The 47,760-nt window shown below is 40.0% G+C and carries 51 protein-coding genes, 1 other RNA gene, 1 riboswitch and 1 other annotated feature; of the genes, 46 read left to right on the top strand and 6 right to left on the bottom strand.

Annotated elements, in window-relative coordinates; genetic code table 11:
* Positions 1-204: 204 nt before the first annotated feature.
* The 11 genes from EKM81_RS06380 to EKM81_RS06330 all read left to right on the top strand — a co-directional run bounded on the left by EKM81_RS06380 (position 205) and on the right by EKM81_RS06330 (position 15,020).
* Positions 205-789 carry a metallophosphoesterase gene (locus tag EKM81_RS06380; protein WP_225420202.1) on the top strand — a complete coding sequence of 195 codons (585 nt, stop codon included), beginning with the start codon at positions 205-207 and terminating at the stop codon, positions 787-789.
* Between the two features lie 394 nt (positions 790-1,183).
* Entirely contained in the window at positions 1,184-2,872 is a 1,689-nt protein-coding gene (locus EKM81_RS06375; RefSeq protein ID WP_125649996.1) for an alpha-glucosidase, read from the top strand.
* A gap of 37 nt (positions 2,873-2,909) precedes the next feature.
* Positions 2,910-4,673: a glycoside hydrolase family 13 protein gene (locus tag EKM81_RS06370; protein ID WP_125649994.1), complete on the top strand. Its 1,764-nt coding sequence runs from the start codon at positions 2,910-2,912 to the stop codon at positions 4,671-4,673.
* A 32-nt stretch (positions 4,674-4,705) separates the two neighbouring features.
* A complete protein-coding gene (locus EKM81_RS06365; RefSeq protein ID WP_125649992.1) occupies positions 4,706-5,395 on the top strand; it encodes a tyrosine-protein phosphatase in 690 nt (229 codons plus the stop codon).
* A 460-nt stretch (positions 5,396-5,855) separates the two neighbouring features.
* Positions 5,856-7,121, top strand: coding sequence for an extracellular solute-binding protein (locus EKM81_RS06360; protein WP_225420201.1), 1,266 nt, complete (start codon positions 5,856-5,858; stop codon positions 7,119-7,121).
* A gap of 78 nt (positions 7,122-7,199) precedes the next feature.
* Positions 7,200-8,501: a sugar ABC transporter permease gene (locus EKM81_RS06355; protein WP_125649990.1), complete on the top strand. Its 1,302-nt coding sequence runs from the start codon at positions 7,200-7,202 to the stop codon at positions 8,499-8,501.
* Between the two features lie 2 nt (positions 8,502-8,503).
* Complete coding sequence (locus tag EKM81_RS06350) at positions 8,504-9,370, top strand: sugar ABC transporter permease (RefSeq protein ID WP_125649988.1); 867 nt, start codon at positions 8,504-8,506, stop codon at positions 9,368-9,370.
* Between the two features lie 27 nt (positions 9,371-9,397).
* Positions 9,398-10,204 (top strand): hypothetical protein, encoded by an 807-nt coding sequence (locus EKM81_RS06345; protein ID WP_125649986.1) that lies wholly within the window; start codon positions 9,398-9,400, stop codon positions 10,202-10,204.
* 169 nt (positions 10,205-10,373) lie between these two features.
* Complete coding sequence (locus EKM81_RS06340) at positions 10,374-12,668, top strand: glycoside hydrolase family 65 protein (protein ID WP_125649984.1); 2,295 nt, start codon at positions 10,374-10,376, stop codon at positions 12,666-12,668.
* 18 nt (positions 12,669-12,686) lie between these two features.
* The gene (pgmB, locus tag EKM81_RS06335; protein WP_125649982.1) at positions 12,687-13,376 is read left to right on the top strand and encodes a beta-phosphoglucomutase; all 690 of its coding nucleotides are present in this window, start codon (positions 12,687-12,689) and stop codon (positions 13,374-13,376) included.
* 357 nt (positions 13,377-13,733) lie between these two features.
* Positions 13,734-15,020, top strand: a complete 1,287-nt coding sequence (locus tag EKM81_RS06330) for an NCS2 family permease (RefSeq protein WP_225420200.1) — start codon at positions 13,734-13,736, stop codon at positions 15,018-15,020.
* A 283-nt stretch (positions 15,021-15,303) separates the two neighbouring features.
* Here the strand turns inward: EKM81_RS06330 and EKM81_RS06325 are convergent, their stop codons facing one another.
* Genes EKM81_RS06325 through EKM81_RS06320 form a run of 3 tightly spaced genes read right to left on the bottom strand, consistent with a single transcriptional unit; the run spans position 15,304 to position 16,960 of the window.
* The gene (locus tag EKM81_RS06325) at positions 15,304-15,873 is read right to left on the bottom strand and encodes a GNAT family N-acetyltransferase (RefSeq protein WP_191987270.1); all 570 of its coding nucleotides are present in this window, start codon (positions 15,871-15,873) and stop codon (positions 15,304-15,306) included.
* A 23-nt stretch (positions 15,874-15,896) separates the two neighbouring features.
* Complete coding sequence (locus EKM81_RS11180; RefSeq protein WP_164509232.1) at positions 15,897-16,064, bottom strand: hypothetical protein; 168 nt, start codon at positions 16,062-16,064, stop codon at positions 15,897-15,899.
* A gap of 17 nt (positions 16,065-16,081) precedes the next feature.
* Entirely contained in the window at positions 16,082-16,960 is an 879-nt protein-coding gene (locus EKM81_RS06320) for a LysR family transcriptional regulator (protein ID WP_125649980.1), read from the bottom strand.
* A 186-nt stretch (positions 16,961-17,146) separates the two neighbouring features.
* Here EKM81_RS06320 and EKM81_RS06315 point away from each other — a divergent pair, with 186 nt between their 5' ends.
* Both EKM81_RS06315 and EKM81_RS06310 read left to right on the top strand, forming a co-directional pair.
* Positions 17,147-18,769 carry a malolactic enzyme gene (locus EKM81_RS06315; RefSeq protein ID WP_125649978.1) on the top strand — a complete coding sequence of 541 codons (1,623 nt, stop codon included), beginning with the start codon at positions 17,147-17,149 and terminating at the stop codon, positions 18,767-18,769.
* A 90-nt stretch (positions 18,770-18,859) separates the two neighbouring features.
* On the top strand, positions 18,860-19,822 hold the full coding sequence (locus tag EKM81_RS06310) for an AEC family transporter (RefSeq protein WP_125649976.1): 963 nt from the start codon (positions 18,860-18,862) through the stop codon (positions 19,820-19,822).
* Between the two features lie 296 nt (positions 19,823-20,118).
* Here EKM81_RS06310 and rpiA read toward each other — a convergent pair whose 3' ends face one another.
* Together rpiA and EKM81_RS06300 are read right to left on the bottom strand one after the other, a co-directional pair.
* The gene (rpiA, locus tag EKM81_RS06305) at positions 20,119-20,808 is read right to left on the bottom strand and encodes a ribose-5-phosphate isomerase RpiA (protein ID WP_263853324.1); all 690 of its coding nucleotides are present in this window, start codon (positions 20,806-20,808) and stop codon (positions 20,119-20,121) included.
* 1 nt (position 20,809) lies between these two features.
* Positions 20,810-21,109 carry a GNAT family N-acetyltransferase gene (locus EKM81_RS06300; protein WP_125649972.1) on the bottom strand — a complete coding sequence of 100 codons (300 nt, stop codon included), beginning with the start codon at positions 21,107-21,109 and terminating at the stop codon, positions 20,810-20,812.
* A gap of 334 nt (positions 21,110-21,443) precedes the next feature.
* Here EKM81_RS06300 and EKM81_RS06295 point away from each other — a divergent pair, with 334 nt between their 5' ends.
* The 16 genes from EKM81_RS06295 (at position 21,444) to EKM81_RS06220 (ending at position 35,136) form a co-directional block, all read left to right on the top strand.
* Positions 21,444-21,983 (top strand): dCTP deaminase/dUTPase family protein, encoded by a 540-nt coding sequence (locus tag EKM81_RS06295; protein WP_125649970.1) that lies wholly within the window; start codon positions 21,444-21,446, stop codon positions 21,981-21,983.
* Positions 21,984-22,061: 78 nt separating this feature from the next.
* Complete coding sequence (gene radA / locus EKM81_RS06290) at positions 22,062-23,459, top strand: DNA repair protein RadA (protein ID WP_125649968.1); 1,398 nt, start codon at positions 22,062-22,064, stop codon at positions 23,457-23,459.
* Positions 23,460-23,495: 36 nt separating this feature from the next.
* Positions 23,496-24,620 (top strand): PIN/TRAM domain-containing protein, encoded by a 1,125-nt coding sequence (locus EKM81_RS06285; protein WP_125649965.1) that lies wholly within the window; start codon positions 23,496-23,498, stop codon positions 24,618-24,620.
* A gap of 348 nt (positions 24,621-24,968) precedes the next feature.
* On the top strand, positions 24,969-26,459 hold the full coding sequence (gene gltX / locus EKM81_RS06280; RefSeq protein ID WP_125649961.1) for a glutamate--tRNA ligase: 1,491 nt from the start codon (positions 24,969-24,971) through the stop codon (positions 26,457-26,459).
* Between the two features lie 130 nt (positions 26,460-26,589).
* Entirely contained in the window at positions 26,590-27,996 is a 1,407-nt protein-coding gene (gene cysS, locus EKM81_RS06275; protein ID WP_125649958.1) for a cysteine--tRNA ligase, read from the top strand.
* Complete coding sequence (locus EKM81_RS06270; protein WP_125649955.1) at positions 27,993-28,406, top strand: Mini-ribonuclease 3; 414 nt, start codon at positions 27,993-27,995, stop codon at positions 28,404-28,406. The genes cysS and EKM81_RS06270 overlap by 4 nt, the downstream gene beginning before the upstream one ends.
* A gap of 103 nt (positions 28,407-28,509) precedes the next feature.
* Complete coding sequence (gene rlmB / locus EKM81_RS06265) at positions 28,510-29,292, top strand: 23S rRNA (guanosine(2251)-2'-O)-methyltransferase RlmB (RefSeq protein WP_125650000.1); 783 nt, start codon at positions 28,510-28,512, stop codon at positions 29,290-29,292.
* 359 nt (positions 29,293-29,651) lie between these two features.
* Positions 29,652-30,227: a sigma-70 family RNA polymerase sigma factor gene (locus EKM81_RS06260; RefSeq protein ID WP_125649953.1), complete on the top strand. Its 576-nt coding sequence runs from the start codon at positions 29,652-29,654 to the stop codon at positions 30,225-30,227.
* Positions 30,228-30,726: 499 nt separating this feature from the next.
* Positions 30,727-30,876 carry a 50S ribosomal protein L33 gene (gene rpmG, locus EKM81_RS06255; protein WP_125649950.1) on the top strand — a complete coding sequence of 50 codons (150 nt, stop codon included), beginning with the start codon at positions 30,727-30,729 and terminating at the stop codon, positions 30,874-30,876.
* Between the two features lie 17 nt (positions 30,877-30,893).
* On the top strand, positions 30,894-31,079 hold the full coding sequence (secE, locus tag EKM81_RS06250) for a preprotein translocase subunit SecE (RefSeq protein ID WP_125649947.1): 186 nt from the start codon (positions 30,894-30,896) through the stop codon (positions 31,077-31,079).
* A gap of 138 nt (positions 31,080-31,217) precedes the next feature.
* The gene (gene nusG, locus EKM81_RS06245; RefSeq protein ID WP_125649944.1) at positions 31,218-31,763 is read left to right on the top strand and encodes a transcription termination/antitermination protein NusG; all 546 of its coding nucleotides are present in this window, start codon (positions 31,218-31,220) and stop codon (positions 31,761-31,763) included.
* Positions 31,764-31,916: 153 nt separating this feature from the next.
* Positions 31,917-32,342 (top strand): 50S ribosomal protein L11, encoded by a 426-nt coding sequence (rplK, locus tag EKM81_RS06240; protein ID WP_125649941.1) that lies wholly within the window; start codon positions 31,917-31,919, stop codon positions 32,340-32,342.
* Between the two features lie 121 nt (positions 32,343-32,463).
* A complete protein-coding gene (rplA, locus tag EKM81_RS06235) occupies positions 32,464-33,153 on the top strand; it encodes a 50S ribosomal protein L1 (protein ID WP_125649939.1) in 690 nt (229 codons plus the stop codon).
* A gap of 37 nt (positions 33,154-33,190) precedes the next feature.
* Positions 33,191-33,307, top strand: a sequence feature (ribosomal protein L10 leader region).
* 43 nt (positions 33,308-33,350) lie between these two features.
* Positions 33,351-33,857: a 50S ribosomal protein L10 gene (gene rplJ / locus EKM81_RS06230; protein ID WP_125649936.1), complete on the top strand. Its 507-nt coding sequence runs from the start codon at positions 33,351-33,353 to the stop codon at positions 33,855-33,857.
* 45 nt (positions 33,858-33,902) lie between these two features.
* Positions 33,903-34,271, top strand: a complete 369-nt coding sequence (rplL, locus tag EKM81_RS06225) for a 50S ribosomal protein L7/L12 (protein ID WP_125649933.1) — start codon at positions 33,903-33,905, stop codon at positions 34,269-34,271.
* 250 nt (positions 34,272-34,521) lie between these two features.
* Positions 34,522-35,136 (top strand): class I SAM-dependent methyltransferase, encoded by a 615-nt coding sequence (locus EKM81_RS06220; RefSeq protein WP_125649930.1) that lies wholly within the window; start codon positions 34,522-34,524, stop codon positions 35,134-35,136.
* Here EKM81_RS06220 and EKM81_RS06215 read toward each other — a convergent pair.
* The gene (locus EKM81_RS06215) at positions 35,126-36,004 is read right to left on the bottom strand and encodes a helix-turn-helix domain-containing protein (RefSeq protein ID WP_125649927.1); all 879 of its coding nucleotides are present in this window, start codon (positions 36,002-36,004) and stop codon (positions 35,126-35,128) included. The two genes, EKM81_RS06220 and EKM81_RS06215, sit on opposite strands and share 11 nt — an antisense overlap.
* A 78-nt stretch (positions 36,005-36,082) precedes the next feature.
* Here EKM81_RS06215 and tadA point away from each other — a divergent pair, with 78 nt between their 5' ends.
* The 17 genes from tadA to EKM81_RS06130 all read left to right on the top strand — a co-directional run bounded on the left by tadA (position 36,083) and on the right by EKM81_RS06130 (position 47,614).
* Positions 36,083-36,607, top strand: coding sequence for a tRNA adenosine(34) deaminase TadA (gene tadA, locus EKM81_RS06210; RefSeq protein WP_263853325.1), 525 nt, complete (start codon positions 36,083-36,085; stop codon positions 36,605-36,607).
* Positions 36,608-36,642: 35 nt separating this feature from the next.
* An RNA gene (gene ffs, locus EKM81_RS06205) (signal recognition particle sRNA small type) lies at positions 36,643-36,741 on the top strand.
* Between the two features lie 246 nt (positions 36,742-36,987).
* Positions 36,988-38,712, top strand: a complete 1,725-nt coding sequence (dnaX, locus tag EKM81_RS06200) for a DNA polymerase III subunit gamma/tau (RefSeq protein ID WP_125649924.1) — start codon at positions 36,988-36,990, stop codon at positions 38,710-38,712.
* Between the two features lie 17 nt (positions 38,713-38,729).
* On the top strand, positions 38,730-39,035 hold the full coding sequence (locus tag EKM81_RS06195) for a YbaB/EbfC family nucleoid-associated protein (protein ID WP_164509233.1): 306 nt from the start codon (positions 38,730-38,732) through the stop codon (positions 39,033-39,035).
* 18 nt (positions 39,036-39,053) lie between these two features.
* The gene (recR, locus tag EKM81_RS06190) at positions 39,054-39,650 is read left to right on the top strand and encodes a recombination mediator RecR (protein WP_125649918.1); all 597 of its coding nucleotides are present in this window, start codon (positions 39,054-39,056) and stop codon (positions 39,648-39,650) included.
* Between the two features lie 3 nt (positions 39,651-39,653).
* On the top strand, positions 39,654-39,899 hold the full coding sequence (locus tag EKM81_RS06185) for a DUF2508 family protein (RefSeq protein ID WP_125649915.1): 246 nt from the start codon (positions 39,654-39,656) through the stop codon (positions 39,897-39,899).
* A 90-nt stretch (positions 39,900-39,989) separates the two neighbouring features.
* Entirely contained in the window at positions 39,990-40,625 is a 636-nt protein-coding gene (gene tmk / locus EKM81_RS06180; RefSeq protein WP_125649912.1) for a dTMP kinase, read from the top strand.
* A 12-nt stretch (positions 40,626-40,637) separates the two neighbouring features.
* The gene (locus tag EKM81_RS06175; RefSeq protein WP_125649910.1) at positions 40,638-40,967 is read left to right on the top strand and encodes a cyclic-di-AMP receptor; all 330 of its coding nucleotides are present in this window, start codon (positions 40,638-40,640) and stop codon (positions 40,965-40,967) included.
* A gap of 14 nt (positions 40,968-40,981) precedes the next feature.
* Entirely contained in the window at positions 40,982-41,971 is a 990-nt protein-coding gene (locus tag EKM81_RS06170; RefSeq protein ID WP_164509231.1) for a hypothetical protein, read from the top strand.
* On the top strand, positions 41,968-42,318 hold the full coding sequence (locus EKM81_RS06165; RefSeq protein WP_125649904.1) for an initiation control protein YabA: 351 nt from the start codon (positions 41,968-41,970) through the stop codon (positions 42,316-42,318). Before EKM81_RS06170 ends, EKM81_RS06165 begins: the two co-directional genes overlap by 4 nt.
* Before the next feature lie 16 nt (positions 42,319-42,334).
* Positions 42,335-43,207: a 16S rRNA (cytidine(1402)-2'-O)-methyltransferase gene (gene rsmI, locus EKM81_RS06160; protein ID WP_379880906.1), complete on the top strand. Its 873-nt coding sequence runs from the start codon at positions 42,335-42,337 to the stop codon at positions 43,205-43,207.
* Between the two features lie 34 nt (positions 43,208-43,241).
* The gene (locus EKM81_RS06155; protein WP_125649899.1) at positions 43,242-43,994 is read left to right on the top strand and encodes an acyl-[acyl-carrier-protein] thioesterase; all 753 of its coding nucleotides are present in this window, start codon (positions 43,242-43,244) and stop codon (positions 43,992-43,994) included.
* A 70-nt stretch (positions 43,995-44,064) separates the two neighbouring features.
* Positions 44,065-44,159: riboswitch (THF riboswitch) on the top strand.
* Positions 44,160-44,195: 36 nt separating this feature from the next.
* Positions 44,196-44,732 (top strand): folate family ECF transporter S component, encoded by a 537-nt coding sequence (locus EKM81_RS06150; protein ID WP_125649896.1) that lies wholly within the window; start codon positions 44,196-44,198, stop codon positions 44,730-44,732.
* 157 nt (positions 44,733-44,889) lie between these two features.
* A complete protein-coding gene (gene tsaB / locus EKM81_RS06145) occupies positions 44,890-45,627 on the top strand; it encodes a tRNA (adenosine(37)-N6)-threonylcarbamoyltransferase complex dimerization subunit type 1 TsaB (RefSeq protein ID WP_164509230.1) in 738 nt (245 codons plus the stop codon).
* A gap of 37 nt (positions 45,628-45,664) precedes the next feature.
* The gene (rimI, locus tag EKM81_RS06140) at positions 45,665-46,159 is read left to right on the top strand and encodes a ribosomal protein S18-alanine N-acetyltransferase (RefSeq protein ID WP_164509229.1); all 495 of its coding nucleotides are present in this window, start codon (positions 45,665-45,667) and stop codon (positions 46,157-46,159) included.
* A 16-nt stretch (positions 46,160-46,175) separates the two neighbouring features.
* Positions 46,176-47,198 (top strand): tRNA (adenosine(37)-N6)-threonylcarbamoyltransferase complex transferase subunit TsaD, encoded by a 1,023-nt coding sequence (gene tsaD / locus EKM81_RS06135; RefSeq protein ID WP_125649887.1) that lies wholly within the window; start codon positions 46,176-46,178, stop codon positions 47,196-47,198.
* A 98-nt stretch (positions 47,199-47,296) separates the two neighbouring features.
* Entirely contained in the window at positions 47,297-47,614 is a 318-nt protein-coding gene (locus EKM81_RS06130) for a PTS sugar transporter subunit IIB (protein WP_125649884.1), read from the top strand.
* The last annotated feature ends 146 nt before the right edge of the window (positions 47,615-47,760 follow it).

Genomic DNA, 47,760 nt, shown 5'->3' with positions numbered 1-47,760 from the left:
CTCGCTCATGTTTATCTGGCTACGGTCTACATTGCCTCAATTTGCATCTTACTTAAGTAGTTTTCAGACGGACCCTAGTAACCGTCAGTGTTTTTTAATGCGCGCCATCATGATGATTTCTTGTCTGGTCTAGCTAGCCTAGTAGCCTGAGTCTCACCGCTAACTTGGTATAATGAGATTATCAATTAGTAAGTAGGTGAGCGCATGAGTAATCTAACTTTTATTGGTGATATTCATGGTGCCGCTGATGATTTGACGGTTTTATTGTCTGATCCAATCATTGCGGACAGCCAAATTATTTTTTTAGGCGATTATATTGATGGCCTTAATGAGCGTAAATTTAGTGATCACGTTGAGTATTCGGCAGTTGATCCAATTCAGACGCTAGCAATTATTCGTGAACGTGTACTTGAACACCATGATATTGCGCTTCTGGGCAATCACGAAGATTTCTGGATTCAAACGGCGCGTCGTAATGATTTCATTGCCCGGACGTGGCAAGCTAACGGTGGCTTGGCAACTTGGCCAAAACTGGGGATTACTAAAAAAGATTTGGCAACAATCGCGCACGCTTTAAATCAACCACCACTCCAACAGTACACAGATTTTTTAAGTCAGTTACCAATTATTTGGCAAATGAGTCAATTTTGGCTGTACATGTCGGTATTTGCTGGGAAAATGATCTGGCTAAACAACATCGTGATGATTTACTGTGGATTCGCAATGACTACTTTTTTGCTGATGGTCGTTGGCGCGGGACTTGGCATGAAAATGAACTTGGCCGAATAATTGTCACTGGCCATACGCCAGTTCAAACAATTGTTGGGCCTGGTTATGGTTACTTAGAAATGAAAGCCAGAGTACATGACACACCCCGTTATTTAATTGACTCAGGTAGCCGCTCGGGTGCCTATGATGGAGGCATTTTTGCGTTAAGCGGAACCGGTTGCCTTTTGAGAACACGTTTCAGCAACGAAAGTTCGTATTATTTTTTGGAGAATGGACTTATGTTCAGACTCTTTTTGTCGTTGCGCAGAATGACCTTTTACGGCCACGTTTCGATCGTTAAAGTTGTTACCGATAACATCACGTAACAAGCTTGTTGTTTGCCGACTACTTCCATAAGATAGTCATTAGCAAGGTACGCGTGAGCGCAATCATTTCGAGAAAGGATGACTAAGCTATGCAACAATGGTATGATAACGCCATTATTTATCAGGTCTATCCCCGTAGTTTTCAAGATAGTAATAATGATGGTCTTGGCGATTTAGAAGGCCTTTTACAACGACTAGATTATATTAAGAAACTTGGGGTGAATGCGATTTGGATCAATCCAGTGTTCACTTCACCGCAAGTTGATAATGGATACGATGTTTCCAATTACTTCAATATTGATCCACATTTTGGTTCGATGGCGACAATGAATGCATTAATTAAACGTGCCCATGAATTGGACATGCACATTATTTTGGATTTTGTTTTGAATCATACTTCTGATCAACATCCTTGGTTTCAGGATGCGTTAAAGAGCCCCAAGAGTTTGTTCCGTGATTATTATATTTGGGAGCAAACAAAAAATGGTCAGGTACCGAATAATTGGGGCTCGTTCTTTGGTGGTTCCGTTTGGGCGAAGCATCCCAGCGAAAAAAATACTTATTACTTCCATTTATTTGATCAACATATGCCTGATTTAAATTGGGCCAATCCTGAAGTACGTCAGGCCATGATTGAAGTAGCTAAATATTGGGTTGAAAAGGGCGTTGATGGCTTACGATTAGATGCCTTCATCCATATTGCTAAGGCCAACTTGCATCAAGATTTTCCTAGTTCGGAAAAAGGTGCTGTCATTGCGGAGCCGATGTATGCCAATCTGCCTAATGTCGTCACTTATTTACAAGAGTTCATTAATGAGTTACGCAAAATTAATCCTGATTTATTTATTTTAGGTGAAGGTGCTTCCGCCGGGCCTGAATTGGCTGCTTTATATACACGCTCTAATCGTGGCAATGCTTTGTGTGATGGGATTGTTAGTTTCCGTAATTTACCTAAAGAACGCTTAGCTGATCAAGATGCTTTGGCAATGAAACTAAAATTGCCAGCGAAAGAAAAATTGGATTTAGCACAATTACCTGAAAGCATTGTTCACTGGCAGACATCACTAGCCCAAACCACGCAACCAACTTTATATTTTAGTAATCACGACATGCCACGAATGGCGACAGCTTATGGTGATTCTGAGTACTTAGAACGTAGCTTAAAAACTTTAGCCACAATGCAATATTTACAAAAAGGTGTGCCAATTATTTATTATGGCGAGGAACTAGGGTTACAAAATGTTGAGTTGGAACGCTTTACTGCCTTTCAAGATCAAACTGTCACCGCATTAAAGACACAACTGTCTGGTCGCGAGCAAACAGCGGTGTTGCATTACTTGTCGCAAACACATAAAACCCCGGCGCGGCAGCCGATGCCTTGGGATGATACCGTTAATCAAGGCTTCTCGGAACATGAGCCTTGGCTAAGAACGGCAACGAAACAAGTAACGGTAGCCGAAGAAGAGGAAGATCCGGATAGCTTATTAAACTTTTATCGCCAATTATTGCATCTCAAACAACAAGAACTTTTCGCCAATGGTGAATTTCGTTTATTGACAGCACCAACTGGACTATTAGTTTATGAGCGTTACTTAGCAGGTAAATCAGCACTGATTGTCACTAACTTAACCAGAGAATCAGTTAGCTATAGTAATGACGATTGGACCAATGCCGATATTATTTACACTGTGGGCCAAGTGACTTTAGCAGATAACCAATGGCATCTGGCGCCATGGTCTAGCATTGTTTTGAAGCAAGATCAGTTACCATGGCTTTAGACTATTAAAAAAACAGACGAGAGAGGAAATCAATTTTATGGAAGCAGCAGCAATTTATCATCGCCCTGATAGCGAATTTGCGTATTTATATCAACCAGGTGACTTTCGGGTCCGTCTACGGACAAAACGGGATGACGTCAAAGAGGTGCAGTGTTTTTACATGGATCCTTATGATGCCGCCGATTCATATCAAACGATTAGTATGAGTAAAATCGCTGATACTGAAACCTTTGATTATTGGGAGGCATCATTAGATGTTGCCCATAAGCGTGTCCAATATGATTTTAAAGTTGTTGGGCAAGATGGCGTGGCCGTACTTTACGGTGATCGCGGGGTCTTCCCATTTGCGCCACAATTAATTGCCAGTGCAGGTAACCCATTCCGCCAACCATATTTTCATGAAATCGATCGGTTTAAAGAGCCTGATTGGGTGCGTCACACTGTTTGGTATCAAATCTTTCCAGAACGATTTGCTAATGGTGATGTGAATAATGATCCTAAGGGAATCAAACCTTGGAATAGTGAGTTAACACCAGGTCGAACTGATTATTATGGTGGCGATTTACAAGGTATTATTGATCATCTGGATTATCTACAAGAATTAGGTATTAATGGTTTATATCTTTGCCCTATTTTTAAGGCTTATTCAAATCATAAATATGATACTATCGATTATCTGGAAGTTGACCCGGACTTCGGTGATAAAGAGGTCTTCCAGAAGTTGGTAGTTGAAGCACATCGTCGCGGGATGAAAGTGATGCTTGATGCGGTGTTTAATCATATGGGTGATCGTTCTGTACAGTGGCAAGATGTTGTTGTCAATGAGCAGAAGTCGAAATTTGCGGATTGGTTCCATATTAATAAGTTTCCAGTTGCTTTCAAAGAAACAGATGATTTTGAAAAGGCTAATGAGTTAACTTATGATACTTTTGCTTATACCCCACATATGCCAAAGCTGAATACCGCTAACCCTGAAGTTCGTGATTATTTAGTTAACGTTGCGACTTATTGGATCAATGAATTTGATATTGATGCGTGGCGCTTGGATGTTGCCAATGAAGTTGATCATCGTTTCTGGCGTCATTTTGCAGATGCTTGTCACGCTGCCAAGAAGGACTTCTATATTCTTGGTGAAGTTTGGCATTCATCACAACCATGGCTAATGGGTGATCAATTCTCAGCAGTTATGAATTACGCGTTTACAGAAACTGTTGTTAATGGTTTTGTTAAAAAGACCTTGACACCACAACGAATGGTTGACGGGTTGAACTATCAACGGATGTTGTATCAACGGCAAGTTAATGAGGTTATGCTGAACACCTTGGATTCCCATGATACGGCAAGATTACTAACAGTTTGTGACGATAATAAAGATTTGTTGCGGCAAACTGTGGCCTTCACTTTCTTACAGGAAGGTGAACCATGTATTTACTATGGTAGTGAAGTTGGTATGGATGGTGGCAACGACCCTGATTGTCGGAAACCAATGAATTGGAATGAAGCAACACAGGATCATCAACTATTTGCTTTTTATCAAGACTTGATTAAGTTACGTTTAGCTAATGCTGATTTATTAACTCAAGGTGATTTAGAGTGGACAATCGTTGATGATCAACGTGGTCTGATACAAGTAACGAGAACTGGCGAAGAAAAACAGGTCATCGGCACCTTCAATCTGGGTGATGAAAGTCAGGATGTTAGCTCACTCAAACTTGATGAAAATCAACAACTTAGCCAGAGCTTTGTCGGTCAAGTACTTGGTCAACAAGGCTATGTTATTCAAGTTAAACCACGTGGTTAAATTTAAATCAAAAGAGGTTTCATGGTGAAAAAATTGAATTAGAAAAGACTCACAACGTCCGTGACTTAGGTGGTGCCTACACGGAAGACGGTCGGGAAGTCAGTTATCGAAAAATTGTTCGTTCGGCCAATTTAATTAATATTAGTTCGGCTGATAATCAGAAACTTTATGATTATGGCATACGGACAGTGATTGATTTACGCTCAGTTGATGAAGTTCAAAATGATCCCGATAATATTCAAATAGCTGGAATTAATTATGTCAATATTCCTATTTTTAAATTAAGCGAGACTGATGCCGCTCATCACAGTCAGAACCGAGTTAAATCTGGCTATCAACAGATGATGATCGAATATACGGAACTAGTTACCTCAGAGTTTTCACAGCGGGCTTATCGACAGATTTTTGATATCTTCTTAGCTAATTCAGCGGCCGGTCAAAGCGTGTTGTACCATTGTCTAGGTGGTAAAGATCGTACTGGTATTGTCTCATTGCTCTTCTTGGGGGCCTTGGGTGTGAATCAAGACCAGATTTTTGCTGATTATTATTATACGAATTTTGTTTCTTGCAAGATTATCAAGCAAGCTTTCACGGAAGCTAAGGCACATCAAGCAAGTCGCCAAGCGTTGCTGGATCTAGAATCATTTATGACGGCTAAGAAAACGTATTTTGATCGGATGATGATCTTGTCACTCAAGCTGGCGGTGCTCAGTCATATTTGATTAATCAAGTAGGGCTATCTCGGCTAGATTTACAGAAGTTACAACAATTATATTTACAAGACTAAAGTATTTTAAGCAAACGTAATGAATTATCAATATTAATAGTCTGTTGGACAATTTCTTTAGTGAGAGGAGAGACTGTCCGACAGACTTTTTTTACTGTAGAATAGTAAGCGTGTGTTACAAGTAACATGAACAATTGATTTAAAAAGACATTTATTTTTGCCAAATTAAGGGTGGATTAATTTTATTGAATGTAGTTAGGCTTGATAAATCAACAATAAGATAGAAATGGCGTTGTGTTTTCGTGAGGGCTTATTTTCGAATTGGTGATACCAGTGATATCAGAAAGTTAAATCTTGTTAGCGGTAACACGTGTTGAACGCTTGATAATGGTCTTGCAAGTTAGCATAATAAGCAATGTAAGCGAAATCAATAATTATTTTAGGAGGAATAAGTAATGAGTATGAAAAAATGGCGTGCAGTAGGAATGGTTGCATTAACAGCGACTGTTGCGTTGTCATTAGCTGCTTGTGGTAATTCAAAGAAGAGCAGTGAATCAAGTTCAAGTAGTGAGAAAACATTAACTATCTCTGTTGATAAAGGATATAAGAAATACATCAACAAGATTAAGGGCGATTTCGAAAAGAAAAACAATGTCAAGATTAAGATGGTTAACAAGGATATGCTTGATCAATTAGATGCTTTACAACTTGATGGTCCTGCAGGTAAAGCACCAGATGTGATGATGGCACCTTATGACCGTGTTGGTGGCTTAGCCCAACAAGGACAGATTGCTACTTATACTGCACCAAGTGGTCGTTATGCAACTACTGGTTCTAACGCAGTTAAATTTGAGAAAAAGGGTTACGGTGCTCCAGTGACAATTGAATCGATTGTCATGTATTACAACAAAAAATTAATTAGCAAAGCACCAACCAGCTTTAAAGAACTTGATGAAATTTCTAAAGATCCAAAATATGCGTATGAAAATGACAAAACTAAGAATGTTGGTTTCTTAGCACAATGGACTAACTTCTATGTTAGCTATGGTATGTTCAAGGGTTATGGCGGTTATGTATTTGGTGATGACAATACTAACCCTAAAAAGATTGGTTTAAACAATGCTGGTTCAGTTGAAGCAATTGATTACATGAGTAACTACTTCAAGAATATCTGGCCAAAAGGTATGCAAGATATCAAAGCTAACCAAAACTTTATTGATGATCAATTTACTAAAGGCAAAACTGCCGTTGTCATTGATGGCCCATGGAAAGCTGAAAGCTATAAAGAAGCTAAACTTGATTTCGGTGCTGCTGTCTTACCAAAATTAGACAATGGCAAGAACTATCAAGCCTTTGGTGGTGGTAAAGCTTATGTTATTTCACAATATTCTAAGAACAAGTCAGTTGCTAAGAAGTTCTTAGACTATGTTTCTAACGAAGCAAACCAAAAGACTTTCTACAAGATGACTTCTGAAATTCCAGCTAACTTGAAAGCACAAAGCTATGCTAAAGAAACTGGTAACGATTTAACAACAGCCGTTATCAATCAATTCAAGCTTGATGATCCATTAATCAACTTGCCAGAAATGTCTGAGGTTTGGGACGCTGGTCAAACAATCGTTACTAATGCCGCTTCAGGTAAGATGACTTCTAAAGTTGCTGCAGACAAAGGTGTAAAAGTTATCAAAGAAAAGATTGAACAAAAATATAGTAGTAAATAGTTAGGATTTATTTGATAAAATGTCGATGGGTTTGTAAATCCGTCGACATTTTACATAACGGAAAGGGAGGGACCAGTAATGACTGATCCGAAAGTTCAAGACCCTAAGAAAGCCAGATTACTCTCGATTATTCCAGGACTTGGTCAATTTTACAACCAACAAATATTAAAGGGAATAATCTTTCTAATTGGGTTTATCGGTTTTGCAATTGAATTTATCGTCTTTGGTTTTCAAGCAATTCATGATCTGATTACACTGGGATCACAACCAGTTGTAGATAATTCATTATTCATGATGATTGAGGGAACTTTACAAATTCTTGTCTTAGTTTTCGCGGTTATCCTCTATATTGCCAATATTTATGACGCTGGTAATATTGCTAATCAAATTAATTTAGGTAAACCAGCTTCGAAAACATTTATGGAAATGATTAAGAATATTGGTGATGGTGGCTTTCCATATCTATTCTCAATTCCTGCATATTTCTTAATGCTCTTTATTATTGTTTTCCCAGTATTAGTAACGCTGTTCATTGCCTTTTCAAATTATGATTTTCTCCATGTTCCACCTGCACATTTGTTGCATTGGGTTGGCTTCAAGAATTTCACTTCATTATTCTTTTTGAGTAGTTACCGTAAAACCTTTAATGCTGTTTTTGGTTGGACAATCATTTGGACTCTGTTAGCAACAACCTTACAATTATTCATAGGTATTTTTACGGCCGTTGTTGCTAATCAAGACTTCATTAAATTTAAACGATTCTTCGGGGTTATTTTCCTATTACCATGGGCAATCCCAGCGTTTATTTCAATCATGAGTTTCTCTAATATTTTTAATGATTCCGCTGGTGCCATTAATGTGCAAGTTATTCCTTTCTTCAATAAAATCTTGCCATTCTTGCATATGCCATTACCATCTTGGAAAACAGATCCTAACTGGACTAAAGTTGCGATTATTATGATTCAAGGTTGGTTGGGCTTTCCTTATATTTACGTCATGGTTACCGGGATTCTGCAGGCAATTCCTAACGACTTATATGAAGCTGCGACCCTTGATGGTGCAACTGCAATTCAGAAGTTTAGTCACATCACAGCACCAACAATTTTCACGGTTGCTGCACCAATCTTTATTACGCAATATACTGGTAACTTTAACAACTTCTCAATGATCTATCTGTTTAATGATGGTGGTCCTGGCGATGTTGGTGGCGGTGCTGGTGGTACCGATATCTTGATTTCTTGGATTTATAAATTAACAACTGGCCAGTCACCACAATATTCAATCGCTGCCGCGGTTACTTTACTGATTTCAGTGATTGTCATCGGTGTTTCACTAATTGTCTTTAAACGGACTGGCGCGTTTGACTTAGGAGATGACTAAAAATGGCTCGCAAACAAAAAAATATTAATGAACATTCGGCAATTAGAAAACGTCGCGTGAACCATTTCTTCACGTATCTTTATATGGTTATTCTAGCGATTATCATTATTTATCCAGTTTTAATTACAGTTAGTTCAGCCTTTAAGGCCGGCAATGTCCAATCATTTACTCTGGACTTCAATTCGAAGTGGACGTTGAATAACTTCCACCGGTTATTCGCAGAAACGCTTTATGGTACTTGGTACAAGAATACTTTGGTTATTTCGTTCTTTACCATGCTGGTACAAGTTTGTGTCATTACTTTAGCAGGTTATGTTTATAGTCGCTATCGCTTTATTGGTAAACGATTTAGTCTGATGTTCTTCGTCGTTATTCAAATGGTACCAACCATGGCGGCCTTAACCGCATTTTATGTCATGGCCAACTTACTTGGTGCTCTTGATCATTATTGGTTCTTGACCTTGATTTACATTGGTGGTGGTATTCCGATGAATACTTGGCTGATGAAAGGTTACTTTGATTCTGTACCATATGATTTGGATGAATCAGCTAAACTTGATGGTGCCGGTAACTTCCGGGTATTCTGGCAAATTGTTTTGCCATTGGTTAAACCAATGATTGCCGTTCAATCCTTGTGGGCATTTATGGGACCATTCGGCGATTACATTATGGCTAAGTTCTTGTTACGTTCGGATGAACATTTAACAGTTGCCGTTGGGTTACAGCAATTTATTACGAACGCACGCGATCAACAAGTAGTCCTGTTTGCTGCTGGGGCAATTTTAATTGCTTTACCAATTAGTATTCTGTTCTTCTATTTACAAAAGTACTTTACTAGTGGATTATTATCAGGTAGTACTAAAGGTTAATTATCTCAAAAGATTGGATTGTGAGCCATGAAAAAAGTTGCTTTTCCAGTACGTTACTTTATGTCGGCAATAACGCCAAAGGCAATGTTTAAAGGACGACGTGCGCTGAATTGGTTGCAAATGATCATTATTTTTATCTTTTTGAACGCATTAATGATTTTACCGATTCCCATGTTTTATGCCCAACAACAAACTTTTAATTTTCATGCTTTCTTGCCAACATCGACAAGTTTACTCTCACGTCCAGAATTAAAACAGGCGGCCAAGTCATTTCGATTTGATGATAATAAATTACAAAATGATCAGACCCAGATTATTTATCAAACTAAGAACACTATTATTGGTATTAATTTATCAAGTAAACAGTTACACCAAAAGAAATCAGCGCTGAACTTACAGAAGACCCAGTTCATTATTCAAGAGCAATCTCGTCAATTTCCAGCAGCTTATCAAGTAACAGATCAGGTTGATCCACAAAGACAAATCACTAAATTCTTGAAGGCCAGTTGGTATCGGTCAAATCGGGGCACAATTGTGATGTTAATGATGTTTTCTGTTGGTCTGATTGTGGTTGGTTCTAACTTGCTCCTAGTTCTTGGTGCAGCTTTCTTCATATCACTAATGAAACGTAATCCTAAGACTTCGGTTAAGGGATTCAAAGAAGCAATGAATATTACCTTAAATGCCTCATTTTATGGCATTATTGCAGCAATGTTTGTTGGCTTTATCAGATTTGATTTTACGTTAATGTTCACTATTTATTCAGTTTTTCTAGCGCTGTCAGTACTAGCGATTTATTGGCGAACGAGATTTAGTGATCAATTTATTAGTTGAGTCATTAAGACATCTAAAATGATCACATTTTAGATGTTTTTTTTAACCCAAGATCATTGATAAAAAATAACAGTTTAGTTAGGTATTCTGTTATCGATAACAGCTGGATATCCGTTGATTGGGTACTGATCTCATGAGAATATAAAGTAGAGATTTAGGAGGTTCTAACATGACAAAGCGATTATTTGAAATTGATCCTTGGGTGATCAAAACAAATCAATTAGCCATTGATGATAAACGATTACAAGAGAGTATTACGTCCATTGGTAATGGTTATATGGGGATGCGGGGTAATTTTGAAGAGGATTATTCTGGTGATACACACCAAGGCCTTTATCTTGCTGGTGTTTGGTTCCCAGATAAGACTCGGGTTGGCTGGTGGAAGAATGGTTATCCTAAATATTTTGGTAAGGCCATCAACTCACCAGACTTTCTCCGGATTCCGATTAAAGTGAATGGTGCGACTCTAGATTTAGCTAAGACTGACTTTACTGATTTTGATTTGGAATTGGATATGCATGACGGCGTATTGCGGCGTTCATTCATTGCGACTTTTGGTGATACCAAAGTTAAATTTAGTTTTTTACGTTTTATGAGTGTTGTTACCCGCGAGTTAGGCTTGATTACTGTTTCAGCTGAAGTTTTAAGTGGCCAGGCTGAGTTGGAATTTGCACCTTCGATTAATGGTAATGTGCATAATGAAGATTCTAATTACGAAGAGGCTTTTTGGCAGTTCGTTAACCAAGAGGCAACTGCTGACCATTATAGTTTAACAATGGAAACTAAGCCGAATCCTTTTGGAACACCACGTTTTTCTGTTACTGAACAGATGACCAACTTAGTTGAAAGTGATGCGCAAGTTGAGCGGACTGCTAGTGCTAGTCCCGCAAAAGTTAGCGAAACGATTAAGACAACTTTAAAGGCTGGTCAAAAAGTTATTTTACGTAAACAAATTGCTGTCGTTACTAGTCGTGATGTTAAGACGGCTGACCAAAAAGCAGCCGCTACAAAAGTTTTAGCAGCTGCCGCTGAAAAGTCACTGGCAACACACTTAGCTGAGCAAGATGCTGCATGGCGGAAACGTTGGGCTCAAGCAGATGTTGAAATTTCTGGGGATCCTGCCGCTCAGCAAGGGATTCGCTTTAATATTTTGCAATTATTTATGACTTATTATGGTGAAGATTCACGGCTTAATGTTGGTCCTAAGGGTTTCACTGGTGAGAAATATGGTGGTGCAACTTACTGGGATACTGAAGCCTTTATTGTGCCCATGTATGTTTCAGTGACTAAGCCACAAGTTACCCGGCAATTATTGGAATATCGCTATAATCAATTAGCTGGTGCTTTCCACAATGCGCGGCAACAAGGACTTAAGGGTGCCTTGTATCCAATGGTGACTTTTGACGGGATCGAATGTCATAACGAATGGGAAATCACCTTTGAAGAATTGCATCGTAATTCAGCTGTTGCTCATGCAATTTATGAATATACCGACTATACTGGAGATACAAGTTATGTTTTAACCAAGGGTATCGATGTGTTGGTTGGCATCGCTCGCTTCTGGGCTGATCGGGTTCATTTCTCCAAGCGGCATCAACAATACATGATTCACGGTGTTACTGGACCAAACGAATATGAAAATAATGTTAATAATAATTGGTACACCAATCAGATGGCCACTTGGGTCTTGCGTTATACTTTAGAAATCTTACAACAAGTTTCTTCTGAAAAAGCCACTGAGCTAGATGTTAGTGCGGCAGAACAAGATCATTGGCGTGATATTGTTACTCGGATGTATTATCCAACCGATGAAAAATTAGGTATTTTCGTCCAGAACGATGGCTATCTAGATAAGGATTTACGGCCAGTTTCAACCCTTGATCCAAGTGAGCGTCCATTGAATCAACATTGGTCATGGGATAAGATTCTTCGTTCGCCATTTATTAAGCAGGCTGATGTTTTACAAGGGATTTATTTCTTGGATGATCAATTTACTTTAGCAGAGAAGAAGCGTAATTTTGATTTTTATGAGCCAATGACTGTTCATGAATCATCGCTTTCTGCATGTATTTATGGTATTATAGCTGCTGAAATCGGTGAAGAAGATAAAGCCGTTTCATTGTATAGTCGGACGGCACGTTTGGACTTGGATAATTATAATAATGATACTGCCGATGGCTTACACATTACCTCAATGAGTGGCGGTTGGCTTTCAATTGTCCAAGGTTTTGCTGGTTTGCGGCATCATCAAGGTCAATTATCATTCAAGCCTTTCTGTCCGGAAAATTGGCAACAATATCGTTTCCAAATTAATTATCGCGATCGTTTGTTAGCTGTGACTGTTAGTCATCAAGCAACCACGTTAGAAGTATTATCTGGCGATGATTTGGTTGTTGCGGTCAATGGTAAAGAAGTCTCATTACCAACGGCTAAGGCAGTTACAATTGCTAATGAAGCACATTAATGGAAGGATTAATGAATAATGATTAAAGGTTTCGTTTTTGATTTAGATGGTGTCATTACTGACACCGCACGTTTTCATTACCAAGCATGGGCTAAAATTGCTCAAGACGATTTGGGGATTACAATCAATCCTAGTGTTAACGAGCAACTTAAAGGTGTCAGTCGGATGGACTCTTTGAACATTATTTTGAAGTTTGGCCATCGTGAAAATGATTTTACTCAGGAACAAAAAGAAGTGTTTGCCACTAAGAAAAATGATTATTATGTGGCATTGATTTCGCATATGACGCCAGCTGATATTCTACCTGGAATGAAAGAATTCCTTGATGAATTACGAGCAGAAAATTATGGTATGTCGTTAGCTTCAGCTTCAAAGAATGCACCTCGCATTTTGGCGGGCTTAGGTTTGACAACCTACTTTGATAAAATTGTTGATCCTGCAAGTTTACGTCATGGCAAGCCTGATCCCGAGATTTTTGCCAAAGGCGCGGCACTTTTGAATATTAAACCTAGTGAAGCAGTTGGGTTGGAAGATGCTTTTGCTGGTATCCAATCAATTAATGGTGCTGGTGAATTTTCTGTGGGGATTGGTGACCCTAAGATCTTGCATGAAGCTGATCTGAACTTCAATTGCACCGCTGAGGTTTCTTTAGCAAAAATAAAAGCTGCCTATGCTGATCAAAATGATCAAGATTTGGCTATTGACTAATGACGATTAGTTAAACAGCGTGTGACACATTGGCATCAAGGAATACTAGTTGCCTTTTGAAAACGCGTTTTAGCAGTTAAAATTCATCCTGACTTTACTACCAGAACTTTTGTTATCTGCTAAAGTAAATCAGTTTGAAAACAGCCTAGTTCCAACTTCTTAGTAGCCTTGGCTACTGAGACGAGTTGCTGCTAGGCTGTTTTTGTGTGCGTCAATGTTGGTCTCATTAATTTGGACTTGCAAATCGGAATCAATCATCGGCTGCCCGGGTAGCTCCATTGGACTAATAGCAAAATAAGTAATCTTTTAAAGTTGGGCCAAAGATGATAATATGAACTGGAGTTTAGGAGGGATTTTGTGGGAAAAATAAAAATTTTTGATCGCAATCAAACAGGCTTTAGTGTGAAAACTGAAATTATCGCTGGATTAACAAGTTTTTTTGCGATTTCTTATATTTTAATTGTCAATCCAATGATTTTAAAGGATGCTGGTATGCCAGTGGCAATTACTTTTTTTGCAACGGCAATTTCGTCAGCGCTAGGCTGTTTGATCATGGCCCTTTTTGCCGATGCACCAGTGGTTTTGACACCAGGTATGGGGGTTAATGCCTTCTTCACCTACACGTTGGTCACTGGGATGCATCTCACTTGGCAACAAGCACTGACAATTTCACTTTTCAGTGGGATAGTCTATGTCATTGTTGCTTTTACGAAATTAAGTCGGATCTTATCTGACAAAATCCCGCTCAATTTAAAAAAAGGAATTACCGTGGGTATCGGCTTATTCTTAGTTGAGTTAGGACTAGAGAAGGCTGAAATTATCAAGTCAGGTGGTAGTCGTTCGCTATTATCGTTTGGCTCAATTACTGATCCAGCAACAATTGTCGCTTTCATTGGGATTGTAATTTGTTTATTCTTAATGGTCAAAAGAGTTCCTGGTGATTTTCTAATTGGCATTATTATCACTACGGTTATTGCCAAATTATTGGGCGTAAAAAGTAGTAACGCTACTACTGTTTCAATTAATGATATTGGTCAGTTTACCCACGCACTTTTTCAATTTGACTTTAATCACTTTTTTAATACAAAATTTTTGATTGCGGTCTTTTCAATGTCGATGATTTTAATTTTTGAATCAATGGGTTTGTTAGAAGGTTTATTAACGGATCCTCGGAAATTTCAGAAATCATTTCAAGCAAGCTCAATGACGGCATTATTATCGGCGGGCTTATCAACGAGTCCAACAGTTGCCGCTGCCGAAAGCGCTTCGGGTATTCAGAGTGGTGGCAAAACTGGTTTGACTGCCTTAACGTCAGGGATAATGTTTGCCGTTTCAATTTTTGTGGCGCCTTTAATTGCCATGATTCCCCAAGCAGCGATTTCACCAGTGATTATTATTACTGGGGCTTTAATGATGAAAGAACTAGCCAATATTAAAATGGCGGCACTAGACGATTGGTTTCCTGCATTCTTAATCATTACGTTGATTCCACTGACTGGCAGTATTTCAACAGGATTGGAATTTGGGTTTATTGCTTATCCGCTAGTTAAAATATTTGCTAAAAAAACCGATGAGTTAAATCCGGCTATTGTAACTGTTTCAATTCTGTTCTTATTAAACCTAATTTTATCGGCAACCATTTAAGGCGAATGTGACCAGCGGCAGTTACCTTTTGAGGACACGTTTCAGCAACCAAAATTCGACCTTATTTCGTCTAAATGACTGATGTCCAGACTTTTAATGATCAAAATAGTTGCTGGGCGCCGCACCTTATTATCAAAAGCTAACAATGTGTTTAATAGCTAAAAAAATCATAAAGAAGCCTGTCAGGTAATTTCTCAAGAAAGTCAAGAAATTGTCTGACAGGCTATTTAAATTGTTCTTTTATCCAGGCAAGGCGGCGTCAATTGAGCCACGGAAGCTCGAATTAATTGTGGCCTGATACATGGTCATTAGGATTAATCGCCGCCATCAACAGATCATCTGCATAATGGTCATCAATACGAATCGCTTCACGGCGTCGACCTTCAAGTTGAAAGCCAGCGCGCTGGTAAGCCCGTTGTGCCCGAGAATTAAATGAAAAAACATCAAGCTCTAGACGGTGAAGATGTAATTGCTCAAAAGCAAAATCGCGGTTTTGCTGAATTGCCCAGGTTCCTAGACCATGTTTGCGTGCTTGTGGTTGGAAAATTGCAATTCGGTAATTGGCACAGCGATTTGCCCAGTCGATTTCGTTGATGACATTTTCACCAATAATTTGTTGTTGTTGATTGATCAATAAAAAGTCGTAACGATTGGCATCTAGACAACAATTATGAAAGAAATCAACTACCTCAGTTTCAGTAAATGATGGTGCACAGCCAGTTAGCAGTACAATCTCTTGGTCAACAGGATTGAAGTTCTGCTGATAGTAGGCACTGGCTTCGTCATAGTAGCCCAAGCGCATTGTGATGTTTGCCGGTGCGAAATACCAGTAAGGATGGTATTTTTTTGTCATAGAATTAACCTAGTTTCAGCGAATTATTTTGAAGAAACATGTTTGAAGCCACCAAAAGTAAAGATTAGACCGGTAATTAAGAAAACAATCGATAACGAATAATTGTGGTCAGTATAGGCGGCCAGTAGGGCGAATAACAATAATAAACCAACAATCAGTTCAGCTTTGTTTTGAACTTTAATTTTTTTCATGAGTACACCTCATTTCATTAGAGAAATGGAATCGTGCTGAAAATGTCAATTAATTTTTGTAGCTGCGGATCTGGTAATGAACTATTACGATAAACTAATAATAAATAAAATGGTGGTAATTGTAAATTGGGAATCGGCAATTGTTGAATCCCACCTTCACCAAGAATCGCAGTTTCAGTGATAAAACTGATGCCCTGATTTTGTTTAACTAAATCTAGCAAGAGGCGATATTCACTGGTCTGATAAATAACATTGGGGACGACTTGATATTTCTGAGTAAAGTATTGAAAAACTTGTTGATGAACAGATTGCTCATCTAATAGAATAAAATCCTCTTGGGCTAAGTCAGTGATGTTCAATGGCATTTTAAAATGATGGTCAATTGAGGCGATCAATTTAAATTGATGCGCGCGAATAATTTGATATGACAAATTAGGATCCTGCGGCAGGCTGGTACTACCCAATAAGGAAATATCCAGTTGGCCCGTTTGTAATAGTTGTTCAAGTTTGTGTGAGCCATTCACGATCGGTTCGATTGTACTTAATAACTTCTCTCGCCGCAGTGTACTAAAAACTTTTGGAAATAAATAATTAGTAATAATTGGTGGTAGGCCAACTTTGATTTGCCGAGATTTGATTCGACGCAAGTCATGACTGATCAACTGATCTTCGTGTAAAATTCGCTGAATATGTTGTTGTAATTGGGTCCCCGCTGGCGTCAACTGTAACGAATTGGCATAACTTTTACGTTCAACGAGCATGACACCATATTCAGATTCCAATCTTTTCAGCGCATAAGTGATCGTTGGTTGGCTGACCTGAAAAAATTTTGCGGTTTCCGAAAAACTTTTTTTCTCGGAAAGTTTTTGAAAGTAACGTAAGTCCTTAAAATTCATTGCTATATCAACACCTATAAATAATATTTATTAATTATAACATATTTGACTATGATTTTTATAGAGGGCTATAGTAGGCACCGTAAGTTAATTAGATCAGGAATATAATCAATCACAAATGTTTTTCGAATTTACTTGATGAGAGCAAATAAATTCCTGATGATTTGAATTTGGAGGTTGTCGACTATGACTAAGACAGGTTTAGAATTACTTCATGATCCATTCTTAAATAAAGGAACTGCATTTACTGCAGCTGAACGTCAAGCTAACAAAATTGAAGGTTTATTACCACCATTTGTTCAAACTTTGGACCAGCAAGTAGAACAAGCTTATGAACAGTACAAGATGCGGGAAACATTTTTAGCTAAACGTTTGTTCTTAATGGATATTTTCAATGAAAATCGGGTATTGTTCTATAAATTATTTAGCGAACATGTTTACGAGTTTATGCCGGTCGTTTATGACCCAACAATTGCTGACACGATTGAAAATTATAGTCGGTTGTTCTTAGATCCACAGAATGCCACTTACTTATCAATTGATGCGCAAGATGACATGGCAGCAGCTTTGAAAAATGCTGCTGGTGATCGCGATATTCGTTTAATCGTGGTTACTGATGGCGAAGGTATTCTTGGTATTGGTGACTGGGGTGTTCAAGGTGTCGACATTTCGGTTGGTAAATTGATGGTCTACACAGCTGCTGCCGGGATTGATCCAAGTATGGTTTTACCAGTTGTCTTGGATTCTGGTACGAATAATCAGAAATTATTAGATGACGAACTTTATCTTGGCAATCATCATCAACGTGTGACTGGTCAACCTTACTACAATTTTGTTGACAAATTTGTGGCATTGGCTGAAAAGTTATTCCCTGATATGTATTTACATTTTGAAGACTTTGGTCGTGATAATGCTGCTAATATTTTGAACAAATATCGCGAACATATTTTAACTTTCAATGATGATATTCAAGGTACTGGGATTATCACTTTGGCTGGTATCTTAGGCGCTTTAAATATTTCTCATGAGAAATTGACTGATCAAGTTTACATGTCATTTGGTGCTGGCACTGCCGGTGCTGGGATCGTTAAGCGGATTTACGATGCTATGGTTGAAGAAGGTTTATCTGAAGAAGAAGCTAAGCAACATTTCTATTTAGTTGACAAGCAAGGTTTGCTTTTCGATGATACTGAAGGCTTAACACCAGAACAAAAGCCATTTACACACAGTCGTAGTGAGTTTGCTAATGCTGATGAATTGACCAACTTAGCGGCAGCTGTTAAAGCTGTTCACCCGACAATCTTAGTTGGTACTTCAACTCAACCTGGCTCATTTACAGAAGAGATTGTTAAAGAAATGGCTGCTCATACACCACGGCCAATTATTTTCCCATTATCAAATCCAACTAAATTAGCTGAAGCAAAAGCTGAAGACTTATTAGCTTGGACTAATGGCAAAGCTTTAATTGCAACAGGTATCCCAGTTGATCCAATCGAATATAATGGTGTGACTTATGAAATTGGTCAGGCAAACAATGCGTTAGTCTATCCAGGTCTTGGGTTAGGTGCGCTGGCAGTTTCTGCGAAGTTATTAAGCGATGGCATGATCAACAAGGCTGCTCATTCACTTGGTGGCATTGTTGACCCAACTAAGGCTGGTGCTGCAGTTTTACCACCAGTGTCTAAATTAAATCAATTCAGTATGACTGTTGCGCTAGGTGTTGCTGAACAAGCAATTGCTGAGAAGTTGTCAGATGCGACTGATGCACAAGCTGCCGTCGAAGCTTTGAAGTGGACACCAAAATATTAATCTAATCAGTTATTACTGAATTTAGTAGTAGCGGGAGAGAAAGTTAATTTGTTTTAATAGAGCTCATTTTAATACGGGGGTAGTAAAAACATGGAAGCATTTATCACATCATTACAAAGTGTTGTTGAAATTGTCCTAGTGATTGCATTAGGCTATTGGTTACGACGTTCAGGTCATTTGGGTGACAAATTTAAAGGTGAGATTTCCTTTATCATTATGAAAGTCGCTTTGCCAGCTTCAATCTTTGTCTCAGTACTTAAATATTTGACTCGCGATAAGTTAGCAAGTTTATCTGGTGGTTTAGTTTTCGCATTTGGTAGTTTTGCTGCTAGCTACTTATTGGCTTGGATACTGACGAAAGTGCTTAAAGTTCGTAAAGGTCGTCGCGGGACATTTATTAATATGTTTGCCAATGCAAATACGATTTTCATTGGCTTACCATTAAATATGGCGTTATTTGGCACTAAAAGCTTGCCATACTTCTTGGTTTATTATGTCATGAACACTGTTTCAACTTGGGCAGTCGGTGTTTTCTTCATCTCAAATGATGATCCAACCGCAGAAAAGGGCGCTAAAAAAGATTTCAACTGGCGTAAATTGTTACCTGCACCATTGGTTGGTTTCTTAGTTTCGTTAGTCTTCTTATTGTTAGCCATTCCAGTTCCAGAATGGATCAATAAAACTTTAGATATGGTTGGCGGAATCGTGACGCCAATGTCACTCATTTATATCGGGATTATTTTGGCTGATGCTGGTTTAAAATCAATCCGATTTGACCGTGACACTGTCTGGGCTTTATTAGGCCGGTTTGTCTTTGCACCTGCATTGATGATCAGCTTCATCTTAATTGGTCGTTCAATGGGAACGACGATGCCATCCTTGGAAAGTAGCACTTTGATCATCCAAGCTGCAGCACCAGGTTTGGCCGTCTTACCTATTTTGGTTGGTCAGTCTCATGGGGATGTTGATTATGCAACCAATGTGGTCACAACTTCAACTGTCCTCTTCGTGGTCGTTGTGCCAATCTTAATGCAAGTTGTCTCACTACTATAATTAAATAAACTGTCAATCATCCAAAAACAGCGTGTGACAAAAGGCAATTAGCCGGTGATCATAACGTAAAAAGACGAGCAATTCTTCGTAGAATTGCTCGTCTTTTGGCGTTAAGCGGAACCAGCTACCTTTTAAGAACACGTTTCAGCAGTTAAAACTCGGCCTTATTTTTGTTAAATGACTGTTGTCCCAGCTGCTTTTATATCGTGCCAAAAGCTTAGTTAAGTTGATCAAACAGAATTGATGCTGACGCCAGGCTAGCTTGCTGGTTGTGGATATTTTAGAATGATCAGCGCTTAATCACGGCCAGCGTCAAGAATTTCGACACCGTCCTCACGGCCAACAACAACTTGATTGACTAAATCAAGGAACAAACCATGTTCGACAATCCCAGTTTGATGGTCCAGCCAGTCGGCCAGTGCATGTGGATCGTCAATTTGCTGGAGTTGTAAATCAATCACATAGTTTTTATTGTGGGTTAGTAATCGCTGACCGCTTTCATCAAGTCGAAATTTAGGTTTCAGGTCCCTGGCAGCTAAGCGTTGGTAGAGATGTTCGACGCCAAAAGGAATGACTTCTAGCGGCAATGGGAAAGCACCTAAGTGAGCGACTAATTTGCTGGCATCAACAATCCAAATATTCCGTTTAGAATTTAATGCCACAATTTTCTCGAGTAAATGAGCAGCACCGCCACCCTTGATCCCTTGGAAATTACGGTCGACCTCATCGGCGCCATCAATTGTCAGGTCAAGTTCAGGTGCGTCGTTTAAATCAATCATTTTAATCCCCAAAGCACTGGCTTGTTTGGCAGTTCGTGATGAGGTAGCGACACCAGTAATTTGTAAATGTTCATCGCGCACCCGGCGACCTAAGGCGTCTACCAGATAAAAAACTGTTGATCCAGTACCTAAACCAATGACCATACCATCTTCAATGAATTTAACAGCTGCTTCTGCGGCCTGCTGCTTTAACTGATTCTGATCCATGCTATTCTTGAGCTCCTTTGGGATTATGATAATAAACATCGGCGTAGTCTGCACGTTGTTCAAATTCGTGTTTGGCATAAGTACACAGCGGCATAATTTGTTTGTGATCAGCACGCGCTTTGGCAACTACAGCAGCCACTAATTGACGGGCAATTCCTTGACCACGCAGACTAGGGTCAACAAAAGTGTGGTCTAATGCATAAAACTCATGATTGGCGGCTTCTTGAAAAGTGACTTCCGCCAATAATTTCTGATCTGGTCCTAAGTGATAGAAACGTCCCGGTTCATAATTAAATTCCATGAATCATCGCTCCTTTTCTTTTCAATAACTAACCTTATTCTACCTTATTTAGTTAGCTAGCTTCAATTTAATCTGGCGTTAATTCAAAATTGGTTTCTTTTCGGCCATTTCAGTAAGTTGGGTCAAGGTCCATTTCGATTCATCAATCCACCGATTATCTGACTGTTTGCGCATATTATTTGGATTTTTTTATAATAAGTAACCAGTGCTAGTAATTAATACTTATTTAATCGCTTTTACTGACAGAGATTATTTATCAGGTTGCCGAGAAATGGTATGATATTAACTTAGATGAGCTGTTATCTTTAATTAACTTTTTGGAGGTTTGGCATAAATGGGTGTTCGTGGTTTTGAGGTTGTTTCACGTTTTAAGGATCAGGAGCTGGCTTTACCGCAGCGACAAACGAAGCATGCAGCAGGCTATGATTTTGCAGCTGCAGAGGATTTTGTGTTGCCATCAATTTGGAAGATGAATTTTGTTAAGGTCTTTCGTAAGATCAATAATGAGCACGAATTAATGAATAAAGATTATTTACAGGCTGAGGCTGCTTTACGGCCCTTATTAGTGCCCACAGGCATCAAGGTTAAAATGCCTGCTGATGAAGTATTGTTGCTGGTCAATCGTTCTAGCAGCCCTTTAAAGCGATTCTTGATCTTGCCTAATGGCGTCGGCGTGATTGATGCAGACTACTATAACAATGACAAAAATGAAGGCGAAATTTTCTTCCAGTTAGTTAATTATGGTTTACGAGATCAGGTCATCAAAAAAGGTGATCGGTTAGGTCAAGGAATTTTCGTGAAGTATTTGACCGCTGATGATGAAGAACCAATTACCCAAGAACGTCAAGGTGGTTTTGGTTCCTCAGGTCGATAAACTGATCAGGTAATTCAAAATATTTTTTTGATCACGATTGCGTATTTAATAGTAATAGGAAAATAATAAGGAGTTCATATGGCGAAAATCAAAACTCAATATGTTTGCCAGAATTGCGGCTACACCTCACCAACTAATTTTGGCCGTTGTCCTAATTGCGGGGCCTGGAATCAGATGGTCGAAGAAGAAGTTCAGCCCACACCAAGTGCTGCTGCAGCTGCTGCGCAACCTAGTCGCCAACGAAGCTTTACGGACCGACAAAAGCCGCAGTTGTTAAGTCAAGTTGATTTAACTAAGCAGCCTCGCATCAAAACTGAACTTGGTGAATTGAATCGTGTTTTAGGCGGCGGAATTGTGCCAGGCTCGTTAATTCTTATTGGTGGTGACCCTGGTATTGGTAAGTCAACGTTGTTGTTACAAGTGTGTGGACAGCTGCAGGCAACTGGGGATAAAGTGCTCTATGTTTCTGGTGAAGAAAGTTCTGGCCAAATCAAGTTGCGAGCTTCGCGTTTAGGCGTTAAAGGTGCTAAGCTATACTTATATCCAGAAACAAACATGACCGCAATTCGAGAAACTATTGCGGAACTGGATCCAAAATTTATTGTGATTGATTCGGTGCAAACGATGAATGTTCCTGAATTAAGTTCAGCTGTTGGCAGTGTTTCACAAATTCGCGAAGTAACTGCCGAATTGATGCAAATCGCCAAGACACAACAGCGGACAGTTTTTGTTGTTGGCCATGTGACTAAAGATGGCGCGATTGCTGGTCCTAAAATTCTGGAGCATATGGTCGATACTGTTCTTTATTTTGAGGGCGACCTGCATCATGCTTATCGCATTCTGCGATCAGTGAAAAATCGCTTTGGTTCGACTAATGAATTGGGAATTTTTGAAATGCACGAAGATGGTCTTCGTGAAGTGGCGAATCCTTCTGAACTTTTCCTTGAGGAACGATTAGCTGATGCGACTGGGTCAGCGGTGGTCGTTTCTTTGGAAGGCACGCGGCCAATTCTGGTAGAAATTCAGGCTTTGATTACTCCAACGATGTATGGCAATGCTAAACGAACAGCAGCCGGTCTTGATCATAATCGCGTGGCGCTAATTATGGCTGTTTTAGAGAAACGCGCTAATTTGATGTTACAAAATCAAGATGCTTATCTTAAAGCTACTGGTGGGGTAAAATTAGATGAGCCGGCAATTGATTTGTCAATTGCCTTAGCGATTGTCTCTAGTTATCGTAATAAAGAAATTCCCGCCGATGATTGTTTTATTGGCGAAATCGGACTAACTGGCGAAATTCGGCGAGTAAATCGGGTACAAGAACGGTTACGTGAGGCTGCTAAATTAGGTTTTAAACGTGCATTTGTCCCTAAAAACAATTTAGCGGATCTGGAAGCGCCAGCGGGGATCGCAGTAATTGGTGTTAAAACAATCAAGCAGGCAATTTATTTGGTTTTTCAGGATACAAATGATTAAGTATAATTTGAAGTGATTTGAAAGGAGGTGAAATTTATGAGACGGAAACAATTTATTGGTCGATTACTTTTTGTCATTGCAGGGGCTTTTGCAGGCTATTCTTTTTTACCAGCATTATGGGAAGTACTCGGCCTTGCTGATGTCCGCTGGTTAAACACGACTTTAACGAATTTACTGCTTGGCGCAATTATTCTATATCTTTTGTCGTTATTGCTGTTACCGCCATTAGCACGTTTCTTAGGTAAGAAGGAGAAACAGATATTAGCGATGAATCCAACGAAATTACTTTTTGGTTCGTTATTCTTGCTAATCGGGTTATTACTGGCGAATGTTATTGCTATTCCACTTTATCGCATTAATATTTCTCTGATTAATACTTTTCTGCCAATTCTATTGATGGTTGTTTTAGGCTATCTTGGTTTTCGTTTGGGGACGACTCAAATGGATGACTGGCGGAAGCTGTTTAGTAAACGACGCAGTGATAATAATGTCGAAAATTTGATTTATGATCGCAAGCCTGACGATAATTTCCATAAGTATAAGATTTTGGATACCAGTGTGATTATTGATGGCCGAATCCATGAGTTAGTTAAGACAGGCTTTGTAGAAGGTGTTTTACTGGTCCCCGTTTTTGTGGTTCATGAATTGCAGTTGATCTCGGATTCTGCTGATAGTTTGAAACGTGCTCGCGGTCGTCGTGGCTTAGATATTCTTAATGAGATGAAGGATGATCCTGAAGTCAAAATTGAAAATTATGATGGTGACTTTGACGATTTAACTGAAGTTGATAGTAAATTAATTAAGCTAGCTAAGTTGATTGACGGCATTGTTGTGACTAATGATTACAATTTAAACAAGGTTTCTGAATTTCAGAACGTACCTGTCTTAAATATTAATCAACTAGCCAACGCGCTGAAACCAGCTGTTTTACCTGGCGAAGCGATGACAGTCACAGTCGTTAAAGCTGGGACTGAACGACAACAAGGGGTTGCTTACTTAGAAGATGGCACCATGGTTGTTGTTGAAGATGGTCAGTACTACTTAAATAAAGAAATTCAAGTGGTCATTACCAGTGCTTTACAGACGGCAGCTGGTCGGATGATTTTTGCAAAACCGTTACATGCTCAGCACGGGATTACCGAACATGCTAGTAAAAAATAAATCGTTTTTCTGGCAACGGACTGAGAAGCAGTGTTTGATAAAAGCCACTTAGTCTGCCACCAGCTTCTTTAAATGAGAATGTGCCAAAAGGCGGTCAGTCGGTGAGCATTTTTACGTTAAGCGGAACCGGTTGCCTTTTGAGAACACGTTTCAGCAACCCAAATTTATTTTTAACAAAAGTGACACTTCAGTCCCAGCCTCAAAAAGGTTGTGATTGAAACCCGATAAATATTGACAAAACTAAAATTGAACTAAATTATGTTTTTAGTTGGGGCTCAGCCCTTGTTTTAACTCACTAAAATCGTTACACTTGTAATTGGTATTTTCAGAAAAAGGAGTATTTTGAACATGGCAAAGGATGAAATTCGAGTTCGTTACGCACCAAGTCCAACAGGACACTTACACATTGGTAACGCCCGGACTGCGTTATTTAACTACTTATTTGCACGACACAATAAAGGTAAGTTTATTATTCGGATTGAAGATACGGATACTAAACGAAACATGGTTGGTGGCGAGCAAAGCCAGTTAGAAAACCTGAAGTGGCTGGGAATGGATTGGGATGAAGGTCCTGATATTGGCGGCGATTATGGCCCATATCGTCAGTCTGAACGGATGTCAATCTATCAACCACTGATTCAACAGTTAGTTGATCGTGGCTTAGCATACGAATCTTATAAAACTGAAGACGAGTTGGAAGCCGAACGTGAAGAACAACGGGCTAACAGTGAAATGCCACATTACGTTTACGAATACGCTGGATTATCTGAGGATGAGAAGCAAGCTAAAATTGCCGCTGCTAAAGCAAAAGGTTTGGAACCAGTTATTCGTTTCCACGTTCCTGAAAATCGGACTTACAAGTTCAAAGATTTAGTTAAGGGCGACATTAGTTTTGATTCAGAAGCAGTTGGTGGTGACTTCGTCATTCAGAAGCGCGACGGCATGCCAACTTATAACTTTGCGGTTGTTGTTGATGATCATATGATGAAAATTACTCATGTTCTGCGTGGGGACGATCATATTGCTAACACACCAAAACAATTGATGATTTATGAAGCTTTTGGTTGGAATCCGCCTGTCTTTGGCCACATGACGCTGATTATTAACGCGGCCACTGGTAAGAAACTTAGCAAACGTGATGAAAGTGTTCTTCAATTTATTGAACAATATAAAGAATTAGGTTATTTACCTGATGCAATGTTTAATTTCATTGCTTTACTAGGTTGGTCACCTGTAGGCACGAACGAAGTCTTTAACCGTAAAGAACTCATTAAAGAATTTGATGAAAAACGTTTGAGTAAGTCACCAGCAGCTTTTGATGCGAAGAAGTTGGAATGGGTCAATAACCAATATGTGAAGAAGGCCGATAGCGAAGTTATCACCGACTTGTCCTTACATGCTTTGATTAAAGCAGGCCGTGTCAACAACGATCCCCAACCAATGGAGATTGAATGGGCCCGGCAGTTAATCTCCCTTTATAAGGATCAAATGAGTTATACTGCGCAAATCACAGAACTTTCTGATGTCTTCTTTGAAGAACCACAAGAACTTGATGAAGCAGCAATGAAGGAATTAGCTGATGATGATGCCTTACCAGTTTTGGAAGCTTTCAAAGCAGGAATTGACAACATTGATCACTTTACTTCTGTTCAAATTATGAAAGTTGTTAAACAAGTTCAGAAGGATACTGGCGTTCGCGGTCGTAAATTGTACATGCCAATTCGAATTGCTACTACGCGTTCAATGCATGGTCCCCAATTAGGCGAATCCCTAGAATTATTAGGCCGTGAAAAAACTGCCAAGCATATTGTTGAAACTTTGAAGCAAATGCAAGCCTAATTGTTTCGCTAAACTTGATATCAAACTAGCTTACTTTTATGCTATATTAGAGACTGGAACAATTTTGTTTCAGTCTTTTTATATTCACTTTAATTCTGAAACGATACAACTTAATGGAGGTTATTAGTCCATGCTGGAAGTTTTCAACACGTTAACTCGCGAAAAAGAACCTTTTAAATCAATTGAACCTGGTAAGGTGCGGATGTATGTTTGTGGGCCTACCGTTTATAATTATATTCATATTGGTAATGCTCGTAGTGCGGTGGCTTTTGACACTATTCGGCGTTATTTGGAATTTAGTGGCTATCAAGTTGATTATATTTCCAATTTCACTGATATTGGTGAAAAATTAGCCCGGACAGCAACAGCTGAAAAAACAACAGTCGCGGCAGTTGCAGCTAAATATATTGCTGCAGTTAATGAAGATAGTGCTGCTTTAAATATCGAACCAGCAACTTATCATCCTCGGGCAACCGAGAATATTAAAGAGATTATTGACTTGGTGACTAATCTGGTTGAACAAGGCATGGCTTATGAAGTTGCCGGGGATGTTTATTTTCGCGCTAAGAAATTTCCAGAATACGGTAAACTTTCGCATCAGCCGTTATCAGAATTAGAAGTTGGCGCTAGCCAACGAACCAACTCTGAGGAAACGGCACGTAAGGAAGATCCAATTGACTTTGCTTTATGGAAGGCAGCTAAGCCTGGCGAGGTTTTCTGGGAGTCACCATGGGGGCCTGGTTCACCAGGCTGGCATGTTGAATGTTCAGTAATGGCGATTAAATACCTGGGTAAGACGATTGATATTCATGGTGGTGGTGAAGATTTAACTTTCCCACATCATGAAAATGAAATTGCCCAAAGCGAGACTTTTACGGGCCAGAAGTTTGCTAATTATTGGTTGCATAATGGTTTTGTGACCGTAGGCACTGATGACGAAAAAATGAGTAAGTCTTTAGGTAACTTTGTGACTGCTCACGAAGCGCTCAGTCAATTTGATCCGCAAGCTATTCGATTTTTCATGGCAGCAACTCATTATCGGCGACCATTACGTTATACTGAAGCTGGTTTGGATGATGCTTTAGCGGAAATTCAGCGTTTCAAAATTGCCCGCGCTAATTTGTTATATCGGCGAAAAGATGCTGTTGCTGGTAATGATGTGGCAATTGATGGCCAGCGCCATTTATTTGTTGATCAATTCAAAACAGCCTTTGACGATGATTTTAATGTTCAAAATGGCCTTGCCGTCATTCACGAATATGTTCGTTTTATGAATAAGTACGCGCTCAATCCAGAAATTAAACTAGACACTTTAATGGCTTTAGTTCAGCAACTTGACCAATTTGTCGAGATTTATGGTGTTGATTTAAGTCAGACAGTGGGGTTAGATGCAGAAGTAGCCGATCTAATTGTCAAGCGAAATGCAGCCCGAGCAGCGAAAGACTATCAAACTAGTGACGAGATTCGTGATCAATTGACTGCTGCTGGTATTATTCTAGAGGACACAGCCCAAGGAACGAGGTGGCGTCGCGCATGAGTAATTTAGCGCAAAGCTTGAATGGTATTGCCTTAGCTTATTTAGGCGACGGCGTTTATGAAGTTTTTGTTCGGGAACACCTGCTTGAACTTGGGGTCAGTAAACCTAATCAGTTACAACGACAAGCGGTACAATTTGTATCGGCTAAGGCTCAGGCGGCATTAATTGAACAGATGCAAACTGAACAAATTCTCACGTCGGCGGAATTGGCAGTTTATCATCGTGGACGCAATGCTAAAAGCTACACCAAAGCAAAAAATACAGAAGTAATTACTTATCGGATGTCGACCGGATTTGAAGCTGTGTTTGGTTATTTAAAGTTGACCAAACAAGAGGCACGAATTGCTGAGTTGGCCCAATGGTGCCTGACAGAAGTGGAGAAAAAACGTGAAGAAACAACCAAGAAATAAAGCACCCTTTAAGCAAGATAATCGTGGCAAGAAATATCCACGGACTAATGAAGGCAAACAGCATCATCGCCGACCGGCTGTTGAGGCACCAACCACGGCGCCAATCACCGAGAGCGAAACGGATAATGCTGAATTTATTTATGGCAAGCATGCTGTTTTGGAGTATGTTAAAAGTGGTGATCCTCGCTCCGTGAATAAAATCTTCATGCAAAAGGGTTTGCACGGTGATTTAGCGACTAAAGTGGTTGAATTCAGTCAAAAAAACAAATTAGTTTTGCAAGAGGTGCCTAAGAGTCGCCTCGATGACTTAACAGCTGCTGGTAATCATCAAGGCGTCTTATTAACGCTTGCCCCATACCAATATGCAGAAGTGACCGATATTTTAGCTAAGGCAAAAGCCGCTAATGAACCACCATTGATCTTAATCCTAGACAATTTAAATGATCCGCATAATTTGGGTTCAATTTTACGAACGGCGGATGCGATTGGGGTTCATGGTGTAATCATACCTAAACGTCGTGCTGTTGGCGTGACAGCTGTTGTTGCCAAAACAGCGACTGGCGCTCTGGAACATGTTTTGGTTGCTCGGGTGACTAATTTAACAGCTACAATCAACGATTTGAAAGAGCAGGGGATCTGGGTTTTCGGGACTGCTATGGCTGGAGAAGATTATCGTATTTGGAATAGTCGGGGACCAGTCGCTTTAGTTATTGGTAATGAAGGCAAGGGGATTTCCCCGTTAGTTGCCAAAACAGTCGATGGGATGGTCACTATTCCGATGATTGGTCATGTTCAGAGTTTAAATGCCAGCGTGGCCACTTCGATTTTGCTATATCATATATTTGATCAGCGCCATCCAGTAACAGCTAGCCCTCAGCAGGCTTAATAAACTTGCTCATTAAGATATTGTGTAATTGAAGTACTTTATGATTTTTAGACAGGCTGTCTAATGATTATGAGGTATTTTTTTTACTTTCTTCACAGCGCCACTATGGTTCAGGGACCAGTGAGATGACAAGGTCGGACATCATTGTTGCAGTAAAAATAGATTGCTCAGATGAACTCATTTATTGTATTGCTTTACCATTTATGATAGCAATTAGAAATATTTTAATAACAATAACAGCTTAATATCAGTGCTCAAAAAGAATTAATTATAAAATAAACACTTGTTCGCTTACAACACAAAGTTGAATAGGTTATGCTGAGAGTACCAAAAATCGCTCATAAAGGAGCGATACTTTTATGAGCATTAATCAGAACGAATTATTACTAATTAAGGCAGTTCAAGATCATAGCGATTCCCAAGCCCTGGAATCACTGGTGAAAAAATACCAACCAATGATCTGCCGCGCTGCCCAGCAATTTTATTTTAAATTATTTGATCAAGATGATTGGCAACAAGAAGCTCGAATTGTTTGCTATGAGACTTGTTTATTATATCGAACTGATCATAACTGTCAGTTTGGTGCCTTTTTTAAACTACGCTTTCATAATCATTTGCGTAGTTTATTACGGCATGAGTTGGCTTTAAAGCGTCAAAGTAATCACCAGAGTTTGCCACTGGAGGATTATTTGGCTGAGGAAAACAGTTACGGGAGTATTTGCTATCCCACTCAGTTAAAGACACAAAGCTTTTTTGAAATGGAACAGTTTTTGAAAACACTGTCTTATTTTGAATTACAATCTTTTCGCGTGGCCTGCCAACAACAGACACTGGAAGAAACATGCCGGCACTTAGATTGTACAGAGGAACAAGTTCGACGTGGCATTGATCGTTGTCATGGTAAGATGCGTGAGTTTATTAAGGATAAAACTTAATGATGGTTGCCCAAATAAGTCATTGAAGTGATGTTACGCAGCTTGACTAGCGCGGTTTATATGCATGCAAGCAAAACGTGTTCGGAGCTGCAGCGTGCTATGGCTAACTTAAATATTTCAATGATCGGTTGACACCGCTCATCAAAATATTTGAAGTTAGCCTACGCGCGCTCTCGCAGCTCCTCACACTCTGCTGAAACGTGTTCTGGGTGCCAGACGTCTATGCCTAATTTAATTATTTGCTCGATCGGTTGCACCGCTCAATCAAATAATTGAAATTAGGCTATGTCGTCTACCCGGCACTCCTCACACTTTGGTTTAAAACGTGTTCGGAGCGACAAATGGCTAGGCCTAATTTGATAATTTGCTCGGTCACTTGCAGTGCCCAATCAAATTATCGAAATTACGCTACGCCAAAAGTACGTCGCTCCTCACACTCTTGTAATTTGGTTATGTTTATGCTAAATTTAATGTTAGTTAAAAAAGGGTGGCCAGATAGATGTCAGTTAGAAAAGTAGCCCTCGCTTGTACCGTTTGTGGATCGCGTAATTACACGATCACTGAGAACAATCAACGGACTGAACGGTTGGAAGTTCGCAAGTTTTGTAAACATTGTGGTAAACATACTTTGCATAAAGAAACGCGTTAGTTGAGGAGCAATTACAGATGAAACGATTATTTAAATTCTTTAAGAGTGTCGGTCAAGAAATGAAGTTGGTTGCTTGGCCAACAATGAAACAAACACGTCGCGATAGCTGGGTTGTTGTTTCAACATCAATTTTGTTTGCACTATACTTTGCATTATGCGATTTCGTGTTAAACAAACTTTTGACACAATTTATTTTTAAGTAGTGGATCTCTGGCGAGGCTAGACTTGTTTCTAGTCTCGCTTTTTTGTATAATGGAAGCAGTTGAGAAACTTCGTGTTGGCGGAGTTTTTTTATTTTGGTCAAATAATACCGATAGTAATCAAGAAAGGATCATTAAAAAATGGTTGAATCAATCGAAAAGAAATGGTATGTCCTTCATACTTATTCTGGTTATGAAAATAAAGTTAAAGCAAATCTAGAATCCCGGGCAACTTCAATGGGGATGGAAAACAATATTTTTCGGGTTATCGTGCCAGAAGAAACTGAAAAGGAAATTAAAAACGGTAAAGAAAAAGAAGAAATTCGCAAAACTTTTCCTGGTTATGTTTTAGTAGAAATGGTCATGACTGACCAAGCTTGGTTTATTGTTCGGAATACTCCTGGTGTCACTGGTTTTGTTGGCAGTCATGGGTCTGGTAGTAAGCCAGCCCCTTTATTAGACAGCGAAATCAAACATATTTTACATGATCTTGGTTTAAGTAGTCGTCATGCGGACTTAAAGTTTGATGTTGGTGAGACAATTAAGATTGTTGATGGTGCTTTTACTGGTCTGACTGGTAAAATCACTGAAGTTGATCCAGAAAAGCTTAAATTAAAAGTGGTTATTGATATGTTTAATCGTGAGACTAATGCGGAACTAGATTTCGATCAAGTTGACAAGTTGTAATTTATCCTGAAAATTTTCAGGTGATTAACAAAACTTTCAGATTTTTATTTCAATTAAGCCAGTAATATGCTATATTACTCTAGTGTGCTTTTATGTGGGAGGAGAAATTTCGATCTCCATTTACCACAACACGGATTAAGGAGGTTTTATCCCGTGGCAAAAAAAGTTGCGAACATCGTTAAGTTACAGATCCCTGCTGGTAAAGCGACTCCAGCACCTCCAGTTGGTCCTGCATTAGGTCAAGCCGGTATTAACATTATGGGCTTCACTAAGGATTTCAATGCACGGACTGCTGATCAAGCAGGAATGATTATTCCTGTTGTTATCACTGTCTACGAAGATCGTTCATTCGACTTCGTTACTAAGACACCACCTGCTGCTGTTCTTTTGAAGAAGGCTGCTGGTGTTGAACATGGCTCTGGCGAACCTAATACTAAGAAGGTAGCTAAGGTTTCTAAAGACCAAGTTCGTAAAATTGCTGAAACCAAAATGCAAGACCTAAACGCAGCTGACGTTGAAGCAGCTATGCGCATGGTTGAAGGTACTGCAAGAAGCATGGGCTTTGAAGTCACTGAATAGCTTATTGCTAGTCGGATAGACAATGAAAATTGTTCAATCAAGTGGGAGGACGATTGACTGTCGTTAAACGGCAAGTATAAGAACATCGTCCACTTGACCACATTTGCAAGGAGGAAAAATAATGTCAAAACATGGCAAAAAGTACATTGAAGCACTTAAGCAAGTTGACAAAAATAAAGAATACACTGCTAAAGAAGCCATCGCTCTTTTAAAGAAAGTTGATTTCGCAAAATTCGACGCTACTGTTGAAGTTGCTTACAACTTGAACGTTGACCCTAAACAAGCAGATCAACAAATCCGTGGGGCAATGGTCTTGCCTAACGGTACTGGTAAAACTCAAAAAGTCGTTGTCTTCGCTGAAGGCCCACAAGCAAAAGCTGCTGAAGAAGCAGGTGCTGACGTTGTTGGTTCTGATGACTTAGTACAACGTATCCAAGACGGTTGGTTAGATTTTGATGTTGCTGTTGCAACACCACCAATGATGGCCAAAGTTGGTCGTTTAGGCCGGGTCTTAGGTCCTAAAGGTTTAATGCCTAACCCTAAGACTGGTACCGTAACGATGGACGTTACTAAAGCCGTTGAAGAAGTTAAAGCTGGTAAAGTAACTTACCGTGTTGACAAGGCTGGTTTGATCCATGCACCTGTCGGCAAAGTAAGCTTTACTGAAGACCAATTGTTCGAAAACTTCAAGGCACTTGACGACGTCATTTTACGGGCTCGTCCAGCTGCAACTAAGGGTGTTTACATCAAGAGTTTAACTTTGACTTCAACATTCGGTCCTGGTTTAGCAATCGATACTAACTCACTCTAAACTCATTTGACAAGCACCAATTGACGTGCTATCTTATTTAAGAATAGTTTTTCTACCTAAGACTCAGGTGACGTATGTCTTAATATCCTGCCGAGGCCAGATGATGAATGCTTAATCTCTGTGTCTTCGGATACAGAGATTTTTTAATCCCGGCATGTTTGTGGTTGAAAGATAAATATTACGTGGAGGTGAAAAAAATGAGTGAAACAATTATTGCACAAAAAGCTTCTGTTGTTGAAGACGTCTACGAAAAATTTAGTAAAGCTAAATCAGTTGTCGTTGTTGACTACTTAGGTTTAACTGTTGCTGAAGCGACTGAATTACGTAAGGAATTACGTGAAGCAGGCGTTGAAATGAAAGTTGTTAAGAATACTTACTTGCGTCGTGCCGCTGATAAAGCTGGTTATGAAGGCTTAGATGAAACATTTACTGGCCCTACTGCCGTTGCTTTCTCTTACGATGATGTCACTGCCCCAGCTCGGGTTATGTCTAAGTTTGCTAAGAGTATCGATGCCTTGGAAATCAAGGGTGGTATCATCGAAGGTAAAGTATCTTCATTGGATGCAATTGCAGAATTGGCTACTTTGCCAGACCGCGACGGTATGCTTTCAATGTTACTTTCTGTATTAAAAGCTCCTGTTCGCAACGTCGCTTATGCTGTTAAGGCTGTTGCCGAAGCAAAAGATGACGAACCAGCTGCTTAATCTACCTGAAATTTAAAATTATTTAATTAATTGGAGGAAACAAACATGGCTTTAGATACACAAGCAATTGTTGATCAATTAAAAGATGCAACAATCTTAGAATTAAACGATTTAGTTAAAGCAATCGAAGAAGAATTTGGCGTTACTGCAGCAGCTCCTGTAGCTGCTGCTGGTGCTGCTGGCGCTGCTGCTGATGCAGAACCAACAGAAGTAAACGTTGAATTAACAGAAGTAGGTCAAGAAAAAGTTAAGGTTATCAAGGCTGTTCGTGAAATCACTGAATTAGGCTTGAAAGATGCTAAAGGCTTAGTTGACAAGGCACCTTCAATCATCAAGGAAGGTCTTGCTCCTGAAGAAGCTGACAAGATCAAAGCTAAACTTGAAGAAGTTGGCGCAACTGTTACTTACAAATAAGCTAATCACTTATTAAAGTAAATAAAAACCACCTGATTCCCAGTTATATGGGAGTCAGGTGGTTTTTTAGTGACATTGATTGATAGTTGCCAATCATGACGTTTCTGGCCGAACTAAGGAGTTGGGTTGAGCATCACTGGAACATGTTGTTGGAAAAACTAAGGTATTCCAAATGGCTTTAAAGTAAAACACTGGACTAGGTAGTATCCATGCTATAATAAATAAATTGAACAAGAAGTGAGGTTGACCAATGAGTCATCAATATTTTGAAGATAATCAGGATCTAGCTCATCAACGGGAAACATTTAGTTTTGAGCTGTTAGGTCACCAGTTGCAATTAACCACGGATGCAGGCGTTTTTTCTCGGGAACGGGTTGATTATGGGAGCGTCGTTTTGTTGAACGCTGTGGCACCTTTTTTGCCGAGTGGTCAACCATTTAAATTGCTGGATCTGGGCTGCGGGTATGGGCCAATTGGGTTGAGCATTGCCAAAGCATATCCTCAAGCGGTCGTGACTTTGGTTGATGTTAATCAACGGGCGCTGGATTTGGCTCAAGAGAATGCGACGGCCAATCAGGTAACAGATCAGGTCAATATTTTTGCCAGTGATGGATATCAAGCAATAACCGCTCAGGATTATGATTTTATTCTGACTAATCCGCCAATTCGTGCTGGTAAAACGGTGGTTCAGCGTTTGCTCAGTGAGAGTATTCAGTATTTAAAGCCACAAGGACAATTTTTCGCGGTCATGCAAAAAAAGCAGGGGGCACCCTCTGCTTTGAAATTATTACAGTCAGTTTATGATCAAGCGGAAATTGTTAAACGAGATAAGGGTTATTATATTTTACAAGGCCTTAATCTTTAAAAGCCGTAATTAATAAATAACATAAGACCAAATCATCCATTTGCTTAAGATTTAAATTGGTACTCTCGTAAAATCTTTCTAGGCGATATTGTAAGGTGTTGCGGTGTAAGAAAAGTTTCTTGGCGGCGGAACTTAAATTACCGGCACTTTGATATAAGGCAATAATAACATCCTTAATTTCATTATCCTTATTTAAAATACTATTCAGTTGTTGGGCTAATGGCGACTCACGCAATTGTGGCCGCGCGTAATAATCTAAAGCTAAGGTAGCCAAGCTACTAACGGAAGATGTTGACTTAGAAAAGACAGCCTGTTCTTCATTAAAAATAAGTGCTAATTGTTCATCTAGGGGCCAATAATTACCGATAAAAGCCTGAATTTTAACGAAGAAATCACTTTCGACGGTTTGCAGAATGCTTTCTAATTCAGGTAGCGTCAAAGTTTCCGGGCCGTTAGCTTGAACAACAATCAGTGTTTGGGTGTTTAAATAAAAATGAGAGACCAAATGGTTAAATAAGTCAGAAATGGATTGCTCTAATTCAGTCTGGTTACTTTGATCACGGAAAGTTAATTTAAATTGAATGATCCGGACTGTTTTAGTAGTGGCTGGTGGTAGAATCGTTGATTGCTGGGTTAGAAATTGATACCAAGGATTATTTTGAGCAGTAGTAGCGTAGTTTTGATCACTTAAATCTTGCAGAATCGCTTCGCTAGTACTATTGAGATTTTTACGCCGAATGGCTAACCAGTTACCATCAAAGGACCAAACTTCCTCCGCTGTTGTTGCAGCTTGCGGCCCGCTGATGATTCGTGATTTAGGGAAGGCGTTTTTTAAACGCATGACAAGATCGTTGGTTCCTGTACTCATGATTTGTAACCACCGTTTTTATTTTTAGTTTAACATGTTTTCCCGCTTAAAAGAAAGGGTGCTTGATTCGTGGATCGGTTGGTTCCGGTAGCGCTAGAACAACAGAATTATTTTATGAATGCTGCCATACAAGAAGCTGAGCAAGCAGCGGCAATTGGGGAGGTTCCGATTGGCGCAGTCATTGAGTACCATGGTCAGATTATTGGTCGTGGGTATAATCTGCGCGAGACTAGTCAAGATGCGACTGATCATGCCGAAATCTTGGCAATTCGCCAGGCTTGTCAGTCATTAGGAAGCTGGCGTTTAGAAGATTGTCGTATTTTTGTCACGTTAGAACCCTGTCCGATGTGTGCTGGTGCGATTATTAATAGTCGCATTGAACAGGTTTATTTTGGCGCGCCAGATCCCAAAGCTGGTGCTGCTGGCACATTGGTTAATTTACTAGCAGACTCACGGTTTAATCATCAACCTGGTGTTTTTCCTGATGTAGAGCGAGAAAAAACGCAAGCATTATTACAGGATTTTTTCCGAGCAATTCGTCAGCGACAGAAGGCAGCCAAAAAGCAACGCCAACAATTTTCTAAAAATCAGGAACAAGGCTAGCTTTTTAAGCGAAAATTAGTTACAATATATATTGCCGTTAAGGCTAAGGCAATGTCCTCCCTACGAATCGTGTCAGATTCGGAAGAAAGCAGCACTAAGTGGGGTAGAACATGTGCCTTATTTTTTTGACCAAAATTTCAAAGTCACTGATGTCAATTGACTATCTTTCACCAAAAAGGGGACATAAAAGTTGTTTGCGAGTGTGCCTTGCTGCGCTGTTGCAACTGGCTTTTTCAGATGATTATCTGGTGTTGTCGGTCAAGATTTTTATTTAATTGTGGATGACAGTTAGCCATTGTTTTGGTACAGTTAGTAGTAGAATTTGTGGTAACATAATAAGGAATCTGTTGGATATCAGTTCAAGAAAAGAAGGTGTCAGCATGGCGTATCAGGCGTTGTATCGGGTGTGGCGACCACAGACTTTTGGCGAAGTAGTTGGTCAGAAAATTGTCACCCAAACGCTTAAAAATTCAATTTTGACTGATCAAATTAGTCACGCTTATCTATTTGCAGGCCCACGAGGAACTGGAAAAACTTCTTGTGCAAAGATTTTTGCAAAGGCAATAAATTGTTTAACGCCAGTTGACGGAGAGCCTTGTAATCACTGTGATATTTGTCGAGCAGTGAATGAGAATCGCCTCACTGATGTTATTGAAATTGATGCGGCTTCAAATAATGGGGTCGATGAAATTCGTGACATTCGCGATAAGGTTAAATATCCGCCAACTGAAGCAAAATATAAAGTTTACATCATTGATGAAGTGCATATGTTATCAACGGGTGCCTTCAACGCACTCTTAAAAACGCTTGAAGAACCGCCAGCGCACGTGGTTTTCATTTTGGCCACCACGGAGATTCAAAAAGTACCAGCAACCATTATTTCACGGACGCAGCGCTTTAATTTTCGACGAATCACGCCGGCTGATTTAACGGAACAGATGGTCAAGATTCTTGACCAGAAACAAATCAGTTACGATGAGCCAGCCTTACAAGTGATTAGCCGCGCTGCTGATGGTGGGATGCGGGATGCCTTAAGTATTCTGGATCAGGTTCTTTCTTTCGGGCAAGATCATGTTTCTTTAGAGAATGCCCTAGAAGTTACTGGTGATGCCAGTGATCGGCAATTAGCGGCCTATTTAAGTGCTGTTTTTCAGCAGGATTTGGATCAGGCACTTCAGCAAATCACACAGTTATTCGCAAATGGACGTGCGACTACCCGGTTAATTGAAAGCATAATCGAATTATTCCGTAATTTGTTGTTACAACAGAATAGTCCAGAATTGGTAGCTAGTTTAAATTATCGTCCCTTACCGGAATCATTGAAGCCATTTGCAGCACAACTTAGTACGGCACAACTTTATCAAATGATTGGTTTTGCGAATGAGACGTTGCAACAGTTGCGTAACAGCACACATGGTGATTTGTTCCTAGAAGTTTTAACGGTCCGCTTAGTTAATCTTTTACGTGAAACGCCAGCCTCAGCTGTAGCCGATGAACAGGCCGTAGCTGTCGATCAGACGTTGGTTAATCAGTTACAAACGGAAGTGCAACAATTACAGGAACAAGTTAAACAGCTAAAACAAACTGGTATTCAGTCGCCAGCAACTGTGGCTAAACCGAAGAAGACAAGTCATCAAGCAGCACCAAAAGTTAATCGCCAAGCTATCTATCAAGTTTTGGCAGCGGCAACAAAAGAAGATCTCAGTGCTGTTCGTGAGGTTTGGCCAGACTTATTAGATAAGTTGTCGCCAGCAAAGCGAGCGATGATGAATGTGTCTGAACCAGTAGCTGCAAGTCCAGCGGCAATTGTGGTTGCCTTTGAGTATGCTTTCACTTTGAAGACGGCTAATGAGGATCAGACGTTACAAACTGATTTGAAGCAAGAGTTGAATCATTTTATGAATAATGATGCCAATATTGTTTTGGTTGAAAAGGACCAATGGCCAGCACTACGGCAGGATTATATTCAAGATTTACACAAAAAGAAACAGCAACAATTAGGTGAAGCTACGCCAACAACTGCCACTGAACCGGAACAACCGGCTGTTATTAGTCAGGCAGAGCAGCTATTTGGTAAAACAATTATTAAAGTTGAAAAAGATTAAGGAGTGGATGAATAATGATGCGTGGTAGTGGTAATATGGCTGGTATGATGAAAAAGATGCAAAAGTTACAAAAAGAAATGCAGGTAGCGCAAGCACAATTAGACGAAAAGGCTTTTGTCGGTAAATCCAGTGATGACTTAGTTCAAGTTAAGATGAATGGCAAGCGAGAAATTCAGGATTTACAAATCAATCCTAAAGTGATTGATCCTGATGATCCGGATATGTTACAAGACTTATTGATTCAAGCTTTCAATCAGGCTTTAGCGACGGTTGATCACGAGACAGAACAAACAATGGGTAAATATACTCGGGGCTTGATGTAAAGTATAGGTGGTTAAAAAATGCAGTACCCAGAAGCAATTGCCAAGCTGATCGACAGTTATATGAAATTGCCAGGAATTGGTAGTAAATCTGCAACTCGGCTGGCCTTTTATACGATTGATATGGACGAAACTACGGTTAAAGAGTTTGCTGAGAGTTTATTACAAGCAAAAAAAGATCTTCATTATTGCAGTATTTGCGGTAATATTACCGATACTGATCCTTGCGAGATTTGTCGTGATACTAGCCGTAATCAGCAAGAAATTCTTGTGGTTGAACAACCAAAAGATATTATGGCGCTGGAAAAGATGGATGACTATCATGGCCTTTATCATGTCCTACATGGTGTTTTGTCGCCGATGGATGGTAAGGGGCCAGAAGACCTGAATATTGCGCCACTGATCAAACGGTTGCAGCATAGTGATGTTAACGAAGTGATTATTGCGACTAATGCTTCACCTGAGGGCGAAGCAACAGCGATGTATTTGGCTCGTTTGATTAAGCCGGCAGGAATCAAAGTTACCCGGTTAGCGCATGGTTTATCGGTCGGCTCAGATATTGAATATGCAGATGAAATGACCTTACAACGTGCTGTTGAAGGCCGACAGGAGATGTAGTGCATGTTTTCGCGAAAAAAACAACTTTTGCGGCGACAAGGTGATGATGAGTTACGCGCAGAAATAGTGGATGTTCAAGATCAATTACTACGTTTACGACGGGTTGAATTGCAAGATGCCGAATTAGGCGGTCAATTTGCTGAAAGTGTTAAATTACAACAGGCAAAATTTAATTTACTTTATAATGAAGCACGGCATCGCGGCACTAAAGCAGCAGTCATCAGTCAAGCAATTACTCGGATTGATTAATCAGTGCAGTGTTATTAAGGATAATCAGTTAAACAAGCGTCAATCATAAGAATAATTTGATTTTAAGGTACAATGAAGGTAGAGGTTGTTATGGCAGGTTGTTTTATTTCTTTTGAAGGACCAGATGGTGCTGGCAAGTCCACGGTCATTCAAGCGATTGCTGAAGATTTACGTCAAAAAAAGCAAGCAAAAGTTTTGATTACTCGGGAGCCTGGCGGCAGTCAAATTGCTGAAAAAATTCGGCAAATTATTTTAGATGTTGAGAACTCAGCAATGGATGATTGGACCGAGGCTTTGCTCTATGCGGCATCACGGCGGCAACACCTAGTAGAGGTGGTTGAACCGGCACTGGCAGCTGGTCAAATTGTTTTGTGCGATCGTTATGTTGATAGTTCGGTTGCTTATCAAGGTGGCGGACGACAATTAGGTGCTCAAAAAGTCGCCCAATTAAATGATTTTGCCATTCAGGGTAAATTACCAGATTTAACGATTTATTTAGATTTGCCAGTTGAAATAGGCTTGCAGCGAGTGCAGAAGCTTGGTCAAGGTTTTGATCGTTTAGAAGGTCAAAAGCTTGAATTTCATCAGCGTGTTCGCCAAGCTTATCTAGACTTAGCGGCCAATAATCCGACAAGAATCAAAAAAGTTGATGCGCAACAATCGCTGACTAAAGTGATTCAAGACTGCCAGACAGTTATTACAACTTATCTCACAGCAAATATTTAGGAGGAACCAATCATGAAACTTATTCTAGCGATTGTCCAAGATAAAGATGCTAATGTGTTAAGTAATCAATTAATTGATGCCAATATTCGCGCAACGAAATTGTCGACGACTGGTGGTTTCTTACGGTCTGGTAATACGACTTTTATTGTTGGAATCGAAGATGATCGGGTTGAAGAAGTGCTCGATATTATTAAACAGACCTCTCATGCACGGCAACAATTTATGACACCACCAGTTAATTTGGACCCAATGGGTGATACGTCAATGCCATATCCAATGGAAGTTCAGGTTGGTGGCGCCACCGTCTTTGTGATGCCAGTTGATCAATTTCATCACTTCTAAAGTTAGGATTTCTTGTGGAAATAACAATTAAGCAACTAAAAACGCATTTTCAAAATTTAATTCAACAAGACGAGCTTAGTCATGCCTATCTATTTGTCGAGTCAGTGCGAGCTAATGCACTGCCACTAGCTCAATGGCTTGCCCAACGCTTGTTCTGTGATCACTTGACGACGGCAGGTTTTCCTTGTGGTCAGTGTCATGAGTGCCAGCGAATCATTGAAGGCAATAATCCTGACTATTTAGTGCTTAATAGCACGACCAAGACGATTTCCGTCGATGATACGCGACATTTGAAAGAAGAATTATCCAAAAGTGGTTATGGTAGTTGGCGGATTTTTGTTATTGAGGACGCTGACAAAATGACGATTCCGGCGGCTAATTCGTTACTGAAGTTCTTGGAAGAGCCCGTTAGTCAAGTGTTGATCATTTTAACAACAACGCAAGAAAGTCAGATTTTGCCGACCATTCGTTCACGAGTGCAAACAATGATGTTACCAGAGCCTGATTTAACTCAGCGTGTTCAAAGCTTGTCAGATTTAGGTTTCAATCAAGAGCTGAGTCAATTATTGGCACAAACAACTTTAAATCAGAGCCAGTTAGCTGAATTAGCCGAAGACGAGCAATTGAAGGAAAAAATCTCTTCCTTTGCGCAATGGTGGCCGCGGCTTGCACTGGGGGATGCGCTAGCCTTCCCACAAGTTCAGACAACGATTTTGCCGGCTTTTAAGGGAAACTTGTTACAAGACCTGTGCCAAGAAATGTTATTGATTGTCTTTAGTGACTTATTTACCGCTAAGTTCTCCTTGGCGCAACCATTAAAGTGGCCGCAGCAAGAACCAAGTTATCAACATGTGGCCGGGAAAATAACCAGTGGTCAGCTAACTGCCAGTCTGACAGAAGTTTTACAAATGAAACAATTATTACATGCCAATGTGACTTTTCAGAATGTATTAGAGCAGTTATCCTTACAATTTTTTATGATAAAAGAGGGAAATTTTAAATGAATCAGCCTGATCCTTTTACAGATTTTCAGCGTTTGTCAGCAGAAGCCGATAACCTCGCTCATGACCTTGCCAAGTTTCGGCAGGAGCTGAATAATGTTTTAGAACAAAATGCCGAACTCGTTATTGAAAATAAGCATTTAAGGGGTCGTTTAAACGATTTGGCGCCACAGTCAGAACATGGTAGTCAGAAAGATGAGATGTTGCCCTCACGGCGTAATTTGGAGAAATTATACGATGCTGGTTACCATATTTGTAATATGATGTATGGTGCTCGCCGTGAAAATAATGAACCATGTGCATTTTGTACCGCGATTATTTATGGTAGCGGTAATCGTACCAACCATTAAAAAGGAGGCCATGATTTTGCAGATTCAAAAAAGTTTTGAACCTACGAAAAAGGGCACTCTTTTTTTAGTGCCTACACCAATTGGTAATTTAGATGATATTACTGTCCGAACCTTAAAAACATTGCAGGATGTGGATTTAGTGGCTTCCGAGGATACACGCAACACGGGGAAACTATTGGCCCATTTTGAAATTAAAACGTCGCAAATCAGTTTTCATGAGCATAATACGCAGCAGCGGATTCCGGAGTTAATTGCGGAACTAGAAGCTGGTCATTCGATTGCCCAAGTGTCTGATGCGGGCCTACCCTCTATTTCTGACCCCGGTCATGAATTGGTAGTTGCGGCCATTGCCGAAGACATTCCTGTGGTGCCGTTACCTGGTGCTAGTGCCGGAATCACGGCTTTGATTGCTTCGGGATTAGCGCCACAACCATTTTATTTTTATGGTTTTTTGCCTCGTAAGAAGAAATTGTTGCGGGCGGCATTAGAACAGTTAGTCGATCATCCGGAAACGGTGATTCTTTATGAATCGCCACATCATTTACAACGAACATTAGCTGATTTAGCGACTTTTTTTGCGACTGAGCGGCAACTTGTTTTAGGGCGCGAGCTAACTAAGCTACATGAATCATTTGAACGTGGCACTTTAGCGGAGTTGCAAGCGTGGTATCAGAGCCATGAACCTCGCGGGGAGTATGTGATTTTAATTGCCGGGCAGCTTCCTAAGGTTGAAGCGGCAGCCGCTGATTTGTCTGACGTCGCATTACAGGCCGCTGTGACGGCTTTAATTGATGAGGGTATGCGACCTAATGCTGCGATTAAACAAGTTGCTAATCGCTATGATTTATCGCGTCAGGAAGTGTATCAGCGGTATCATCAGTTAGGTTAGTCGGACTTAGATTAATTTGAAAGTAGGCGTATTAATGACAGTCTCGTATTACTCAGAGAAGTTTCAAGTTCCTTTTTTTGAATGTGATGCCCAAGGAACTATGCATTTGTCGGCTTTAATGGATCATCTTGTTCTAGCATCAGAACATCAACTGCAGGAGTTTGGCGCCGGTCCGACACAATTAGCAGCTATGGCGCTAGGCTGGGTCACGACTGAATACCAGATTGAGATTGAACGTTTACCACGCCAACACGAATTTGTGACGGCTAAAACCGGCGTGCCTCAATTTAATAAATTTTTCTGTTATCGTGATTATTTCTTACTTGATGAGCACAGTCATCCGATTGTGACAGTGCACAGTATTTGGGTAATTATGAGTTTTGCAACTCGCCGGATGATCCAATTACCTGTGGCAGAATTGCATTTGGATGCTTGTTCAGACTACTCAGCTACGGTAGTGCGTTTTCCAAAATTAGTTAAACGCGATTGGACCGCTGTTGATTATCAAAAGGATTATCAAGTGCGTTATTTTGATATTGACTCTAATCGACACGTCAATAATGTGCATTATTTTGATTGGATGTTGGATAGTTTACCTGGTGATTTCTTGCGTGATCACCAAATTAGCACAATGTTGATTCGCTACGAACGTGAAACGCGTTATGGTGAAAATATTGTGAGTCAGACGCAATTGACAGAAACACCAGCTTTGACAACAGCTCATCGGATTACCCGCGGAACTGAAGTTGCTGCAGAAGCTGATGTTACTTGGCAAAAACGTTCATGATTTTAATTATTTAATTGAGCACAACTTAATTTCTTGCCTTTTAAAGTGGAATACTCTATGATTAAAAATATTCGGAGTAGGTGAGTAAGCGTTAAGTGCTGATGGAACGGAATGTGAACATCGGACGAAGAATTAATTCGCGATTTATTCACCGCATTCGCCGCTTTTTTTAGTGGCGCTCCAAAAAAGGAGTGTTCAATTATGCAGAAAACAACGCGGCGTGGCTTGGCTACGCGAAAGTTGGTCTTTTTGGCGGTCCTTATTGCAATGCAATTAGTTGTGGGCCGCTTTTCGTTTGGTACAAATTTTCTTAAGGTGTCGGCAACATTTTTAGTTAGCGCCTTAATTGGCTATTGGTATGGGCCATTTTATGCAGCCATTGCTGGTGGTGTAAGTGATTTGATCGGTGCAATTCTATTACCAATGGGTAGCTTTAACTTTGGTTTCACCTTGGTTGCCATTTTTAGTGGCTTTATCTTTGGTTGGTTGTTAGATCAACGTCACATGCCCCAACCAGTTTGGTGGCGAGTATTGGCAGTTGCGGGGATCATTAATTTAGGCAGTAATTTGTTCTTAAATACGGTATTACTACATTACATGTATGGTGCCAATTTCTGGCCGTTATTTTTGACGCGGTTGCCCAAGGAATTGATTATGATTCCCATTTACTACTTGGGTATTTATTTCTTGTTAAAAGCAGTCGCTAAACTACATTTAGAGCAACGTTTGAACGCTTAAAAGTTTGCTGTTGTCAGCTACTCAATCGTGACTAAACAGGTCATTTCGCTCATAGTTTGGCAGCGTTCAATTGTTATTAGCCTAGTTGTCGTCACTTACAACTAGGTCTTTTTATGTTAAAATAAAACTATTCATTTCAGAAAGAGGCGCAGTGCTTGTGTTGACCCTTGCTTTAGATACTTCCAATATTCCCTTAAGCGTGGCGGTGATTGCCGACCAGCAACCAATTGCCCAGATTCAAACAGCCTGTGCAAAGAATCATAGTACGACGTTAATGCCAGCAATTGATCAGGCTTTGAAATTGGCACAAACTTCAATTCAGTCAATTGATCGATTTGTGGTTACTTTAGGTCCTGGCTCCTATACTGGGGTGCGAATCGCAGTGACAACTGCCAAAACGCTGGCCTGGACACTGGCTAAGCCATTGTATGCAATTTCCAGTTTGGCGGCACTAACGACACCATGGGCACTGGCAACACAAGAACAAGTGGTGGTACCTTTGATTGATGCGCGGCGGGACTGTTTCTTCACTGGCTTTTACCAGTGGCAGCAGTCACATGTATCAGCTGTTCGACCAGATGTTTATTTAAGTGCTGCTCAAATTGTCACTGCTATTAAGCAGTTGGCTCAGGAAAAAGTGATTTTGGCTGGTAGCTTAACTAGTGAGCAGGAGGAATTTTTCCGACAGGCATTACCAACAAAACAATTACAAATCGCTAGTGGCTTAGCAGCACAACCTTTAGCGGGGAACTTTAACTTGTTAGTAGCTGAAACGAACTTAGTGTCAGATTTAAATGCCTTAGTTCCCAATTATTTAAGACCGACTGAAGCTGAAGCCAATTGGTTGAAAGCTCATCCGGACGCGCCAAAAACAAATTATGTTGAAGAAGTTTAGACAGTGGTTACCTTGGCGCTCTAAGCAGGTGTCTGCAATGAAGTACCCCTATTTATTTACCTTAGCTGGTCATGATTACTATTTGCGTCCCTTAGTTGCCGGCGATTTGGACCAAGTGTTAGTGGTCGAGCGTGAACTATATGCTGGCATGTTACCTTGGAGTCGCTGGGTCTTCCTGAACGAAATCAATCATCAAAGTCAACGATTATACTGGGGATTGTTTACGCCTGATGATCAGTTAATTGGCTATATTGGGTGCTGGTTGAAATTTCGCGAGAGTCATATTACGAACTTGGCGATAGCGAAGGATTGGCAGGGTCGTGGTCTGGGACGTTTTTTGATGAAAAAAATGATTGTTGTCGCGCAAGCACATCAATGTCAAATCGTTACCCTGGAAGCCCGTACCGATAATTTACCAGCTCTAAATTTATATCATCAATTAGGATTTATTGATCAGAAAGTGAGAGTCAATTACTATGACTACGATCATTCTGATGCTGTTTCAATGTGTTTATCATTAAATAAAAAGTAATAGCGTGGTGTCTTTTTTGAATAATCAGCGACAACTTATTTTAGCGTTTGAATCTAGTTGTGATGAAACTAGTGTGGCCGTAATCGAAAATGGTCATAAAATTTTAAGTAATATAATTGCGACTCAAATCAAAAGTCATCAACGTTTTGGTGGTGTTGTGCCTGAAGTGGCCAGTCGTCACCATGTTGAGGCGGTTTTGCATTGCACTGACCTAGCGTTATCAGAAGCACAGGTTACTTATGCTGACTTAACTGCAGTGGCAGTAACTTATGGGCCCGGCTTAGTGGGGTCGCTTCTGATTGGTATTAGTGCGGCTAAAGCAATTGCATATGCGCATCAGCTACCCTTGATTCCAGTTAATCATCTGGCTGGTCATATTTACGCTGCCCAGTTGGTTAAACCTCTGCGCTATCCGTTTATGGCGCTAGTTGTGTCTGGTGGCCATACGGAGTTAGTTTTGGTACCTAAACCTGATGAATATCATTTATTAGGTGAGACTCGTGACGATGCCGCCGGCGAAGCCTATGATAAAATAGGACGGATTCTGGGAATTAATTATCCTGCTGGTAAGGCAGTAGATCAGTTAGCACATCAAGGTCACGATACCTTTAACTTCCCACGGGCCATGCTTGACGAAGACAATTATGATTTTAGTTTCAGTGGGTTAAAGAGTGCGTTCATTAATCGCGTCCATCATGGTGACCAAATTGGCGAAGAATTAAATCGTGCTGATTTAGCTGCGAGTTTTCAGGCCAGTGTTAGCGATGTTTTAGTTGGCAAGACATTACGCGCGTTAGTGGCATATCCAGTGCAACAATTGATTATTGCCGGTGGTGTAGCTGCTAACCAAGGACTACATGAGAAAATGACTGTGGAACTCGCCAGTAAGTTTCCGGAGATCGATTTAATCGTGCCACCGTTACGTTTATGCGGTGATAATGCCGCTATGATTGGCGCCGCTGCCCAGATTAAGCTGGATAATCATGATGAATTTGCGGATTTAAGTTTAAATGCGGCCCCTGGTCTAGACCTGATCTAACTTAGATGATTGACACTTACTATTTTTTAGACTAATATTAGATTGTACTGAAAGCGATTGAATCACTTTCATTTAAACAATAAAGGAGCGCTTATATTATGGCTGAAAAAACAATTATGCTCGTATGTAGTGCTGGTATGTCTACTAGCCTTTTAGTTACAAAAATGCAAAAAGCTGCTGAAGCAAAAGGTATCGATGTTGATATCTTTGCTACAGCTGCAAGTGATGCCGACAACGAATTAGCATCAAAGAAGATTGATGTTATGTTGCTCGGACCTCAAGTACGTTTCATGTTAAGCCAATTCCAGAAGAAATTAGCTGACAAGAATATCCCAGTTGAAGTTATCGACATGCGCTCTTATGGCATGATGGATGGCGATGCCGTTTTGGCACAAGCTGAGAAATTAATGGCTTAATTAGTCATTAACCATTAAAAAAAGGTCTAGTCCAAATGAGTGTTTGCTCATTTGGCTAGGCCTTTTTGTTTCTTATGTAGAAATGCAACCACAAGTTTTACTTGTGGGGGTCAGAGAAGCTTTAGCGAAAAAAACATCCTTTCAGT

It is taken from the genome of Lapidilactobacillus gannanensis, from assembly GCF_003946675.1.
GTDB lineage: Bacteria > Bacillota > Bacilli > Lactobacillales > Lactobacillaceae > Lapidilactobacillus > Lapidilactobacillus gannanensis.
The sequence above is the reverse complement of the archived record's forward strand: the minus strand, read 5'-3'. Positions and strand labels throughout refer to the sequence as shown.

Excerpts from the sequence above, each read along its gene's own strand:
- EKM81_RS06175 (WP_125649910.1), top strand. The coding sequence starts at position 40,638 with ATGAAACTTATTCTAGCGATTGTCCAAGATAAAGATGCTAATGTGTTA.
- EKM81_RS06325 (WP_191987270.1), bottom strand. The coding sequence starts at position 15,873 with ATGACAAAAAAATACCATCCTTACTGGTATTTCGCACCGGCAAACATC.
- EKM81_RS06195 (WP_164509233.1), top strand. The coding sequence starts at position 38,730 with ATGCGTGGTAGTGGTAATATGGCTGGTATGATGAAAAAGATGCAAAAG.
- EKM81_RS06300 (WP_125649972.1), bottom strand. The coding sequence starts at position 21,109 with ATGGAATTTAATTATGAACCGGGACGTTTCTATCACTTAGGACCAGAT.
- EKM81_RS06215 (WP_125649927.1), bottom strand. The coding sequence starts at position 36,004 with ATGAGTACAGGAACCAACGATCTTGTCATGCGTTTAAAAAACGCCTTC.
- EKM81_RS06130 (WP_125649884.1), top strand. The coding sequence starts at position 47,297 with ATGGCTGAAAAAACAATTATGCTCGTATGTAGTGCTGGTATGTCTACT.
- pgmB (WP_125649982.1), top strand. The coding sequence starts at position 12,687 with ATGATTAAAGGTTTCGTTTTTGATTTAGATGGTGTCATTACTGACACC.
- EKM81_RS06360 (WP_225420201.1), top strand. The coding sequence starts at position 5,856 with ATGAGTATGAAAAAATGGCGTGCAGTAGGAATGGTTGCATTAACAGCG.
- EKM81_RS06320 (WP_125649980.1), bottom strand. The coding sequence starts at position 16,960 with ATGAATTTTAAGGACTTACGTTACTTTCAAAAACTTTCCGAGAAAAAA.
- EKM81_RS06340 (WP_125649984.1), top strand. The coding sequence starts at position 10,374 with ATGACAAAGCGATTATTTGAAATTGATCCTTGGGTGATCAAAACAAAT.
- secE (WP_125649947.1), top strand. The coding sequence starts at position 30,894 with ATGAAACGATTATTTAAATTCTTTAAGAGTGTCGGTCAAGAAATGAAG.
- EKM81_RS06220 (WP_125649930.1), top strand. The coding sequence starts at position 34,522 with ATGAGTCATCAATATTTTGAAGATAATCAGGATCTAGCTCATCAACGG.
- EKM81_RS06370 (WP_125649994.1), top strand. The coding sequence starts at position 2,910 with ATGGAAGCAGCAGCAATTTATCATCGCCCTGATAGCGAATTTGCGTAT.
- EKM81_RS06310 (WP_125649976.1), top strand. The coding sequence starts at position 18,860 with ATGGAAGCATTTATCACATCATTACAAAGTGTTGTTGAAATTGTCCTA.
- EKM81_RS06350 (WP_125649988.1), top strand. The coding sequence starts at position 8,504 with ATGGCTCGCAAACAAAAAAATATTAATGAACATTCGGCAATTAGAAAA.
- EKM81_RS06380 (WP_225420202.1), top strand. The coding sequence starts at position 205 with ATGAGTAATCTAACTTTTATTGGTGATATTCATGGTGCCGCTGATGAT.
- EKM81_RS06355 (WP_125649990.1), top strand. The coding sequence starts at position 7,200 with ATGACTGATCCGAAAGTTCAAGACCCTAAGAAAGCCAGATTACTCTCG.
- gltX (WP_125649961.1), top strand. The coding sequence starts at position 24,969 with ATGGCAAAGGATGAAATTCGAGTTCGTTACGCACCAAGTCCAACAGGA.
- nusG (WP_125649944.1), top strand. The coding sequence starts at position 31,218 with ATGGTTGAATCAATCGAAAAGAAATGGTATGTCCTTCATACTTATTCT.
- cysS (WP_125649958.1), top strand. The coding sequence starts at position 26,590 with ATGCTGGAAGTTTTCAACACGTTAACTCGCGAAAAAGAACCTTTTAAA.
- radA (WP_125649968.1), top strand. The coding sequence starts at position 22,062 with ATGGCGAAAATCAAAACTCAATATGTTTGCCAGAATTGCGGCTACACC.
- EKM81_RS06150 (WP_125649896.1), top strand. The coding sequence starts at position 44,196 with ATGCAGAAAACAACGCGGCGTGGCTTGGCTACGCGAAAGTTGGTCTTT.
- EKM81_RS06315 (WP_125649978.1), top strand. The coding sequence starts at position 17,147 with ATGACTAAGACAGGTTTAGAATTACTTCATGATCCATTCTTAAATAAA.
- rpmG (WP_125649950.1), top strand. The coding sequence starts at position 30,727 with ATGTCAGTTAGAAAAGTAGCCCTCGCTTGTACCGTTTGTGGATCGCGT.
- rplA (WP_125649939.1), top strand. The coding sequence starts at position 32,464 with ATGTCAAAACATGGCAAAAAGTACATTGAAGCACTTAAGCAAGTTGAC.
- EKM81_RS06185 (WP_125649915.1), top strand. The coding sequence starts at position 39,654 with ATGTTTTCGCGAAAAAAACAACTTTTGCGGCGACAAGGTGATGATGAG.
- rplL (WP_125649933.1), top strand. The coding sequence starts at position 33,903 with ATGGCTTTAGATACACAAGCAATTGTTGATCAATTAAAAGATGCAACA.
- tmk (WP_125649912.1), top strand. The coding sequence starts at position 39,990 with ATGGCAGGTTGTTTTATTTCTTTTGAAGGACCAGATGGTGCTGGCAAG.
- EKM81_RS06165 (WP_125649904.1), top strand. The coding sequence starts at position 41,968 with ATGAATCAGCCTGATCCTTTTACAGATTTTCAGCGTTTGTCAGCAGAA.
- EKM81_RS06260 (WP_125649953.1), top strand. The coding sequence starts at position 29,652 with ATGAGCATTAATCAGAACGAATTATTACTAATTAAGGCAGTTCAAGAT.
- EKM81_RS06375 (WP_125649996.1), top strand. The coding sequence starts at position 1,184 with ATGCAACAATGGTATGATAACGCCATTATTTATCAGGTCTATCCCCGT.
- EKM81_RS06295 (WP_125649970.1), top strand. The coding sequence starts at position 21,444 with ATGGGTGTTCGTGGTTTTGAGGTTGTTTCACGTTTTAAGGATCAGGAG.
- rimI (WP_164509229.1), top strand. The coding sequence starts at position 45,665 with ATGAAGTACCCCTATTTATTTACCTTAGCTGGTCATGATTACTATTTG.
- EKM81_RS11180 (WP_164509232.1), bottom strand. The coding sequence starts at position 16,064 with ATGAAAAAAATTAAAGTTCAAAACAAAGCTGAACTGATTGTTGGTTTA.
- rpiA (WP_263853324.1), bottom strand. The coding sequence starts at position 20,808 with ATGGATCAGAATCAGTTAAAGCAGCAGGCCGCAGAAGCAGCTGTTAAA.
- recR (WP_125649918.1), top strand. The coding sequence starts at position 39,054 with ATGCAGTACCCAGAAGCAATTGCCAAGCTGATCGACAGTTATATGAAA.
- rplJ (WP_125649936.1), top strand. The coding sequence starts at position 33,351 with ATGAGTGAAACAATTATTGCACAAAAAGCTTCTGTTGTTGAAGACGTC.
- dnaX (WP_125649924.1), top strand. The coding sequence starts at position 36,988 with ATGGCGTATCAGGCGTTGTATCGGGTGTGGCGACCACAGACTTTTGGC.
- EKM81_RS06270 (WP_125649955.1), top strand. The coding sequence starts at position 27,993 with ATGAGTAATTTAGCGCAAAGCTTGAATGGTATTGCCTTAGCTTATTTA.
- EKM81_RS06345 (WP_125649986.1), top strand. The coding sequence starts at position 9,398 with ATGAAAAAAGTTGCTTTTCCAGTACGTTACTTTATGTCGGCAATAACG.
- EKM81_RS06285 (WP_125649965.1), top strand. The coding sequence starts at position 23,496 with ATGAGACGGAAACAATTTATTGGTCGATTACTTTTTGTCATTGCAGGG.
- EKM81_RS06155 (WP_125649899.1), top strand. The coding sequence starts at position 43,242 with ATGACAGTCTCGTATTACTCAGAGAAGTTTCAAGTTCCTTTTTTTGAA.